This window comes from Levilactobacillus suantsaii, from assembly GCF_004115745.1.
Taxonomy (GTDB): domain Bacteria; phylum Bacillota; class Bacilli; order Lactobacillales; family Lactobacillaceae; genus Levilactobacillus; species Levilactobacillus suantsaii.
Genome location: NZ_QXIL01000017.1, coordinates 1 through 43234, shown reverse-complemented (window position 1 = coordinate 43234; position 43234 = coordinate 1). Strand labels below are relative to the sequence as shown.

Annotated in this window: 39 protein-coding genes, 1 tRNA gene and 1 riboswitch; of the genes, 31 read left to right on the top strand and 9 right to left on the bottom strand. The window is 51.9% G+C overall.

Annotation, left to right across the window (positions count from 1 at the left end; genetic code table 11):
* The first annotated feature begins 169 nt into the window (after window positions 1–169).
* From DXH47_RS08435 to DXH47_RS08425, 3 genes are all read left to right on the top strand, one after another.
* A protein-coding gene (locus tag DXH47_RS08435; protein ID WP_390885920.1) for an IS5 family transposase occupies window positions 170–954 on the top strand; the annotation gives its coding sequence in 2 pieces (ribosomal slippage) (window positions 170–422 and window positions 422–954; 786 coding nt in all).
* A 171-nt stretch (window positions 955–1125) separates the two neighbouring features.
* Entirely contained in the window at window positions 1126–1494 is a 369-nt protein-coding gene (locus DXH47_RS08430; RefSeq protein ID WP_170954988.1) for a pyridoxamine 5'-phosphate oxidase family protein, read from the top strand.
* Between the two features lie 775 nt (window positions 1495–2269).
* A complete protein-coding gene (locus tag DXH47_RS08425) occupies window positions 2270–3685 on the top strand; it encodes an MFS transporter (protein ID WP_129032909.1) in 1416 nt (471 codons plus the stop codon).
* Here DXH47_RS08425 and DXH47_RS08420 read toward each other — a convergent pair.
* A complete protein-coding gene (locus tag DXH47_RS08420; protein WP_129032908.1) occupies window positions 3658–4521 on the bottom strand; it encodes a LysR family transcriptional regulator in 864 nt (287 codons plus the stop codon). The genes DXH47_RS08425 and DXH47_RS08420 overlap by 28 nt on opposite strands.
* A gap of 114 nt (window positions 4522–4635) precedes the next feature.
* Between DXH47_RS08420 and DXH47_RS08415 the strand changes: the two genes are divergently transcribed.
* The 3 genes from DXH47_RS08415 (at window position 4636) to DXH47_RS08405 (ending at window position 7376) form a co-directional block, all read left to right on the top strand.
* On the top strand, window positions 4636–5502 hold the full coding sequence (locus DXH47_RS08415) for an aldo/keto reductase (RefSeq protein ID WP_129032907.1): 867 nt from the start codon (window positions 4636–4638) through the stop codon (window positions 5500–5502).
* A 23-nt stretch (window positions 5503–5525) separates the two neighbouring features.
* Window positions 5526–6392: an aldo/keto reductase gene (locus DXH47_RS08410; RefSeq protein WP_129032906.1), complete on the top strand. Its 867-nt coding sequence runs from the start codon at window positions 5526–5528 to the stop codon at window positions 6390–6392.
* 183 nt (window positions 6393–6575) lie between these two features.
* Complete coding sequence (locus DXH47_RS08405) at window positions 6576–7376, top strand: fumarylacetoacetate hydrolase family protein (protein ID WP_129032905.1); 801 nt, start codon at window positions 6576–6578, stop codon at window positions 7374–7376.
* A gap of 58 nt (window positions 7377–7434) precedes the next feature.
* Here DXH47_RS08405 and DXH47_RS08400 read toward each other — a convergent pair whose 3' ends face one another.
* Window positions 7435–9723 carry an HAD-IC family P-type ATPase gene (locus DXH47_RS08400; protein ID WP_129032904.1) on the bottom strand — a complete coding sequence of 763 codons (2289 nt, stop codon included), beginning with the start codon at window positions 9721–9723 and terminating at the stop codon, window positions 7435–7437.
* A gap of 49 nt (window positions 9724–9772) precedes the next feature.
* A complete protein-coding gene (eno, locus tag DXH47_RS08395) occupies window positions 9773–11059 on the bottom strand; it encodes a phosphopyruvate hydratase (protein ID WP_129032903.1) in 1287 nt (428 codons plus the stop codon).
* An 82-nt stretch (window positions 11060–11141) separates the two neighbouring features.
* Window positions 11142–11205: riboswitch (Fluoride riboswitch) on the bottom strand.
* 394 nt (window positions 11206–11599) lie between these two features.
* Here eno and deoC point away from each other — a divergent pair.
* The 12 genes from deoC to DXH47_RS08340 all read left to right on the top strand — a co-directional run bounded on the left by deoC (window position 11600) and on the right by DXH47_RS08340 (window position 22732).
* The gene (deoC, locus tag DXH47_RS08390; RefSeq protein ID WP_129032902.1) at window positions 11600–12289 is read left to right on the top strand and encodes a deoxyribose-phosphate aldolase; all 690 of its coding nucleotides are present in this window, start codon (window positions 11600–11602) and stop codon (window positions 12287–12289) included.
* 32 nt (window positions 12290–12321) lie between these two features.
* On the top strand, window positions 12322–13509 hold the full coding sequence (locus DXH47_RS08385) for a phosphopentomutase (RefSeq protein ID WP_129032901.1): 1188 nt from the start codon (window positions 12322–12324) through the stop codon (window positions 13507–13509).
* Between the two features lie 26 nt (window positions 13510–13535).
* Window positions 13536–14240: a purine-nucleoside phosphorylase gene (deoD, locus tag DXH47_RS08380; RefSeq protein ID WP_129032900.1), complete on the top strand. Its 705-nt coding sequence runs from the start codon at window positions 13536–13538 to the stop codon at window positions 14238–14240.
* A gap of 50 nt (window positions 14241–14290) precedes the next feature.
* Window positions 14291–15238, top strand: a complete 948-nt coding sequence (locus DXH47_RS08375) for a sugar-binding transcriptional regulator (protein ID WP_129032899.1) — start codon at window positions 14291–14293, stop codon at window positions 15236–15238.
* Window positions 15239–15347: 109 nt separating this feature from the next.
* Window positions 15348–16646, top strand: coding sequence for a pyrimidine-nucleoside phosphorylase (locus DXH47_RS08370; RefSeq protein ID WP_129032898.1), 1299 nt, complete (start codon window positions 15348–15350; stop codon window positions 16644–16646).
* Between the two features lie 263 nt (window positions 16647–16909).
* Window positions 16910–18337: a gamma-glutamylcysteine synthetase gene (locus DXH47_RS11760; RefSeq protein ID WP_182150568.1), complete on the top strand. Its 1428-nt coding sequence runs from the start codon at window positions 16910–16912 to the stop codon at window positions 18335–18337.
* 15 nt (window positions 18338–18352) lie between these two features.
* Window positions 18353–19237, top strand: coding sequence for a LysR family transcriptional regulator (locus tag DXH47_RS11755; protein WP_182150569.1), 885 nt, complete (start codon window positions 18353–18355; stop codon window positions 19235–19237).
* Between the two features lie 422 nt (window positions 19238–19659).
* Window positions 19660–20334 carry a hypothetical protein gene (locus tag DXH47_RS08360; protein ID WP_129032897.1) on the top strand — a complete coding sequence of 225 codons (675 nt, stop codon included), beginning with the start codon at window positions 19660–19662 and terminating at the stop codon, window positions 20332–20334.
* A gap of 352 nt (window positions 20335–20686) precedes the next feature.
* A complete protein-coding gene (locus tag DXH47_RS08355) occupies window positions 20687–21208 on the top strand; it encodes a flavodoxin (protein WP_129032896.1) in 522 nt (173 codons plus the stop codon).
* Window positions 21209–21228: 20 nt separating this feature from the next.
* Window positions 21229–21972: an SDR family oxidoreductase gene (locus tag DXH47_RS08350; protein WP_129032895.1), complete on the top strand. Its 744-nt coding sequence runs from the start codon at window positions 21229–21231 to the stop codon at window positions 21970–21972.
* A gap of 23 nt (window positions 21973–21995) precedes the next feature.
* Complete coding sequence (locus DXH47_RS08345; RefSeq protein ID WP_129032894.1) at window positions 21996–22412, top strand: cupin domain-containing protein; 417 nt, start codon at window positions 21996–21998, stop codon at window positions 22410–22412.
* 2 nt (window positions 22413–22414) lie between these two features.
* Window positions 22415–22732, top strand: coding sequence for a carboxymuconolactone decarboxylase family protein (locus DXH47_RS08340; RefSeq protein WP_129032893.1), 318 nt, complete (start codon window positions 22415–22417; stop codon window positions 22730–22732).
* Between the two features lie 83 nt (window positions 22733–22815).
* On the opposite strand, the gene DXH47_RS08335 is transcribed toward DXH47_RS08340, so the two are convergent.
* Window positions 22816–23724: a LysR family transcriptional regulator gene (locus DXH47_RS08335; protein ID WP_129032892.1), complete on the bottom strand. Its 909-nt coding sequence runs from the start codon at window positions 23722–23724 to the stop codon at window positions 22816–22818.
* 123 nt (window positions 23725–23847) lie between these two features.
* Here DXH47_RS08335 and DXH47_RS08330 point away from each other — a divergent pair, with 123 nt between their 5' ends.
* Complete coding sequence (locus DXH47_RS08330) at window positions 23848–25332, top strand: FAD-dependent oxidoreductase (protein WP_129032891.1); 1485 nt, start codon at window positions 23848–23850, stop codon at window positions 25330–25332.
* 146 nt (window positions 25333–25478) lie between these two features.
* On the opposite strand, the gene DXH47_RS08325 is transcribed toward DXH47_RS08330, so the two are convergent.
* Both DXH47_RS08325 and gntK read right to left on the bottom strand, forming a co-directional pair.
* Window positions 25479–26837: a gluconate:H+ symporter gene (locus DXH47_RS08325; protein WP_129032890.1), complete on the bottom strand. Its 1359-nt coding sequence runs from the start codon at window positions 26835–26837 to the stop codon at window positions 25479–25481.
* 264 nt (window positions 26838–27101) lie between these two features.
* Window positions 27102–28652 (bottom strand): gluconokinase, encoded by a 1551-nt coding sequence (gntK, locus tag DXH47_RS08320; RefSeq protein WP_129032889.1) that lies wholly within the window; start codon window positions 28650–28652, stop codon window positions 27102–27104.
* 313 nt (window positions 28653–28965) lie between these two features.
* Here gntK and DXH47_RS08315 point away from each other — a divergent pair, with 313 nt between their 5' ends.
* Together DXH47_RS08315 and DXH47_RS08310 are read left to right on the top strand one after the other, a co-directional pair.
* Window positions 28966–29835, top strand: coding sequence for a MurR/RpiR family transcriptional regulator (locus DXH47_RS08315; protein WP_129032888.1), 870 nt, complete (start codon window positions 28966–28968; stop codon window positions 29833–29835).
* A gap of 49 nt (window positions 29836–29884) precedes the next feature.
* Window positions 29885–30655, top strand: coding sequence for a GH25 family lysozyme (locus tag DXH47_RS08310; RefSeq protein WP_129032887.1), 771 nt, complete (start codon window positions 29885–29887; stop codon window positions 30653–30655).
* An 82-nt stretch (window positions 30656–30737) separates the two neighbouring features.
* Here DXH47_RS08310 and DXH47_RS08305 read toward each other — a convergent pair whose 3' ends face one another.
* The gene (locus DXH47_RS08305) at window positions 30738–31121 is read right to left on the bottom strand and encodes a DUF4828 domain-containing protein (RefSeq protein ID WP_129032886.1); all 384 of its coding nucleotides are present in this window, start codon (window positions 31119–31121) and stop codon (window positions 30738–30740) included.
* A gap of 224 nt (window positions 31122–31345) precedes the next feature.
* Here DXH47_RS08305 and DXH47_RS08300 point away from each other — a divergent pair, with 224 nt between their 5' ends.
* The 7 genes from DXH47_RS08300 (at window position 31346) to DXH47_RS08270 (ending at window position 38102) form a co-directional block, all read left to right on the top strand.
* Window positions 31346–32347 (top strand): Gfo/Idh/MocA family protein, encoded by a 1002-nt coding sequence (locus DXH47_RS08300; RefSeq protein ID WP_129032885.1) that lies wholly within the window; start codon window positions 31346–31348, stop codon window positions 32345–32347.
* A gap of 18 nt (window positions 32348–32365) precedes the next feature.
* Window positions 32366–33718, top strand: coding sequence for a DEAD/DEAH box helicase (locus tag DXH47_RS08295; RefSeq protein WP_129032884.1), 1353 nt, complete (start codon window positions 32366–32368; stop codon window positions 33716–33718).
* Window positions 33719–33774: 56 nt separating this feature from the next.
* Window positions 33775–33847 (top strand) — tRNA-Arg (locus DXH47_RS08290).
* A 189-nt stretch (window positions 33848–34036) separates the two neighbouring features.
* On the top strand, window positions 34037–34246 hold the full coding sequence (locus tag DXH47_RS08285; protein ID WP_225423542.1) for a hypothetical protein: 210 nt from the start codon (window positions 34037–34039) through the stop codon (window positions 34244–34246).
* 581 nt (window positions 34247–34827) lie between these two features.
* Window positions 34828–35697 carry a shikimate dehydrogenase family protein gene (locus DXH47_RS08280; RefSeq protein ID WP_129032882.1) on the top strand — a complete coding sequence of 290 codons (870 nt, stop codon included), beginning with the start codon at window positions 34828–34830 and terminating at the stop codon, window positions 35695–35697.
* A 439-nt stretch (window positions 35698–36136) separates the two neighbouring features.
* Window positions 36137–36589 carry a universal stress protein gene (locus DXH47_RS08275; RefSeq protein WP_129032881.1) on the top strand — a complete coding sequence of 151 codons (453 nt, stop codon included), beginning with the start codon at window positions 36137–36139 and terminating at the stop codon, window positions 36587–36589.
* Between the two features lie 157 nt (window positions 36590–36746).
* Complete coding sequence (locus tag DXH47_RS08270) at window positions 36747–38102, top strand: gluconate:H+ symporter (protein WP_129032880.1); 1356 nt, start codon at window positions 36747–36749, stop codon at window positions 38100–38102.
* Between the two features lie 188 nt (window positions 38103–38290).
* On the opposite strand, the gene DXH47_RS08265 is transcribed toward DXH47_RS08270, so the two are convergent.
* The gene (locus tag DXH47_RS08265) at window positions 38291–39232 is read right to left on the bottom strand and encodes a glycosyltransferase family 2 protein (protein WP_129032879.1); all 942 of its coding nucleotides are present in this window, start codon (window positions 39230–39232) and stop codon (window positions 38291–38293) included.
* A gap of 277 nt (window positions 39233–39509) precedes the next feature.
* Between DXH47_RS08265 and wecB the strand changes: the two genes are divergently transcribed.
* From wecB to DXH47_RS08250, 3 genes are read left to right on the top strand one after another with little or no spacing between them, the layout of a single operon-like run.
* Window positions 39510–40643 (top strand): non-hydrolyzing UDP-N-acetylglucosamine 2-epimerase, encoded by a 1134-nt coding sequence (wecB, locus tag DXH47_RS08260; protein ID WP_129032878.1) that lies wholly within the window; start codon window positions 39510–39512, stop codon window positions 40641–40643.
* On the top strand, window positions 40636–41490 hold the full coding sequence (locus DXH47_RS08255; protein ID WP_129032877.1) for a nuclease-related domain-containing protein: 855 nt from the start codon (window positions 40636–40638) through the stop codon (window positions 41488–41490). The genes wecB and DXH47_RS08255 overlap by 8 nt, the downstream gene beginning before the upstream one ends.
* A 19-nt stretch (window positions 41491–41509) precedes the next feature.
* Entirely contained in the window at window positions 41510–42424 is a 915-nt protein-coding gene (locus DXH47_RS08250; RefSeq protein ID WP_129032876.1) for a YihY/virulence factor BrkB family protein, read from the top strand.
* A 72-nt stretch (window positions 42425–42496) separates the two neighbouring features.
* On the opposite strand, the gene DXH47_RS08245 is transcribed toward DXH47_RS08250, so the two are convergent.
* Window positions 42497–42952, bottom strand: coding sequence for a flavodoxin (locus DXH47_RS08245; RefSeq protein WP_129032875.1), 456 nt, complete (start codon window positions 42950–42952; stop codon window positions 42497–42499).
* Window positions 42953–43234: the final 282 nt, after the last annotated feature.

The following is a 43234-nucleotide window of genomic DNA, read 5'->3' as shown; positions in this document are numbered from 1 at the left end:
TCGGCAGAGCTCATAATGGCTTCAAGCAGTGCCAAGATACTTTAGAATCAATGTTTTAAGCTAGACAAAATGATACGAAGAAGTCTTCTTGTTATTTACACAAACTTCTTGACACTCCCGTTTAAAATCTAATATATTTGGTATGATAGTTCAAAAAAGATGATTAGTCATGAACTACCCAAGCAATATTTCCCGCCAACAATTTGAACTCATTCGTCCCGACTTAGAAGCTGCACGGCGTTCAACGAGGCCTCGAAAGTATGATCTTTATGAGTTGTTCTGTGCAGTTGTCTATGTTTTAAGAACTGGCTGTCAATGGCGCGAGTTACCAGTTGATTTTCCTCGCTGGCAATTGGTCTATTACTATTATCGCGTATGGTCTGAGGAACAGATTATTGATGAACTATCAATCTTAGATCAGTGTTTAAAAAAATTGTCTTTACCCTACGGGAAAAACAGTCACGCTCGGCTAGAACATCTTTCATAATCATTGACGCACAAAGCGTTAAAAATACCGATACTGCTGAGCATCGCGGCTACGACGGTGGTAAACGCATATCCGGCATCAAACGCCACCTAGCGGTTGATATTAACGGCTTACCACAAGCAATTCACATCACCACGGCCAATGTTTCCGACCGTAATGGAGCCAGTGCCATGTTAGCTCTAAATTCTGGGCATTTACAGCAAGTTAAATCGGTTCTTGTCGATGGTGGCTACACTGGATCGAATTTTGCCGCTGATGTTTACACTAATTTAAACGCCACCGTCCAGGTGGCTAAACGCAATGAGCTTCATAAATTCGAAGTACTGCCACAACGCTGGATCATTGAACGTTCCTTCAGTTGGTTGGATAAATGTCGACGACTTTGGAAGAACTGTGAGCGTAAACTCAATTCAAGTCGTCAAATGGTTATCTTAGCGTTTCTGGTATTACTCCTAAGAAGATTTTAAACAGGTTCTGAAACTAACGATTCATTGATTATTATACCGCGCTGGCCTTCAAATAACGACTCAACGCCCCCTCGACAAACGCCTAAGCCCGCGGTAAACTAGTTATGCCTCAAATTTAAGCCCCATCAAATTTAATTGGAGGCAACTAATTTTAAGGAAGCTGGTCATCAAATGGAACAAGAATTCTTAGACGTGATCAAGGACCAAACGCCCGCGACCATCATCACCATTAATGCGCATCCCGCAAGTGTCGTCAACACCTGGAGCCACTACATCAACGTGGTGGACGACCATACGCTATTGATTCCCTCCGCCGGCATGCATTCCATCGAAAATGATTTGACTGCCGATAATCATCTGACCGTGACCATCGGGAGTTACAAAGTTGAGGGGAGCCAGGGGATGGGCCGTGGGTATCACATCCACGGGACCGGAAAGTTTGCAACGTCCGGCGCTAACTTTGACCGTATGAAGCAACAGTTCGACTGGATTCGCGCGGTCCTCGTGGTCACCATTGACGATATCCAGCAAAAAATCTAATTTTGAAGTGTGACGCTGCGACTGGACTGGGCACCTAAAAAAGGCACTCGGTGCAGTCGTTTTTTGCGTCACCGGGAGAAACGACCACTAAGGTTTTAAGTTACATTTAAGGTTGATTGGTCAAAAAGATGGGTTGGCACCTGGACAAATTCAAAAACTATAAAATGGCGACATACCGGTAATTATAAGAAAAAAGCGGTAACGTCTAAACCTGATGTTAACGGGTGAATTATTTTCTTATATAAACCTTAAAACCCTTAAGCTTAAGCGAAAACCCCAAAAATTACGACATGATTTGTTATACTGAAATTGTTCTAGCGGAACTAACTATTGTTTAGCGGCTCCAGCGATATGAGCCTAAGCAATCGCAATTTAATAAAGTCAATTGACTTACTTTAAAGTTAGCGGCAACGATTTTCGGTGTCGTGGCTATGGTGGTACTGACTAGTACGGTAGCAGGTGCTTAGTTTGCCAGCATAGCGGGTTCCTTATCAGAACCAACTGTAACGGTAGTAGCAGACTGTTACAGATAGTGCCGACGATTAAGTCGGCTAACAACTACACGATTAAGGCTTAAGCACCCTTAATCTTAAAAAAGATGCGTTCCTCCAAACACATCGTGAAAAGGGTTCAGCTGGTTAGATTGCGACCAGTTGAGGCCTTTTTATTTTTGTCTTAGTTATCCGGAATTAGCCCGAGACTTCCCTTAGCGCATTTTTGAAATGGGGGGTAAAATGGGTGAGTACTTAATTTCGTGTAAAGAAGGACAACCTATATGGATGATACTAAGATTCAGCCCCGAACCTGGGGTGCGATTTGCTCGGTAGCGCTGTTAAGTCTCCTGGGAATCATGACCGAGACCTCGATGAACGTGACTTATCCGGAGCTTTCCCGGCTATTCCACCAGTCGTTGGACATGACGCAGTGGATCACCACGGCTTACTTGTTGATGGTGACCATTATGATGGGGACGACGGCTTACTTATTAAAGAAACACCAACCGCAAATGTTGCACGCGTTGGCCGTGGTCTTCTTTATGGTCGGTGACGTGGTGTGTGCGCTGGCCCCAAGCTTTGGCTTGTTGTTGGTCGGTCGGTTAGTTCAAGCTGCCGCAACGGGGATTGCAACGCCGCTACTGTTTCACTTGATTTTTACCCAGATTCCCCGGCAAAAATTAGGGATGATGACCGGGATCGCCGGGATGATCATTTCCTTGGCGCCGGCATTGGGCCCAACTTACGGGGGCCTGGTCTCGTCGACCATGAGTTGGCGGATGATTTTCTGGTTCCTATTACCGTTTGGCTTGGTCAGTCTGATTGGAGGCCAGCTCTGGGTCCGCGGCAAGGTGACGCCCAACGTCAGTCCCTTTAGTTGGGGCAGCTTTATTCTGTTAGCGCTAGCCATGACGACCTGGATCTACGCTTTTTCCGTCATCGGCAAACATGGATTTCACGCCGAGTTCTGGGGCTTATTAGTGGCCGCACTAATTTTATTTGGCGGCTTTGTATGGCAGAACAATCGTGGGACGTCGCGACTGGTCAATTTGAGTGTCTTTCGCATCCCCGCGGTACGCTTAGATGCCATCACCTACTTTGGCTTACAATTCTTGAACATCGGGATTTCCGTCGTGATTCCTGTTTACGCCCAATATGTCTTGGGGAACGGGGCACTAGTCGCCGGCTTGATTCTGTTACCGGGAACCTTGGTTGGTGCGGTGATCTCGCCGTTAGCTGGTCACTTAGCGGATCGACGGGGATTCGCCTTACCGGTTTTGACCGGAAGTGCCCTAATGATTATCGGAGCGGTCAGTTTTATCAGTTTTCAGCCTTGGCTGACCGCCATCCTGTTGATGGTGTTCTTCATCATTTTACGGGCCGGGTTCAACCTGTGCTTCTCCAACACGATTTCCAACGCAACGACTAATGTGCCGCTACAATCTGCCACGGATATCAGTTCCTTGTTCAACATGACCCAGCAACTGGCCGGCGCGACCGGGGTCGTCTTCCTGACGGCGCTGATGGCTATTTTCCAAAATCAAGGTCAGGGGAGCCTCATGACCCGGACTTATCGTGGTGGTCGGGTCGACTTCTGGTTGACCGGGGCATTAGCCCTGTGTATCGCCATAATCAATTGCATAAACTACTGGCAACAACACCGAAAAGCTCAACGCACTGCTTCCGGCCAAGCTTGACGAATCATGGTTAAGACCGGCATAACCCGTTGGCGTTGGGACCGCAAATAGCTGGCATAGATGGGCATTTGAGCGGCGGTATCGCTGATGGGGATGCGCACGCGGTTGTCGTTAGCTGCCTGGTCAGCCGGAATGGCGGTCGATAGGTTGGTACTGAAATACGGAAAGTCGGAGTACTGGGTGATTTCGGTAAAGGCGGTATGTTCCGCCTGATAAAGGAAGTTAGCTCCCGGAATCTGGTCTTGGATGATGTCCCGCCACTGGCCAATGTCTTGGAGTACCAAGAAACTTAAGCCCCTTAACTCTTGGAAACGAATCGTGGCCTGGTTGGCGTGATACATGAACTGGTCCAGGTTGACCGCAAGACTTTCGGTCCCTAGGTATTGGGACTCGATTTGCTTGGTCGTAAGGCCGTGACTAGACAATACCAGGCTGGCGGCGTGACTTAACAACGTCTGGTCGGGCACCAAGTTGGGGTCGAACTCCGTCTGGTGAGCGGTGGTGTTGAGGACGCGGTCAATGAGTAGGAGCGGTCCTGGCAGGGTGCTCTTGATGATGAATGTTTGTTGTTCCTGGTCGTAGGTGTGAATCTGTGCGACGGCTTGGTCGTTAGCCGTGACCAGTTGTTGGGCCAGAGTCGCCGCGAGTTGGCCCGTTGGCGTCAATGCCAGCCGGTTGGGGTGACGGTCAAACAGGGTCACCCCCAGCAAGTCTTCCAATTTTTGCATGCCCCGGGTGACCGTGGGTTGGGTGACGTTCAAGGCCGTCGCAGTCTGGGCCAGGGTGCCAGTCCGTGCGAAGGTGGCGAGTTCCATCCATAAATAAAGGTCAATCAAAGATGTTCAGCTCCTTAGAATACGTTACTCGTATACTAGTATAGCAAACAGGTAATTTTCAATTAAACCGATTGTGATTATACTAAAGTCATCCAGTCAAGAAAGGACGATTAGATGACGATTCCAACGACGACCCTGAGTAACGGGGTCCAAATGCCACAATTGGGGTTTGGTGTGTTTCAAATCCCCGATTTAGCTGAATGTGAAGCGGCGGTCACGGCCGCGATTAAGGCCGGGTACCGGTTGATCGATACCGCCACGGCGTACCAAAACGAGGCCGCGGTGGGCCGGGCCATTCAAAAGAGTGGCGTGCCCCGCGAAGAGTTCTTCGTGACGTCGAAGCTCTGGGTGTCCGATTTCACTTACGACCGGGCCAAAAAGGGCATCGATGCCTCATTAGAAAAGTTGGGGCTCGATTACCTCGACTTATACCTGCTGCACCAGCCTTATGGTGACGTGATGGGCGCTTGGCGGGCCATGGAAGAGGCCTACCACGCCGGTAAGATTCGGGCCATTGGGGTCTCGAACTTTTATGCTGATCAGTTGAAAAACTTGGAATTGACCATGAGTGTGGCTCCGGTGCTGAACCAAATCGAGGTCAACCCGTGGTACCAGCAACCCGAAGAAGTTGCCTTCAACCAACGCGAGGGTCTCCGGGTTGAAGCGTGGGCACCGTTTGCGGAGGGCAAACACGACATCTTTACCGATGCGACCATCCAAAAAATCGCCCAGGATCACGGTAAGACCACGGGGCAAGTCATCTTACGCTGGTTGCTCCAGCGTGGCATCACGGTGATTCCCAAGTCCGTGCACCCCGACCGTATGGCGGAGAACCTGGCCGTCTTTGACTTCGAGTTGAGTGACACAGAAATGACGACCTTGGCGGGATTGGACCGCCAGGAGAGTCAGTTCTTTGACCACCGTGATCCGGTGACCATCGAACAGATTTTTGGGTCCAGTTTACAGCAGTTACACGACTAATTTTTCAAAGGAGTGTTTTTGAAATGACAACGACACCAACGATTCAATTAAACGACGGCAACGCCATTCCAGCCATCGGCTTTGGAACCTTCCAAAGCCCGGATGACGGCACGACGTATCAAGCTGTTAAGGACGCTTTAGCGGCAGGCTACCGCCACATCGACACGGCGGTCGCTTACTTCAACGAAGACGAAGTGGGCCGGGCCATCCGCGACAGCGGCATTCCGCGTGATGAAATCTGGGTCACCAGTAAACTCTGGCTCCAAGACTTCGGTTACGAGGCCGCCACTAAGGCCATCGACCGCTCATTGAGCGAATTAGGTCTTGACTACATCGACCTCTACCTGATTCACCAACCTTACGGAGATGTTCCGGGGGCTTGGCGTGCCATGGAAGCTGCGAAAAAGGCGGGTAAGCTGAAGTCCATTGGGGTGTCCAACATGACACCGAAGATTTGGAACCAGTTCGTCCCGGACTTTGAAACGTTGCCATCCGTCAACCAAGTGGAATTCAACCCGTACTTCCAGCAGACCGAATTACGGAAGCTTTTGGCACCTAAGGACGTCAAGCTTGAAGCCTGGGCGCCGCTAGGTCAGGGAAACCAAGACCTCTTACAAGAACCCGTGATTACCAAGCTGGCGGCTAAGTACAATAAGGACGTGGGCCAAATCATCCTGCGGTTTGAACACCAAGAAGGCATCATCGTCTTCCCGAAGTCGGTCCACGAAGCCCGTATCAAGAGCAACCTCGACATCTTCGACTTTAGCTTGACCGATGATGAAGTAGCGCAATTACGGCAACTCGACAAGGGCCAGGGGCAACACGATCCTGACACGCCGGGAACGAAAGACATGTTGCTCAACGCCTTTGACGTTCACGCTAACGATTAATTTACCGTAGGCCCCACAACAGAGTGACTATGGGGCACGGAGACACTAACGCTAACTCATAGGCCGCCGCTAGCAAGCCTTTCTTCAATTGAAGAAGGGGCGTTGCTAGCGGCTTTTGTAATTGGTCAAATTTAACGTTTCCTCGGCACCCAGAAAGCGGTACCATAAACTTGAGGTGATAAGATGAAAATTGGGGTACGCCGTGGATTACCATTTTTGGTGACCGACGATCAGCACGGCCAAGCGGTGTTGAACGCCGCTACGGTCTTAGAGACGGTCCAGACGCCCGTCAATCAACTGCAGTTAGGGGACGTAACTCGCTTTGACCAGGCCGACTTAGGTCTACCAGTCCATGCGCCCGGGCAGATTTTTGCGGTGGGGATGAACTACCAAGACCACTCGGCGGAGATCCATATCGATTTACCCAAGACACCCAGCATTTTTACCAAGTTCAGTAGTTCGCTGGCGCCCTCAGTAGTCACGGTGGCCGCCCACGGCCCCCGGACCGACTGGGAGACGGAACTGGTCGTGGTGATTGGTGACGGCGGCCGAGACATTCCGGTGGCGTCGGCCCTGGACCACGTGGCTGGCGTGATGGTCGGGGAAGATCTATCCGACCGGGAAGTGCAATTTGAGAACGACAACCCTCAATTTTCCATGGGCAAGTCGTTTCAAAACTACGCGCCGGTGGGGCCGTGGCTGACGACGCTCGACGAGGTGGCCAATCTGGACCAAGAGGTCATCACGACCATCGTGAACGGGGCGACGAAACAGTCGGCACCGTTGGGGCAGATGATTTTCAAGGTGCCGGATTTGATTCACTACCTGTCGACGATTGTGGCCCTCGAACCTGGCGATTTGATTTTTACCGGGACGCCGAGTGGAACCGGCGTCGGTCACCAGCCACCACTCTTTTTGAAGCCCGGTGACCAGTTGACCGGAAGCATCACGCACTTGGGTACACTGAAAATGACCATTCAATAAGTTAAAAAATCACCACCATAGCGATTCATTCGAACCGTTACGGTGGCGATTTTTTAACTCATAATGCATCGTGTCGTTGTAGGTGCACGTACCCGATATCGAGCAACAAACTAACCAGTAAGGTGCCAACAAGCGTGCTAACCAGCAGCGTCACCGTGATGGCGGTGACGCCCCATCCCGTAAGCGCCAGGCCAATGGTCAAGGCTAAGTTGGTCCCGATAGCCACCATAACGGGCCGGCTAGGCTGACTCTGCCACCAGTGATGTGGTGTTCGGGTCATCAGAATCGTCAGCATGGCGCTGGTGATCAAGTAAACGTAAAGCACCGTGCTGAGCTGTCCAGTCGGGATACCACTTGCGCTTAGAATAGCCATCAGGAGTAGCCCGATGATCGTCCAACTCCCGGCCAGGACCCCGGCTAACCGGCTAAGCCGCCGCAAATTCCAGTGTTCCGGTTGAACCGTGGTGATGGTGTGGTCGGTCCCTAAGACCAAGGTGACCACGTCGTTTAGAATGGCGACCAAGATCATAGCGTTCAGTGCCAACGGAATGTGGCGCAACCACAGGTAACCCAGGGTCAACAATAGCGTCAGCTCAGCTGTTCGGGACAGTTTGGTGATCGTCCAGGTCATCATCCGTTGGTAAACGCGGTGGCCGCTGTCAAGAATGGTGGTCAAGGCGGTCAGCCCCGGCGTCAATAAGACGACTTTCGCGGCACGCTTGGCCAGATCGGTGGCGTTGGCCACGGCGATGCCGACCTCGGCTTGTTTCAAAGCTGGGGCATCGTTGACCCCGTCACCGGTCATACCGACCACGTGGCCTAGTTGTTGGAACCGTTCCACGACGGCGAGTTTATTTTCGGGGACCACGTCGGCGATGCCGGCGAGCTGGTGCGGGTCAGCCACTTGGTCGAGGTGGTCAAAACTCACGACTTGGCCGGTCAAACCGACTTGTTGGGCCACTGCTTGGGCGGTGCGCACATTGTCGCCGGTCAGCATCATGACCTGTACGCCGCGGTGTTGGATGGTCTGGATTGCCGTAGCGCTGTCCGGCCGCGGTTGGTCTTGCAACACGAAGATACCTGCTAACGCATCGTTGACCGTCAGCGCAACGGTGCGGCCGGCTGCAAAATCAACGGTGATTGGGATGTCGTCTGACAACAGCGCACTTAACTTGGTGTACCCCCCTAGGTGCAAGTTAAACGTGGTGTCAGCGGTGACCACGGTCGCTGAAGAATACCCCGTGGCAGCGGTAAACGGAATGAAGCGCTGTGGAACCAACGCGGTCAACTGCCGAGCCGCCGCATAAGCGCGTAGGGCCTGGTCGATAACACTCGGATGACGTGGGTCCGTGGCACTAGCTGCCAGTTGGATCAGCGTGGCGTCACTGAGCGCTGATAGGTTTGTGAACTGGACGACTTGGGGTTGGTTGGCCGTGATGGTCCCGGTCTTATCGACCAACAGTAAGTCTAAATTAGCGGCTTCCTGAATCCCCGTTAGATCACTGACCAACACGTGTTTTTGGCTGAGTACTTTGGCTTCAACGGAGTTAGCGACCGCAAAACTCGAGGGCATGGCAATCGGAATCGTCGCAATGAAGAGCATCGCCAGAAACGGCAACATGGTAATCAGGTTTTCTCCCCGCAAGAGGGCGACGCCAATCAAGATGACCGCAAGTACCGTATCGAGTAGCGCCAGGTAACCAATGATCTTACCCAGTAAGCGCTGGAGATGTCCCGGGGATGACGATTGGTTGACCAGGCTGATGGTCTTGCCCGCACGGCTGTTGACCCCGGTTTGGGTGACGGTAGCCAGGGCGTGGCCATTTAGAACTTCGGTGCCGGCAAAAATCGTGCTCCCTGGATCACGGGTGAGGGCGTTGGCTTCCCCGCTGATCGAGCTTTCGTTGAGCTCTAAGGGGTGGGTCAGAACCTCCGCATCGGCCGGGACCAAGTCGCCTCGGTTGAGACTAATCAGGTCGCCGACGACCAGGTCTTTAGTGGGACGCTGTTGCCAGGTCCCGTCACGTTTCACGGTCACCGTGGGCGTGAGTTGGTGGGCCAAGGACTGAAGCACGGTGGTGGCCCGTTTGGCTTGAATCGCCCCGTCGATGGCGGCGAACAACAACATCAGTAAAATGAAACCGGCCTGAACAGTCTTGCCCAGGATGATTTCTAAGACCAGGGCGCCTTCCAAGATCCACGCCGAGGGTTCCCAGAGGCGCGCAAGCACGGCTTTCGGAAAACTAAACGGGGTCTCGGGAACGTCGTTGGGCCCGTCAGTGGTGACCCGTTTGGCTACTTGAGCGGCGGCCAGACCGGTCGCGTTAAAAGTGGTCAGGTGTTCCATGACCAGTCACTTCCTTCACGAATAAGACTCCCCACAGTCTAGTGTGAAGTTAATCGGCGTCGACCTCGTTGGGGAACTTCGCTAACCGAGTCCCGTCTTGGCCCAACTCTTCTTCGATCCGTAAGAGTTGGTTGTACTTAGCGACCCGTTCGGAACGAGCTGGCGCCCCGGACTTCAGTTGTCCGGCATTGGTCGCGACCGTGAAGTCGGCTAAGAAGGTATCTTCGGTCTCACCGGAGCGGTGAGACATCATGGTGTTGTAGCCGTTCTTCCGAGCTAAGCGCATGGCTTCTAGCGTTTCGGTGACCGTCCCAATTTGGTTCAGTTTGACTAAGATGGCGTTGGCCATGCCGTCCTTGATGGCCTGACGAATCAACTTCGGGTTGGTGCAGATGTTGTCATCGGTGATGATTTGGACCCGGTCACCATACTTTTGGGTGAACTTCTCGAAGTTTTCCCAGTCATTTTCATCGTACGGGTCTTCCACGGAAATGATTTCGGGGAACTCGTCGAGGAGCTTACCGTAGTAGTCGCTGAGTTCGTCCGGCGTGTAGGTCGTGCCCTCGAGGTCGTAGTTCTTGGTCTGGTCGTTATAGAAGTACGATGCGGCGGCATCAAAGGCGATGGCGATTTCCTTGCCGGGTTCGTAGCCGGCCTTGACGATGGCTTCCCGTAACATCTTTAAGGCTTCTTCCGACGAATTAAGGTCCGGCGCAAAGCCCCCTTCGTCACCTAATCCGGTAGTAAAGCCGGCGTCTTCGATGACCTTCTTTAAGGTGTGGTAGGTGTTGGCGATCTTTTCGAACCCGTCCCGGAAGCTAGTCCGTTCCACGGCGGTGATCAGAAATTCCTGCATGCCGATGCCGTTATCGGCGTGTTCGCCACCGTTGATGACGTTGTGGAAGGTCTGGGGCAGTTCGAGGTCTTCACCGCCTAAATACCGGTACAAAGGTTGGTGGGTTTCCAGCGCCGCCGCGCAAGCCGTGGCCATGGAGACACCCAAGATGGCGTTAGCCCCTAAACGCGCTTTATTTGGCGTCCCATCGAGGTCGATCATGATTTGGTCCACGTGGGCCTGGTTGAAGGGGTCTGCGCCGCGTAACGCCGCGTTGATTTCGGTGGTCACGTTCTTGACGGCCGTGGCGACACCTTTGCCTTGCAGACGCTCGCCGCCATCCCGTAATTCGACGGCTTCCTTCTCCCCAGTGGAAGCGCCGGATGGGACCGCCGCGCGACCCCGAATCCCGTCGGACAGGATGACGTCGACCTCAACGGTAGGGTTTCCCCGTGAATCGAAAATTTCCCGTGCTTTAACTTGTTCAATCACAACAGACATAAAAATTTACTCCCTTTCGCGCTTTCAAAAAAAGACATCTACCGGTTTTTCCCGGGCATCGCAAGTTATGCAGGGGGAAATAAAGCCAGTAGACGTCATCAATTGATTGCTCAATTATTTTGGCGAACGTCATCGCCATTAGATTTTACGCTCTTAGTGTACCCCACGGCATTGACCCGCGCAATCGATGATAAGCCGGCAGACCGAGTTGGTAAGGCGAGCGGGAATACTAATGGGGCACAACTAATGACGGGACCATGGGTTTGACGGCAACGGTGCGGCTTGAGCCAGTCCCTCCCAAAATAATTGAACATAGCCTAATGATGGTTAATAGTCGCGATTAACGTTGGCTCCGCCGCCAGAGTAGTTGGTTAGGATACGGAGCAAGCTAGTGAGGTGGGCGCGCAGGGACGGTGTTGGGATTTATTGTGAATTAATTATCTATCTGGATTGCTTTTGAACATAATTTCAATAAATTCCTTTACAAATGTGCAGAGATTCGGTATATTAAGGGTGACAAATGAAAGGGGTTTCATAATCATGACATTAACGACTGCAGAATTGGCGAAATACCTGGACCACACCAATTTAAAAGCGGATGCGACCGAAGCTTCAATCCGCCAAACCTGCGAAGAAGCCAAACAATTCAACGTGGCTTCTGTCTGCGTGAATTCTTACTGGATTCCGTTCGTGGCTGAACAATTGAAGGACAGTTCCGTCAATCCTATCGCCGTTGTGGGCTTTCCACTAGGGGCCATGGCCACGGCTAGCGAGAGTTTCGAAGCGGCGACGGCCATTGATGACGGGACCGAAGAAATCGACATGGTCATCAACGTCGGTGAATTAAAATCGGGTAACAATGAGGCTGTAAAAGAAGATATTCAAAGCGTGGCGGCGACCGTCCACGCCAAGGACAAAATTTTGAAGGTGATTTTGGAGACCAGCTTGCTGACCAACGATGAAATCGTCACGGGTTGCCAGTTGAGTGAACAGGCCGGGGCCGACTTCGTGAAGACGTCCACCGGGTTCTCTACGGCGGGGGCCAAGGTCGCCGACGTGAAACTGATGCGGCAGACCGTGGGCGACCGCTTAGGCGTCAAGGCGTCCGGCGGGATTCACAGTAAAGAGGAAGCGCTCGCCATGATCGACGCCGGGGCCAGCCGCTTGGGGGTCAGTGCCACGGTGGCAATCTTAACGGGTCAGCCCGCCGCGAAAAAGGCCGGTTATTAGGATGACATGACAGTTGTAGGAGGCAGAACAGTATGACATTCAAACGTATCTTTGGCATTGTAATGGATTCCGTCGGGACTGGAGCCGCTCCCGATTCCAAGCAGTTTGGTGACGCCGGGGCCGACACCATCGGCCACGTCGGCGAACATTTTGCCGGGAAACTAGCGTTGCCGAACCTGGCTAAACTAGGTATCTCGAATTTACGGGACACTCCGATTGTCGGCGTACCGGTAGCTCAGAACCCGCATGCTTATTATGGCAAGATGCAAGAGATTTCGGCAGGTAAGGATTCGATGGATGGCCACTGGGAAATGATGGGCTTACCGGTCCGCAAAGCGTTGAATACCTTCCCCAACGGTTTTCTGGCTGACATCATCCAGAAAATGGAAGCGTTCTCAGGACGGAAAGTCATTGGGAATCGCCCGGAATCTGGGACTAAGATCATCGCTGAATTAGGGGAACACCAGATGCAGACCGGCGACCTCATCGTGTACACGTCGGGGGATTCGGTCTTACAAATTGCCGCCCACGAAGACGTGATTCCCTTGGACGAGCTTTACAAGATCTGTGAGTACGCCCGGTCGCTGGTCAACGGTCCCGAGTATCTGGTCGGCCGCATCATCGCCCGGCCATACGTGGGTCCGGACGGCCAGCACTTCACCCGGACTGCGAACCGGCGAGACTTCACGTTGGAACCCACCGGCCCGACCGATTTGGACCGACTGCAACAAGCAGGCGTCCACGTGGTGGGAATCGGCAAGATCAACGACATTTTCTCCGGTCATGGCATCGACGAAGGCTACCATAACGAAAGCAACATGGACGGGATGGACCACGTTGATCACGTGATGCAAGAAGACTTTACTGGTTTTTGCTTCACCAACTTGGTGGACTTCGACGCGATGTACGGCCACCGGCGCAATCCTGATGGTTTTGGTCAGGCGTTGATGGCGTTTGACCAACGTTTGGGCACCGTGTTAGCGAATATGCACGACGATGATCTGTTGATGATCACCGCCGACCACGGCAACGACCCGACCTACACGGGCAGTGACCACACGCGGGAATTCGTGCCGTTAGTGGTTTATTCCCCGAGTTTCAAGCAGGGCGGTTCACTCGGGATTCGAACCCCATTTGCGGATTTTGGGGCAACAGTCCTGGACAATTTTGGTGTCAAGGGTAACAATGAAGGTCAGAGTTTCTTAGCGGATTTACAGTAGTTATGACTCACTAAGGAGGAAACATCATGAGCAACCATTTGGAAGCCAAATCAGGCGATATTGCGGACACGGTCTTGATGCCGGGGGACCCGTTACGGGCCAAGTATATCGCGGAGACCTACTTTGAAAATCCCGTGTGTTACAACAAGGTGCGCAATGCATTCGGGTATACCGGGACCTATAAGGGTCACCGCATCTCCGTTCAGGGGACTGGGATGGGAATCCCATCGATTTCCATTTACGCCCACGAACTGATCACGGAGTACGGGGCCAAGAAGCTGTTTCGGGTCGGCACATCTGGCGGGATGAGTCCCGATGTTCACGTGCGCGACGTGATTTTAGCCCAGGCGGCGACGACCGATTCGTCTATCATCCACAATGTCTTTGGTGGGGGCATCTACTATGCACCCATCAGCGACTTTGGTTTGCTGGACAACGCCTACCATGCGGCGCAAGATCTGCACATCCCAGTAAAGGTCGGCAATGTTTTAGCTGAAGACCGGTTCTACAACGATGAAATGGACCGGCAAAAGTTGGTCGATTACGGTGTGCTGGCTACCGAAATGGAATCAGCGGCTTTGTTCCTGATTGCGGCCAAGTACCACGTCAAGGCGATGTCCGTGTTGACCATCAGCAATCATTTGGTCACTGGTGAATCGACGACGCCTGAGGAACGGGAAAAGTCCTTTGATGACATGATTAAGGTGGCGCTCGAAGCCGCCATTCGATAACTGTGGGGGTCATCTAAGTGAGGTGACCACCCAAACGAGGGGGCAATGACATGGCAGAGACTACAGATGAACGGATTGCCCAAGGGTTGACCGTTGCCAAGCTCTATTATCAGGCCAATCAAAGTCAAAGTCAGATTGCCCAACGACTAGGGATTTCCCGGCCTACCGTTTCGCGGCTGTTACAATTTGCCCGTAAACAGGGGTTGGTTCGCATTCAGATTGTGGATCCCGTCCAAGACGTCCAGACGTTAGAACAGGAGTTGCACCAGGCGTACCAGGTGGAAGTCCACGTGGTGCCGACGCAGCTCACGGCCGCTAGCGAAATCCTGAATACCGTCGGGCAGTACGCGGCCCGCTACCTCGAAAGCATCGTCTCGGAACACGATGTTATTGGGATCGGTTGGGGGAAAACGATTTATGCGATTGGCCAGAATTTGCAACCCGACACCCTGACGGGGGTGGAGGTGATTCAGCTCAAAGGGAGTGTCAGTTATTCGACGGAGTATACCTATGCGTACGAAAGCATCGATGCCTTTGCCAATGCCTTTCACGCGATGCCCCAGTACTTACCGCTACCGGTGATCTTTGACCACCAAAAAACCAAGGAACTGGTGGAAGCCGAGCGGCACATCCAGTACCTCCTAGAGCTGGGCGAAAAGGCCAATATCGCGATCTATTCGGCAGGGACCGTTCGCAGTACCGCGCTGGTGTTTCAATTAGGTTACCTTCAAGATAAGGAGAAACACTACTTGCAACAGCACGCGGTCGGCGACATCTTCTCGCGCTACATCGACGAAAATGGTGAAATCGTCGATCCCGAATTGAATCGGCGGACGATTGGCATTGAGTTGGCCAGTTTGCGGCGCAAGGACCACTCGATTTTGGTGGCCGCGGGCGACGCTAAGGTGGCTGCGGTGCAAGCGGCATTACGGGGCAAGTATCCCAACTGCCTCATCATCGATCAACACGCAGCAGCGGAATTACTTAAAGTGACTTAAAGCTGGGGGCGGTTAGCTGGCAACATCAGCCGACCGCCTTCTAGTGGCTAAATGACCGATTAGCAACGTCCAACAGGGCGTGACCAGTAGAAATGGAGTGAACTTCAGCATGAGAATGGTAGACATTATTGATAAGAAACGAAATGGTGGCGAACTGACCGCTGATGAGATTCAGGACTTCGTTAGTGGCGTGGTCTCCGGTGAGATTCCGGATTACCAGACCAGTGCGTTTTTGATGGCGACCTACTTTCAGGACATGACCGATGCGGAGCGTTCCGAACTGACCATGGCCATGATGAAATCGGGGGACCATCTGGACCTCTCCTCAATCGACGGCATCAAGGCCGACAAGCACTCGACCGGTGGGGTTGGCGATAAGACCAGTATCCCGTTGGCACCCATCGTGGCCGCATTAGGCATCCCGGTACCGATGATTTCAGGTCGGGGTCTGGGCCATACGGGGGGCACGTTGGATAAATTGGAGGCCATCCCAGGTTACACCGTGGAAATCAGCGAACAAGATTTTATCAACCAAGTCCAAGACGTGAAGTGTGCCATCGTGGGGGCCACGGGCAATATCGCCCCGGCTGATAAGAAAATCTACGCCTTACGCGACGTCACGGACACGGTCGATTCGATTCCGTTGATTGCGAGCTCCATCATGAGTAAAAAAATCGCGTCGGGGACCGATGCATTGGTCATCGACGTCAAGACCGGCTCCGGGGCCTTCATGAAGACCCTGGATGATTCACGGGAGTTGGCCCACGCCTTAGTGGAGATTGGTAAGGGCGTCGGCATGGACTGCATGGCTATCATTTCTGACATGAATCAGCCGTTAGGAAACGCCATCGGTAACGCTCTGGAAATCAAAGAATCCATCGACATCTTAAAGGGTAAAGGTCCAGCCGACATCACCGATTTAGTCTTGACGTTAGGGGCGCACATGGTCGTTATGGCCAAAAAGGCCCCTGATTTGAAGACGGCCCGAGCCATGTGTGCGGGGACCATCCAAGACGGGTCAGCGTTGCAGAAGTTTGGTGACATGGTCGCCGCACAAGGGGGCGACCGCAACGTCATCGACCACCCCGAAATCATGCCGCAGGCTAAATACCAGATCGAGTTGCCTGCTAAGACCAGCGGGGTCGTGAGCAAGGTGGCGGCCGATGAGATGGGGATTGCCTCCATGCTTCTCGGCGGAGGCCGGCAAAAGGCCGACGACCAGTTGGATTACGCCGTAGGTATCATGATGCACAAGAAGATTGGGGATTCGGTGCAAGCTGGGGAGTCGCTTCTGACCATCTACAGTGATCGAGAAGATATGGCCGAGATTAAAGACCTGCTCTACGCGAACATTGAGATTAGTGACACCGCCGAACCCCTTACACTGATCCACGAAACGATTCGGTAGCTCATACGACTGGAAAGTTTGAAACGACTGGGGGAACCCGGTCGTTTTTGGTTGGGCAGGCTAGAAAGTTGATTTTAGCCCGCTGGTTATGACGATGAACGTTTAGTTAAGTCACCGAGATTAGCTCGGGAGAAGCTTTGGGGGATACCGCCGGGTCAATTGCCGGTTTTTGTGAAAAAATTAAGCCAGATTAGTGACAGGACCGCCGCTTTTGGCTAAACTTTAAGTAAACGGGTTATTTGTAGTCAGGGGATGTTACCGCCATGTTGGAAAATTTATTAGCGGTTATTCGAGAAGAAAATTTATCAGAACAACTTTATCATAGTTTAGTCGGCATCAAGCTGACGGAGCAACGCGTCGACCGACGCGGCCGGTTAAGCCAGCGTCCCCAGCCGCAGGCGTGGTCCAATCGACCAGACCATCCATATTTACGCCGCGGCCGACGACCCAACCAAATCATGGTGGTGACGGAACCCAATCCGAATATCGGGGGGGCGCTTGACCGGTTGGATACTTTACAGACCGTAGCGTACCATTCGTTAGAGGCCGATGACCGAATCTGGCCAATGAGTTTGCCACCGATTACCGATGCCGCTGAACTGGCAAGCGCCGGGGCGGGACACCAAGCCGACTGGTTAACGGGAGTCAAGTTGAGCTATAGTATGCCGGACCCCGTGATTCACCGCCTCTACAGTCACTACACGGCCGATTTCGATTCCGTCGTGGCCTTTAAAAACGAACTCTATTTTCGGATTGCCCAAAATTTCGTGCGCTACCAGTGGCTTCTGACCTACCTCTTTGGCGCGGCCCCGTTAGCTGAACGGGGGTTTTTAGACACCTTACCCGAGATTCCCCAACGCCCCGTCCGTAGCTTGCGGCACTGTGGCGCTTTTCCGACCGGAACACCGGTAACGTACACCTCATTAGGGGCGCATCTAGGAGCCTTGCAACGCTTGGCGGCTACGGGAGATTCGCCAGCCGCGGGTCCCGTGACCTTGAAGGGGCAAGTGACCCCGCAAGACTTTTTGACTGGGGGCATCGGGTACCTGGAATTCGGCGGTTTTGACAACACGCCGTTCACGGCCAACGGTGTCAGCCGCCACGCCCTGTATTTCTTAAAAACGTTTATGATTTACCTACTGGTGACGCCATTGCCGACGACGAATCTAGCTGCCGTGCTGGCCGCGGGTCGGCAGAAAAATACGGCCGTGGCCCTCGAACGTCCAGACCAGCAAACGCAGTACCAGGCCGAAGGGGAGCGTATCTTTAGCGCCATGACCGAGATGGCCCACCACTTGCACGCCCATACGGAACAGTGGAGTGCCATTGATGACCTCGCCGAGATTCTGACCCATCCCGAACTGACGCCCGCCGCTAAAATCATGGCACACGTCAGTCACCAAAGCTTGATGGCGTATGGGTTACGGGTCGCCAATGCTTGGCGCTACCAACGGTTGAATGGCACGGCGTTGTTGCCGGTTTACCGGGATTTGAACCTGCGGAGTCAGCGGTTCATCTTGACGGCAATGCAGGCGGGGATTCAGTTCTACCAGGTCAAAGACGAACTGGGGTCGGACTTGTTGATGTTCACCCACGGTGGGGTGACGCAGGTCTTGCAGGAACGGGATACCCAGACGACGGATCCCAAAGGGCAATTGAATCAATTGTTCCCGGAACTCGCTGAATCTTAAAGGAGGATTGTTGCTGTGGAACTCCGCGTTTTACGTTACTTTTGGACGATTGCGGAAGAGGAAAACATCTCACGGGCTGCGGCAATCTTGCACGTGACGCAACCTACGCTGAGTCGCCAATTACGCGCCCTCGAAACCGAACTGGGAACGCCGCTCTTCGACCGTCAAAGTAAGGGCCTGGTGTTGACCTCGGCGGGCTTGTTTTTAAAAAGCCGGGCCGCCGAGATCCTCCAACTCACGCAACAGACCACCCAGGAGTTCGTTAACCGGCGTCAACAATTATTTAGCGGGCACATTACGGTAGGGTGCGTTGAGGCTGATAACTCTGACACCTTAGCCATGTTGTTGGAGGACTTCGTCAGTGATTATCCCCAGGTGACCTTTGATATCTTTAGTGGGGCCAGTGACATCATTACCGATCGGTTGGATAAGGGCTTATTGGATATGGCGATTCTCTTGGAACCGGTCAACACCGACAAGTACCACACGCTGACGTTGCCGCGGACCGAGACCTGGGGGCTATTGATGGCGGCCGACGCCTTCTTGGCCCGGCAAGATCACGTGACCCCAGCGGACTTGGCGGGGATGCCCCTGATGATTTCGAATCGCCCGGAAGTCCAGCGACTGTTGACCAACTGGTCGGGGTTGACCCGCCAGCAGCTCAACATCATCGGTACTTTTAATTTGAGTTTTAATGCCTTACCGTTGGTGGCCCACCAGGTGGCTGCGGCCCTAATGATTGCCGGGGCCATCACTAACCGCCAACCGGCCGAGACCAAGTTTTTGCCCTTAAAACCGGCCATCCAGACCAATTGTGTGTTGGTCTGGCGGCGCGACCGGGTCCTGACTCCAGTCGTTACCGAATTCATTCGTTATTTCAAAGACGCTTTTGCCCATTAGGGGCGGGCGTCTTTTTTCGTGTGTGTCGAATTTTCCATTAAAGTGTAAGATACCATTGAATGACCGGCCCCAAGCATAAATGTTTAACAGCTGCGTAAAACAAAATAGTACCTACGACGATCTGTAGGCACTATTTATCCGGGTTTAAATGCAAACGATGCGCTTTTTGCGGAGCTGATAGCGAGTACAAGTTAGACCTGTATCTGGACAAGGACGTCGTGAGTAGCAATCAACATCTTCTGGAACAAAAATAATTCAGCATATAACAACTGAACCATGTTCAATCTGAACAGTTTGATGTAAAATTATCCTGGACCAGCCGGGGGATGGCACCACGGAATCTAGGCCGTTTTACGTTTTTTGAGTTAGTGTTAGCAATCAAATCTTATTATCAACAATCAAACCAAAGGAAGCCATCAATTATGAATAGAGTAGCTAAGAGTTTAATGTTAACGGCGGCAATGTTAGGTGTTGGGGTGACGTTAGGGATCACAAAGGCCAGCGCTTCAGAATGGGTATATAATGGCCATGATTATGGAACTTACGCTAAGATGGTTGCAGCAACTAATGCCGATGCTAAGAAAAAGCAAGGGGCTAAGAACTGGGCGGCAAATATTAAAGACCAAGAAACTGGGCTGTCTAAAAAGGCTAAAAAAGAGCTTGAAGCTAGTTATTCGACTGATCCGAGCAAAATTAAGAATTATTATGATGGAACGACATCAAAAAAGACAACTAAGAGTAAAAAGGCAGCAAAGAAGTATGCCTACAAGGTAACAAATTTAAAAGCAACCAAGACTAAGTCCGGTAAGTACATTAAAGTAACGGGTAAGATTAAAGTTTCAACTAAGAGTCTTGCAAACAAGCACCATGCCAAGTGGGCACGCATTCACCTTTATAAAGGCGCCGACAAATATGCCCGTTTGACTAAGAAGATGACTTTCAGCAAGGCCATCAAGCGGTACAACGCCAAGCATGTTTACGTTAAGGCGGCGTACAAAACAAAGAACCAAAAGAAGTCAACCAACAAGCAGGCAGTCTACACTAACCATATGCTTTCTAAGAATTACGCTAAAGCAATCGGAGCTTACAAGAAGTAGTCAGCAACACCCAATCCGTCTTTATCGAGCGAGCCAAACAAGCAGGGTTCGCTTTTTTTGTTGGATCTAATAGTAATTTAACGGTAACAACGCCTTGTGGGTCACACTCGCAGTATGGCGGCAGTTGTCAGTGGTGATTATTCAGGAGCGGTCTTCCGAACAAAACGCTACATTTAAAGACTGACAGCTTTTTGGAATGTAGAAACGTGGAAAACAGCTGAGGTTTTTAGCAGGTTAAAGATAAACGGCATGCTTAAAAGGCATTAATCAAATAATTATAGGCATTAGACCTATATCAAACTGGCGCCTATACTAGGTCTTGTTCATGAGGCCCGTTGAAAGGAGAAATTAAATGCTCACGGTGATTGATTTTTCATCCCCCGGAGAAACCCTGGTTCGTGGGCAAACGCCGGTGGTGACAGAGGGGCATACCGCCCAAGTCGCCCGGTTACTGGGTGAGCGGTTGGGCATTGCGCCCGTGGCCTTACATCCGCAAGTCCCTTATCCAATGACTTACCCGGCACGCTTGAAACGGGCCCGCGCTGAACAAACGCAACACGCGTTCCCAGCGATTGAACCGGTGGCGTCCGCTGCATTACGGGCCCCCGTATGGGTCTTAGGTTATCCCATCTGGTTCGGCGGTGTACCACGCGTCATCGCGACATTGCTGACTCAGACCACCACACCACCGCGTGAGATTTATCCGTTTGCGACCCACGAGGGGAGTGGTCTGGGGCACAGTTTAGATGACCTGCAACGGTTATGTCCAACGGCGGTCATCCATCCGGGGCTCCCAATTCGGGGGTCGCGGGTGGACCGGGCCGCGCCGGCCGTGGACCATTGGCTCCAACAAGGGTTAGCAGACAACAAATGACGGACAAAGGAGATCATCAAATGACAGTTCGAGACAAAGTAATCGTGATTACCGGGGCTTCCTCCGGTATCGGCGAGGCGAGTGCTAAGCTTCTCGCCCAGAATGGTGCTAAAGTAGTCTTGGGTGCGCGGCGTGAAGCTCGACTCCAAGCAATTGTGACGGCTATTAAAAATGCTGGGGGTCAAGCGACTTACCAGGTGACCGACGTGACCAAGCCGGCTGAAGTCCAAGGCTTAGTTGATTTGGCGAAGACTACCTTTGGTGGCCTCGACGTCATCTTTAACAACGCTGGCATTATGTCGAACTCCCCAATCAGCGCGCTACACACCGACGAGTGGAACGCGATGATCGACATCAACTTGAAGGGGGTCTTGAACGGCGTGGCGGCGGTCATGCCGACGTTTACCGGTCAAAAGCACGGTCAAATCATCACGACGTCTTCCGTGGCCGGCATCAAGAGCTTTGCCGGGTCCGGGGTCTATGGGGCGACTAAGTTTGCCGTCCGGAACCTGATGGAAGTCATTCGGATGGAAAGCGCCCAGGAAGGTACCAACATTCGGACCGCTTCGTTGTACCCGGCGGCTATCAATACGGAACTGCTCCACACCATTACCGATCAACAAACGGCTAATGGCATGCAGAAGTTCTACGACGCCGTGGGCATCACCCCGGACGCCGTCGCCCGCGTGGTCAACTTTGCGGTCGACCAACCCGAAGACGTCAACGTTAATGAATTTACAATTTATCCAACCAAACAAGCTTAAAACTCAGCAAGGAGGACAATATAATGGCTAAAAATGAAGCAATCAAAGACGGAATTTTCCCAATGGGTGCCAAGAACGATGCGTACGCCAAATTCTTTACGGGTCAAAGTTATTTACAAGGGTTAGTGCGCGATCCCGACGTTAGTGTCGGCGTCAGCAACGTGACCTTCGAACCCGGTTGCCGGAACAACTGGCACATTCATCACAATGGGTTCCAGATTTTACTGGTCACCGGTGGCGAAGGCTGGTACCAAGAAGACGGCAAGCCCGCACGGCATTTGACGGCCGGTGATGTGGTCGTGACCCACGACGGCGTCAAGCACTGGCATGGGGCCACTAAGGACAGCTGGTTCTCCCACATCGCCATTACGGCGGGGACACCAGAATGGTTGGAGCCCGTTTCGGATGAACAATACGCTGCAGTGGAAGGAGATAAATAATTATGGCTGAAAAACAAACGGCTGGTCGCGACAACTTAGGTGACTTTGCTCCGAAATTCGCGGAACTCAACGATGATGCTTTATTTGGTGAAGTTTGGTCACGTGAGGACAAATTATCGGCCCGTGACCGGAGCTTGATCACGGTGGCTAGCCTGCTCACGCAGGGGGTCCCTCAACTTGAAGCGCACATGAAGATTGCCAAACAACACGGCGTGACTAAGGACGAGATGGTGGAACTCATCACCCACTTGGCCTTCTACACTGGGTGGCCAAAAGCTTGGTCCGCATTTGGTTTAGCTAAGCAAATCTACAAGGACTAATCTGCATTTAAAAATGACTGTTAAAAAACATGCCTCAGTGGTGACCGGATAAGCCGGTCGCGTTACTGGGGCGTGTTTTTGAATTAGAACCAAGTGGCTTGTTTGTCGGCGACCGTGGCTTGCAGCGCATCGATGATGGCGGTGAAGTAGGTCTCTTGCTTGGTAGCACGCAAGTAGCTGACGCCGTAAGTCATAGGGATGTCTAGATCCAACGGTCGGTAGACCACGTCGGTGTTTTGCGGGTCGATGGCAAAACCGGGAATCAAGCCGAGGCCTTCTCCAGAAGCCGCATACATCGCACATTCTGCAATATTTTTGACTGTCGTCAATTCCAAGTTAGGCAGTGTTTGGCGGAGCGTATTACTGAGGCGAATGGCAGAATGGACGGGGGGCGTGCTGTTCCAAATCCAGAGCTTGTGCTGGGCGAGGTCGGTGAGGCTGAGCTTGGATTTTAGGGTCAGGAGTTGGTCGCGGGGGATAATCACGCTATAGTGGCCGCGCAATAGCGGCGTGAAAGCGATACGCGGGTCGGCATGGAAGAAATCTTCCTGCATTAGGATGAAGGTCGCCTGCTGATTTAGCAATAAGTTTAAACTCGCGGCATATGGGGCCGGACGAAAACTGGAGAGTTGGATTGGTCGATTGTGCTGAGCGGTGAAGCGGTGGAAAAACGCCGGTAAAAAGACCCGTTCGAAGGGGATGATCGAGTGGCAGACCGTAATGGGTCGCGACGCTTTATCAGCGTAAATGTGCTCGAGCACCTGATTGAACTGCGCGGCAAGTTGTTGCAGGTGGGTGTAGAGGTAGTGGCCCTCGGGGGTCAAGTCGGTCTGGTGGGCGTGAACCGCGATGATTTTAAATCCCAGTTCGGTTTCGAGGCGCTTTAGGTTTTTGGAGACCGTGGACTGGGACACGTAGAGTTGGGTAGCGGTCTGAGTCACGCTTTTGGTTTGGCCCACGGAAAGTAGGCATTTGAGCTGTAATGAATTCACAAGTTACCATTCCAATTCGTCATAAAGGTATGCGATTTACGCGTGATCAGTCCGCAAAATTTGCCGTACCATGAACGTGTAAGCGATAACAATTGCAGACTAACGTAAAGGACTGATTAAATTATGACACAAACAACTTACGATGTCATCGTTGTCGGCGCTGCCAACGCCGGGGGCTTTGCTGCCGGAGCCGCCGCGGAAAAGGGCGCCAAGGTCTTAGTTATCGACAAGAAGTCGTCGAGTGATCACCTGTACCGCAATACGATTGCCTCGGTCGATAGCGCCGCGCAGAAGCGGGCTGGGGTGCACATCGACAAGCGTGAATTAGTTGAATTTCTGTCGGCGTTTGCCCAGGACAACGTTGACCAAAAGCTCCTGTGGACTTGGGTCAACCATAGTGGCGAAGCCATGGATTGGTTGGAAGAGCAGGTCTTAAAAACCAATGGTGACCACCTCCATGCCACTGGCGATGCGTATTATGAACACTTGATCAACAAGGCATTCCCATCTGGTAATGAGGTCACCCGCGATGAAAAATCCTGGGACCAGGGCTGGGGCAAGTACGTGATTCAAAAGGACCGTGACTTGGGTGTGACGTTCAAGTATCGGACCAAGTTAGAAAACTTATTGACCGACGCCCAAAATCGGGTCGTTGGTGTACGGGTCAAGGACACCGAGACCAATGCCATCAGTGAGTTTACGGCAACCAAGGGCGTTATCCTGTGTACCGGTGGCTATGGGGCCAACGAAGCGTTGATGCAGAAGTGGGCGCCAACGTTGCTCCAGAAGAACACCTATACTCAAAGCCCCCGCGATGATGGGTCTGGTCAATTGGCGGCCTTGGCTGTGGGGGCTGCCCGCGACGACGAACCGGCCAGCATCATCTTCGATCGGGGCGCGGTCCCGGTCGGCACCAATATTGATGATTACTACGTCAAGGACTGGAAGAGTCACCAGTTCGTCTTAGGCTCCTACCCACTGCTCAAGGTCAACTTGAAGGGGGAGCGTTTCTTCAACGAAAGTGCCCCGTATCAGTTTGCCATGAATTCACTCCGGCACCAACCAGGACATTTGGAAGTCATGGTCTGGAACCAAAAGACCATGGACAACCTGCAACAGTTCCACACGTTAGGGTGCTCACGGTTAGGCTGGCCTGGTATCTTCGGCGCAGACGGCGAAAAGAAGCTGGTTCAACAGTACCTGGAAAAAGGTTACGTGAAACAGGCGGACAGTATTGAAGAACTGGCCCACAAGATGCAATTACCAGCTGACCAGCTGCAAAAAACCGTGGCACGGTACAATGATCTCTGTGCTGCTGGCGAAGACCAGGATTTCGGCAAGGAAAGCTACCGGATGTTCCCCGTCGATGGTGGCCCGTACTACGCGGTCACGTTAGGGGGAATTTTACTTGCCACCTTGGACGGGTTGCACGTCAACGAACGGATGCAAGTCCTCGACCGGAATGCTGATCCAATCCAAGGGCTTTACGCCGCTGGCAACTGTGCGGGGGGCTTCTTCTGGGGCGCTTACCCGGACCGGGTTCCCGGTTTGACGGCCAGTCACGCGGTCACCTTTGGCCGGTTAGCGGGTCAGACTGTGCTAGCCTAACGTTTGACGCCTGGTTTGATGCCATGATGAACACCAAATAACTTAAAACGTGCACCGCTTACAAATGGATTTTCCATTTAAAAGCGGTGCACGTTAGTGTTTTGTCGGTGATACGTTAAACGGGGGAATGACTAGTCACTGGCAGGTTAATGGATAACTAGGCTCAGCAACAGCACGATAATGATGCCGACCACGGAAATGATACTTTCCAGGACCGTCCAGATACTTAACGTCTGTTTGACGGAGAGGTCGAAGTATTCCTTGAACATCCAAAAACCGGCGTCGTTCACGTGCGAAGCGGCTAATGACCCGGCCCCAATGGCGAGCACCATCAAAGCGGGGTCCACGCCGGCTTGGGCCATCAGAGGGGCCACGATGCCGGCGGCGGTCAAGGCCGCGACGGTCGCAGAGCCTAAGGCTACCCGTAAGACCACGGCGACCAACCAGCCTAAGAGTAAAGGCGACATATTGGAATTGACGAAGATCTTCGCCACTTCGTCCCCGACACCACCGCTGATTAAGACTTGCTTGAAGGCGCCACCACCTCCGATGACCAAAAGCAGCATGGCAATCGACTTGATAGCATCTTCTAGACTTTGCATGATGGCGGACGTTGGCCGTTTGCGGGCCCAGCCCATGGTGAACATCGCCACTAACAGCGAAATCAGCATGGCCATCGCCGGATCGCCAATCAGGGCGATGATATGGTCCAGCATGGTTGCTCCCTTGGTCGGCGTGGCCCCGCCGTTGACCGTCATCTTGTAGATGGTGGTAATCGCCATCAAGATAACGGGGAATAAAGAGGTTAAGACGGCCATCCCAAAGCTAGGGGATTCGGACTTTTTGAACGTCTTGACTTCCCCTAATGACGACAGGTTCCCTTTTTGCTGGAAGGCACTGGGCGCAAAGCGTTGGGCCAACTTGGTAAAGAGGGGCCCAGCCACGATGGCACTGGGAATCGCAACCACTAACCCGAGTAATAGGATTTCTCCGTCGTTAGCATTCAAGACGGCGGCGATGGCAACCGGCGCCGGATGGGGTGGTAAGAACCCGTGGGTCACGGACAGCGCAGCGGCCATGGAAATTCCCAGATACAGGATCGGCACGTCGGCTTCAACGGCAATGGCAAAGACGATTGGAATCAATAAGACCAGGCCGACTTCAAAGAACAGGGCGATCCCGATAATGAATGACGCCAGCATAATGGCAACTTGCAATCGTTTTTTACCGAATTTATCAATTAAGGTGGTGGCAATCACGTAGGCCCCACCAGCATCGGCGACCAGCCGACCCAGCATGGCCCCGAAACCGAAGACCAAGGAGAGTTCTCCCAGTTGACTGCCGATTCCTTCTTCGATGGTGGCCATGATCTTGGTCAGATTCATGCCCAGTAATAGCGCAGTCAAAACGGAAGTCATGACCAGCGAGACGAAGGTGTTGATTTTGAAACGAATAATGAGGACCAATAAAAAGATGACCCCAACAACAAGTGCTAAAAGTTCCATAGTAGTAAGCCCTTTCATCTTGATATAGTGTGAAAAGCCAGCTTCCCCCAAAACAGACTTTTCGTAAGCGCTTTATATTATACTTGATGGTACACAATTTGTACATAAAAGAACCTTCTTTTGTTTCATTTTGACGCAACTAAAATAGGCTAGTTTTCTGAAAAATGATTTGGTGGGTCAAAGGTTGCGGCCAGTCGGTGGCCGGGGAGACAAAAAAGGGGGCCTATCCAAGTTTGGATAGGCCCCCTTACGGGTGATTAACCGTTATTTTTTAGTAGTTTGTTGCGGGTGCTTTCGCTGGAATTCCGCAATGTTCTTGTACTCGGATTGTAACTTCCGGCTCAAACGGATGTAGATTGGAACTAACGTCCGGTAAGCTTCGTAAGTGTCCGGGTTCGGGTGGTGCACGTTAGCAACCCCGATAAAGTTCTTCACTTCAGTCAGATCATCGATCAGACCCAAGGAGTACATCCCTAAGGTCACAGCCCCTAAGGCCGTTCCTTCAGGACTTTCGGGAATCGTGACGTCTTGTTCGAAGATGTCAGCTAACATTTGGCGCCAGAGCGCGGAACGCGCGAAACCACCAGTTGCCTGGATGCTGGATGGTTTGCCCACGACTTCTTCCAGAGCCAACATGACCGTGTAGAGGTTGTAGACGATACCTTCCAAGGCTGCCCGGACCATGTGCGCCCGGGAATGGGTCCGCGTTAACCCGAAGAAGGAGCCCCGAGCGTTAGCGTCCCAGATTGGGGCCCGTTCGCCACCTAAGAATGGGTGGAAGATGAGGCCATCGGAACCGGCCGGAATCTTAGACGCAATTTCGGTCAACAGGTCGTAAGAATCGACTTGCATTTGTTCCGCCGTAATCTTTTCGGGCGCGAAGAGTTGATCCCGGACCCAACGGAAGACAATCCCCCCGTTGTTGACCGGTCCACCAACGACCCACCGGCCTTTGGACAGGTAATAGCAGAAGACCCGGCCTTTAGGGTCGATCTTTGGCTTATCAGTGACGACCCGGACTGCACCAGACGTTCCGATAGTCACAGCGACGACTCCTGGCTTGATGGCGTCGACCCCGAGGTTCGCTAACGGACCGTCGGAAGCTCCCATGATGAACGGAATGTTCGGGTCCATACCAATCACACCGGCGTAATCAGCTTTCATACCGGAGATTTGGTCGGTGGTGTCCACCAGCTTAGGAAGTTGGTCGCGGGTGATTCCGGCGACTTCTAAGGCTTGGTCGTCCCAGTCCATCTTGAAGATGTTGAATAACCCAGTGGCGTTAGCAACAGAGTAATCTTCTTGTAAGACGCCAAATAACTTGTAGATAACGTATTCCTTGATGCCAACGAACCAACGGGCCTTGTTGAAGAGGTCAGCGTGTTCATTGCGCAACCAGATTAACTTGCTCAGCGGCGTCATTGGGTGGATCGGCGTCCCGGTCTTTTCGTACAATTGCTTACCGACACCGTTTTCACGAAGTTCGTCAGCGTATTGCACGGCCCGGTTATCGGCCCAGGTGATGGCCCGCGTCAATGGCTTGTGGTCCTTGTCTAATAAAATCAAACTGTGCATCGCAGCGGAGAAGGAGACCCCGTGCAATTGACCATTCTTCAAATCAGCCTTCCGTAGCACCGTCGTTAAGCCATCAATAATTGCGGAGAAGATTTCTTCGGGATCTTCTTCGGCCATGTCGGGGACATCTTGGTACAACGGGTACAGGTTGTTTGAATAACCCTGCATCTTACCTTCAGTGTCATAAAGGACTGTTTTGACACTGGTCGTACCAATGTCGACTCCAATCATGTAATCCATAAAATTCTTCCTTTCGTGGTAACTCGATTAAGTCACTAGCGTCTTACGGTACCTTGACGTCGCAACCGGGTAAAAACTCTCGGTATCAGTCAGTGGAGACCGTCGTTCCCATGACGAAAACGTTATCATAGATAGCGTACTGGGTCGTTTGTTGAAAAGCAAGCGTTGGCCCTCATCAAAATGTGACTTACGGCCCATTTTAGACAAAAACGCTCCCAAAGGCAACGCTGTTTATTATATGTAAAAAAGTTTCACTTTTCAAGTGGGGTGTTGTAAAATATTTACAAAAAGATTTCTAAAAACAGGAAAGGTGATGGTGGTTATCGCACGTTCAGCATTGGGTAAGCTACGGGGGAAATATGATAGTCTCTCGACCACGGAAAAACGGATTGCGCAATTGGCGCTGAACAGTCCGTCGTCGGTCAGTGAGATGACGATTCGTGAGCTTGCCAGTGCCGCCGGAGCGTCGACCGCATCGATCTCCCGTTTCGTCAAACGGTTAGGTTACGCCAACTATCGGGAATTTACCATGGAGTTGGCGCACGTGGTGGTGGTCGACGCTAAGGAAGGGGCTAAGCTCTTCAAGGAATTAGGCGAGGGGGACTCGTTGGGTGTCATCGCCAACAAGGTGTTTCATTCGTCGATGGCCTCGCTAGAAGAGACCAACGATGCGCTAAGTGAAAAGGACATCGCCCGGGCCGTATTAAAGTTGATCAACGCCAAGAACGTTGCTTTCTTCGGCCTCGGGGGGTCCTCCGTGGCAGCACTAGACGGCTACCATAAGTTTGTGCGGACGTCACTTACGGTGACCTATCATCCGGATTATGACATCCAGTTGATGCAGGCAGCCAAAATGACCAAGGATGACTGTGCCGTGGTCATCTCCCATTCAGGAAAAAACTACGAAACGATTCAACTGGTCAAGGTCCTCAAGGAAAATGAGGTTCCCATCATCGGGATTACCAGTTACAGTGGCTCACCTTTGGCGCGGGCGGCGACTGTGACCTTACTGTCGTTGACCGATGAGATCCAGTATCGTTCCGAGGGCTTGTATTCCCTGATTTCACAGATCGCCATTCTCGATAGTCTGTTCATGATGACGGTCCTACGCAGTTCGTCGCGGACCCAACCAGTTTTGATGCACGTCAGAGACGTTATCGAACGAACTCGCGAAGAACCCTAAGCCACCACATGGTATAATAAACCAAAGTGGTTAGACGGGAACGGTGACGATGGTGAAACGACGGGATTATCAACCAATTTACATTCGTGCGGCACGCCGGAAACGACGGTGGCGGCACGTGGGCTGGTTTGCGTTGCTGGTGGTCTTGGTCACGTTAGGCATCTTTGGCTGGCAAACGTGGCAGGAAAATCAGCAAAACCAGCTTAATCAGTATCCCGTTCAGGGGGTCACTATCAATCAGGGGAGCGGTTACCTCGATTTTCAGCAGCTCGCCAAACACCATCAATTCGTCTACATCCAGGCCACGTCTGGGGCCACCTATAGTGATAATGATTTTAGTAATAACTACTCGCGAGCTCAGGGAGCGGACCTGAAAGTGGGTGTGATGCACACGTTTAGTTTCACGTCGTCAGCGCAACGGCAAGTAGCTCACTTTAAGCAAACCGTAGGCCAGAGGACGGGAGGGCTGCCCATCATGGTGGCGGTCAGTTACTATGATCAATACAACAGTAGTAACCGACGAATGGCCACTCAGGGGCAGAAACTCAAACGAGTCGTCACCAGGCTGGAACGGACCTATCACCAAGGCGTCGTGGTCTATGCTAGTCGCACGGTCTTGGCCCAGTTTGTGCGGCCCGTTTTGCCCAACCAAACCGAATGGGTCGCCAATAGCCAGTTGGGTCACTATGGCGACCGGGTGGCGTTGATTGAATACGACGCTAACGGTCACTTGTCTCAAGATGGGCAGTCGCAGGCCGTGGGTTTTACGGTCTTTAACGGCTCACACCAGCAATGGGTGCACTTTTATCAACAGGACTAAATCAAAAACGGATCATCCGCACGTCCAAATCAGCATTTAGGCGTGTGGATGATCCGTTTTGAGTTTTACGGGCGTGAGGCCATCAATGGGCCGGAGCGGACGACGAGTTATCGACGGGGTGTACCGTATAGGTACAATCGTCAGCCTCATCAAAAAACGAGATGGGCCGTTGCTCATTGGCCCGGATGACTAAGTGATACCCAAATTTATCTTGAAACGTCAGCTTGTGGTCGTCGAGGCCCTTGACGTTGACTTCCAGGGACCGACCATCGATGTGTACATCCAGATTCGGGCTGATTTCTAACTGGTGGCGCCGCTGATTATACGGGTCCACAAATTGCCAGGTACCCGCATAAAATAGCGGGGACTCATTGGATTCATCGTGTTGCTTTTTGCGAAGTGAGAAGCCACTAGTTAGTCCGGCAAGTAGTGAAATACCAAATAGTGCAAGTTCTCGACCTTTCACCGGAAATCCCTCCTTTGAACTATTGTCTACCCTAAATATAACATGTTTTAAGGGATAAACCACGCAAGACCCTCTCCATTTTTAAGAAAAAACAAGGTGCTGACTATGCCTTTGCGGTGGGGACTGGTAGAATAAGGGAAGACTAGATAATGACCTGTGGGGAGGGTGGTCACGGTCGTGCGTCGCTGCCCCCACAACTCAGACTTGTATTGGAGGAATGACTCATGATTCGGATCGGAACAGTTGGGACCCATTGGATTACGCAACAGATGGTTGACGCCTTGGCATTATCACAGCAATACGACTTAGCGGCGGTATACTCGCGGCATGCAGAGACCGCGACGACTTTTGCCCAGAAGAATCATGCCGCGGCGACTTATACGGACTATGCTACCATGTTGGCGGAAGCCGACCTGGATGTGGTATACCTGGCCTCCCCGAACAGTCTACATTTTCAACAGGCGCTAGCAGCGATTCGCCAAGATATCTCGGTCATCGTGGAAAAGCCCGCTGTGAGCAATCAGGGTGAGATGACGGCGTTGTTAGCGGAACTGGCTCGTCATCCCCACGTGCGTTTATTAGAAGCGGCACGCAACGTCCATACCCCGAATTTCCATGCCTTGGAAAAAGCGGTGGCCGCGTTGCCGACGGTTCAAGGGGCCACGTTGAGCTATATGAAGTATTCGTCGCGCTACGACCAAGTCTTAGCCGGCGAGCGGCCCAACGTCTTCACCAAGGAATTTTCTGGTGGGGCGTTACAAGATCTCGGAGTCTACCCCATTTACTTGGCCGTGGCGTTGTTTGGTCAACCAGCCCACGTGGCCTATTTTCCTACGTTAGTTGCGACCGGTGCCGATGGCAAGGGGATTGCCATCTTACGCTACGGGGACTTCGACGTGACCGTGAACTTCGGTAAGACCAGTAACGCTTACGCCTGGTCCGAGATTTACGGGTTGAAAGAGACCTTAGCCCTGGACGATGCTGGTGAAGTGACCCAGGTCCACGCGTATGCGGCTGATGGGACCGTGACGGATCTGACCGAGCCAGAGCTGGCTAACCCACTATTGCCAGAAGTCGCCGACTTCGCTCGGGTGCTTCAAAACCCGGACGACGCCCAGAATGCGGCCGACTATCGGCGCTGGTCGCGGTGGAGTCAACAGGTGAACCAAGTCTTGTACGACTTACGGGTCTCAGCGAATTTATATTTTCCGGCCGACGAAAACTAGAAAAGAAGAGGAACAACTATGTTAGAACAGTATCAAGCACATTTTCGCGCCCTAGGCTACACGGAACCCACCGCGATTCAAGCGGCGGTTTACGGTCCCATGACCAGTGACCAGAACGTTTTGGGGTTGGCCCCGACCGGGTCGGGCAAGACCGTAGCCTTTACTTTACCTGCCTTGGCGACCTTACTGCCTGGCGACGGTACCCAATTGTTGGTCTTAGAACCTTCCCAGGAACTGGCGATTCAAACCAGTCGGGTGATGCGTGATTGGGCCAAACTTTTGAATTTAAAGGTTGCCGCTTTGACCGGTGGCGCCAACGTTAAACGGCAGACCGAACGTCTTAAAAAGCGGCCCGAAGTGGTCGTGGGGACGCCAGGTCGGTTACTGAACCTGATTCAGGACCGTAAACTCAAGGTCCACTTGATTTCGATGATCATTGTGGACGAAGCCGATGACTTGTTGACTGGGGACACCTTAGAAACGGTCCGGGCTGTGGCTCAAGCAGCTCCGGCCGACGTTCAACTGGGCTTCTTTTCCGCGACGGATACGGCCATCTTGAGTGATTTAGGGAAATGGTTCGGTCAAGAAGTGACGCGGATCGACGTGCGCCAGGAAGACCACACCCAAGGCGATGTCCGCCACGTCCTCTTACAGGTCGGGATGGGGAAGCGCGATCAGATGTTGAAACGCCTCCTGGCGGTGCCCAACTTTCGGGCATTGGTCTTCTTCAAGCAGACCAATACGCTGAAGCACACGGCGACTAAGTTTTATCACGACCACGTTTCGGCGACCAGCCTGACCAGTGACTTACGGCAAGTCCAACGGGAAAAGGCCCTCCAAGACTTCCGCCAGGGACGGACTCGTCTGTTACTGACCACGGACGTGGCGGCGCGAGGATTAGATATTCCGAAGCTACCGGCCGTCATCAACTATGATCTGCCTAGCACAATCAACGAATACGTTCACCGAGCGGGGCGGACCGGGCGAATGGGCGAACCAGGCCAGGTCATCAGTCTTGGTGACGACCATGACTTGCGAGACCTCAAGAAATTGTTGCGCGAGACGGACTATGACCTGGTCTCTGTGTACTTTTCCGGCCGGCAGTTGACCACGGAACGGCCGAGCGCTACGCCCGCGGTTCGGGCCGAAGTACGACCGGCGACGCAGGCGGCACGAACGGTAGCTACGCGACCGGCGCACGACTCATTGACGCCAACCGTGACGGCTTCACCGGCGCAGGCCCCAGCCACGCACCAAGAGACACCAACGCCCAAGAAGTCCAAAAAGCACAAGAATCGGCATAATAAAAACAAGGGGATGCGTAAAAAGTGGCGTGACCGGGATGCCCAACACGACCGGGAACGCTCTTAACCCGTCCTTTACAATTAAAACAATCCGTGTCAAAATTAACTCACGGGTTGTACACTGGCCCTATAGCACAACTGGATAGGGCACCCGCCTCCTAAGCGGATGATCCCGGTTCGAGTCCGGGTGGGGTCATGAATGAACCGACCGTCACGTCAAACAGACGTGGCGGTTTTTTTGTGCGGCTAGGTAGAGGTGGTGAGAAGTCTGGCGGGTTATTTTGAACTAGTGGACTATTCGGTGAGTGAATGACGTATAATGGAACCATATCCTTTCCTTAGGTTGAAAACTATGCACGGTAGAGGAGAAAGGAGGTCTGTTTCCGTGGGCACCCAATTAAAGCGCTTTATTCGAGGCATTTTTTGGACGGTTTTAGCAAGCTACTTTTGGTACACTAATGTGCAAAATCACGCGGCCGGAATTGTTGGGATTATTCAAGACATTTTCGTGGTTTTGTCGGTAATTGCGGCATTATTTTACTACGTCACTTTGGTCGTAGATTTCTTTCAAATTATCCGGCACCGTTCAAAATAAGTTGTTGAGACTTAGTTAGTGGTCACTTTGGAGATTATCATCAGTGTTGCGTTGGTCAGATTATTAGTGAGGGAAGGTCACTGAATTTAGCAGTGTCCCCATGAATAAAATTGATTTTATAAAAACGCGATACTTTTTTGATTAGTTATTGATTCCAGAATTTGGGGGTTAGCAAAGAATATCGTAGGGGAGTCAAATAGAACTATATTAATAGAAGAAACTGAAAAATCAATTTGACTTTTTTATAGAAACGAGTAAACTTTCAATTATTAAGTAACCATTAACTTTATAAGGAGATTTTAACTATGACGACTTGGACAGCACGACAATCGAAACGATATTATAGCTGGTTTCAGTAGTCGTGCTGGCAGTTGCTGCGGGCACGACGCTTCGCAACAACTGTGACCAGTTCATTTCGGGAGGTAAAATCTACGGAAGAGTCACAGCGGTGATGGGTAAATAGCTGCGTGACTCTTCTTAATATTTGGGGGCGACTCAGGTTCATCCGCCGATATTTGAAGAATCGTCCGTATCCGTCTACGCATCACCAGCGGTTACGATTGGATTGAGAGGGCGATTTTATGACAAACAGCGAGATGGTACAATTTGGACTTTTGACGGACGCGACGCACCAGGAAACTTGGCTTCCACAAATACTGACTTGGGGCGCGGCCCGTTGCCAGACGTTTACCGTGGTTCCTGGGAAATTACCGGCTGTAATGGCAGACATTCGTGGCCGGGGGCTAGTGGGAGTTAATTTGGCAGGTCCCTTCAGGCGCGCAGTGGTGCCCTTGGTAGATACTTTAACGTTACGGGCGCGACAAACGCAAATCGTCAACACCGTTCGCAACGACCACGGCCGTTTAGTCGGTGACAACACAATGGGCGCGGGACTGTTTCAGGATCTACGAGCGCGGGGGTTACAGGTCACCGGTCGACGACTCGTCGTATTAGGAGCAGAGACCTTGGGGCAGGCCATCATTGCGGCAGCCGTAGATACCGGTTGTTCGCAGATTGATGTCATCGTACCAGTAACTGCCAGTTACGCTAGCCAAGCAACGTGGCTCAGTGGCTTGGCCCAAATGATGGACGGGACCTTACGGGTGCATCTCGCTACGGCGACGACCATCCTAGCTCGACTCGTCGCCCAAGCCGACGTGGTAATTAAGGCGACGCAAGGTACCGACGACCCAGTTTCCTTAGCAATCATGCGGCAGTTGCACCCGGGACAACTCGTTGTGGATGGGAGCGCATTGGTACGTACGAGCCCCTTTTTAGTTCAGGCGGCGCAGCAGGGAAGTGAGACCCACACCGGTTGGGGCTGTTTGATCTGGCAAGAAGCCTTGGCTTTTCAGTTCTGGACGGGGAAGGTCCTGGCGGTACCGGCGATGGAAGCGGAATTAGCCGCCCACCTCGCGCCCCAGTCAGTGGCCCGGCCAAGCGGCAGATAAGTTGATATAATCGCCGAATGAGCTAATCAAGTAAATAAATTCACAATGAAGAAGCTCTTCTATATAGGTAGAGCTTTTTTTGTTTTATCAGGCTAAGGTCAACCGTCGGCTAGCCACTGGGATGAGCGGCTCTCATTTGGGGTGGCATTTTACGCCGTCGATTAGTTACGGGGGAGGAATCGTAGTCCGGCAGTTTGCGATGTAGGCGTAAAACCCGAACGACGGAATTCGTAACCACAAACGATTATTTTTTAAAGACACTAAAATATTCTTAACTAGACCAAAACCTTTTGAAAGCAATGTAAGCGGCGGCAAATTAGTTTTTATTTAGTAAAACCATTTATATATTTCAAATGAAAAGTCAAATTGCAGGCGCTTTCTAGAAAACTTTCTTGTATAATATAGGTGGTGTTTAAAGATTTGAGGAGGTTGTCAAATTATGGATAATACAGAAACGATGAATCCCAAGAAGTTTAAGCGCATTTTGGTCGGGGTGGACGATTCTCCGGACGCCCAATTGGCTTTTCGGTACGCGATGAATCGGGCAAAATCCGATGACGCGGAGCTCGTGATTTGCACCATCATGGAGTCCGCTGATATGAATGTTTACCAAGCATTGAACAAGGATTACGTGCATGGTCAGCGTGCCGAACTGGTCAAACACTTGGAGGGCTACCAGGATTTAGCCCAACGGGTCGGCGTTCAAAAGGTTAAGTTGGTCATCGGTGAGGGCGATCCCGGTGAAGCGATGGTGAAGAGCATCATCCCAGAAGTTAAACCTGATATTTTAGTTATCGGGTCCTTATCGAAAACTGGCGTGCGGAAGTATTTTGGAAGTCAGGCCGCTTACATGGCAAAATATTCTCCGATTTCTGTAATGATTGTGCGCTAACGTTTTCACGGACCTTTCATGATGAAAACGAAAATAATATTCGGTGAAACGCTTGCAAGTTGAAAAAAAGTTTCATACAATGGGGCCTATGCGAAATGATTGAATTAGCACTAATCAAGTAATTCGTCAGAATCTGGCATAGGAAAGAGAGAGAAAAATGCAGTTCGTGATTTTATTGTTGGGTATTCTACTGTTACTTTTCCTGATTATTAAAGTTAAGTTGAATACTTTCGTGTCATTGATCGCAACATCGATCCTAGTGGCGTTAGGCCTCGGGATGAACCCTGCTAATATTGCGACTTCCCTGAAAGATGGGATTGGCAGTTCTATGGGTGAACTCATTATCGTCTTTGGGTTCGGGGCCATGATCGGCCGGTTGGTCTCAGATGCCGGTGGGTCGTACCGAATTGCGCGGACGTTAATTAACATCTTCGGAAAAAAGCGCTTGCAAGTCGCTATCTTGGTGGCGTCATTCCTGATTGGGATTTCGTTACTGTTCGAAGTTGGGTTAGTTCTGGTCACGCCAATCGTCTTTGCCGTTGCGCTTGAAGCGGAAGTGCCATTCCTGTACTTAGGAATTTCCATGGCCGCTGCACTGTCAGCGACGCAAGGCTTCTTGCCACCACAACCATCCCCAACTGCCGTTTCCACGGCTTTGGGGGCCAACTTGGGTCAAGTCCTGTTAATCGGGATCGTCGTTGCCATTCCTTGTGTGATCGTCGCTGGTCCGATTTGGACGCGGGTCATTCGGCACTTCAGTCCAGACCTTTTCGTTATCAAGAAGTCCTTACCGGCTTTTGGTGAAGTGAAGGAATTTGATTTGAAGGAAACGCCTGGTTTTGGGATTTCTGTTTTGACCTCTTTGTTCCCGGTTATCTTCATGGCTTTGGCCACGATTTACCAAATGACGGTTGACGGTGGGACAACGCCAAAGAATCCACATGGTATGGATGCGGTTGTTTCGATGTTAGGGAACCCCGTTATCGCCATGGTGATTGCGTTGCTCTTTGCCATCTGGTCCATGGGTCTGCACCGGAAGCGGACGATGAAGGAAATCAGTGGCACGATTGAAAGTGCTGTCAAGTCCATTGCGATGCTCTTAATGGTCATCGCTGGTGGCTCCGCTTTCAAACAAGTCTTAATCGATGGGGGCGTGGGGAAGGCCGTGCAACAATTGATGGTCAACTCTTCCTTCTCACCACTAATCTTGGCTTGGTTCATTACCGTTATCTTACGGGTCTCCTTGGGGTCAGCGACTGTTGCCGGGATGACGGCTGCAGGACTGATCACGCCGTTGATGCACTCTCTGGGTGCCGATCCGGTCATGATTTCGTTAGCTATCGGTGCTGGGTCCTTGGCCGCTTCTCACGTCAACGATGCCGGTTTCTGGATGTTCTCTGAATACTTTGACTTGAGTGTCAAGGATACCTTCAAGGTTTGGACGTCCCTAGAAACGGTTATCTCGATTGTGGGGATTATCATGGTCGTGATTATCAACGCCATCTTACATTAATTTCTCTTGATTATCCCGAACGAGTTGTTAACGGACTTCACTGCTAATACCCGTTTGCTAGGACCCAGGCTTGGATGCTTGGGTCCTTTTGTTTGGTCAAATAACTAACAAAAACAGCCCCGTCAAGCGGGATCGTGATGGACTCACGGTCGCGTTGACGGGGCTGTTTGACCTGATAGGGGCCGCGATTACTTTTCTTCTCGGACGATGTATTTTGGTCGATGTTTGGTTTCGAGGTAAATTTTATTGATGTATTGGCCGAGAATTCCCAGACAAAAGAGCTGGATTCCACCAATCAATAGGACAATGACGACTAAAGATGGCCAACCAGCAACTGCACCACCCACGGTCAGGGCGCGAACCACCACGAAAATCAGGCCGATCAGCGACAAGAAAAACGAGATACTGCCGACCCAGGTGGCTAAGCGTAACGGTGCGTTCGAAAAATCGATGATGCCTTCGATCGAATACGAGAACAGTTGCCGTAAGTTCCAATGCGTGGTCCCCGCCGCGCGTGGTTGACTTTCGTAGGTCAGGTAAGTGGTCTTAAACCCGACCCAGCTAAAGATTCCCTTGGAAAAACGGTTGAATTCAGGTAGATCCAGGACCGTGTCAACGAATTGCCGGGTCATCAACCGGTAATCCCGGGCGTTTGGTTCAATGCGCACGTCCGAGATGCGGTTGATGACGCGGTAGAAGCTACTAGACAAGAACGCCCGTAACTTACTTTGACCCTTGCGTTCCTTTTGAATGGTGCCCACGCAGTCGTAGCCGTCGTTTTCGATGAGCTGAAACATTTGGGGCAACAATTCGGGTGGGTCTTGCAAATCGACGTCCATCACGGCAATTAAATCACCAGTCGTGGCCTGAAGTCCAGCGGCTAAGGCCGACTCCTTGCCAAAGTTACGTGAGAACGACCGGAAGTGGACCGTCTCGGGGTGCGCTTGGTGGAGCGTCTTCATTTCCGCTAACGTCTGGTCCGATGAGCCATCGTCGACGAAAATGTATTCTGGTGTGACCGTTTGGGTCGGGGTGTTCATGGTGTCGATCACCTTGCTAACGGTTCGGTAAAACAATGGAATTGACTCCTCCTCGTTATAGCAAGGAACGACTAAACTCAGTGTTTTCATGTATAGACATTCCTTTCAAACAACACGCTTAATTTTACAGCAAACCGGTCTAAATGACCATTACGATTCCTTTATGTTTCGGTATCTTTCTTAGCTAGAGGCGAAATACAAAGCAGGAATGGTGGGGAGTGAGTATGCCCTTAGACAGGCGCTCGTGATTGCGCTATGCTTGAATGGTTCTGAACGAAACCCATCAGAATAAAAAAGGTCATTCGCCCAACTTAGGCGGGTATCTGCTATAATTGGGCATAATGAATCCGGAAAGTAGAGGAAAACAATGACGAAACCCATTAAAGTGATGACCGTGTTCGGGACCCGGCCAGAAGCCATCAAGATGGCCCCGATTATTTTGGCCATGCAACAGCGACCGGCCGAGTTCACCCCGATTACCGTGGTGACGGCCCAACACCGGGAAATGCTGGACCAGGTCCTGGAGATCTTCCACATTCAGCCAGACTATGATTTAAACATCATGCGGCCCAATCAGACCCTAAGTGGGATTACCACCCGGGTCTTAGACCACCTCGACCAAGTGTTGAGTGAGGCCAAACCAGACATCGTGTTGGTCCACGGTGACACCACCACCACCTTTGCGGCCAGCGTGAGCGCTTTTTATCACCAAACCTTGTTGGGCCACGTGGAAGCTGGCTTACGCACCTGGAACAAATATTCGCCATACCCTGAAGAAATGAATCGCCAATTGACGGATATTTTAAGTGACTTGTACTTCGCGCCAACCGACCTTTCGCGGCAAAATCTTTTGAAGCAGGCCCATCCCGATAACCAAATCTACGTGACCGGCAATACCGCTATCGACGCCTTGAAGCAGACGGTTGATGCCGATTATCACCATGCGGTGTTGGACCAAGTCGATGCCGCCAACCGCTTGATTTTGGTGACCATGCACCGGCGGGAGAACCAGGGCGAACCGATGCACCGGGTCTTACACGCCATTCGGCAGGTCGTCACTGCCCACCCAGACGTGGAAGTTATCTATCCGGTCCATTTGAGCCCGGCTGTGCAAAAAGTGGCCCACGCCGAACTAGACGGGATGGCCCGGATTCATCTGATCGAACCGCTAGACGTGGTCGACTTTCATAACCTAGCGGCGCGGAGTTACTTTATCATGACCGATTCCGGAGGGGTGCAAGAAGAAGCCCCGTCGTTGAATAAGCCCGTGCTAGTTTTGCGTGACACCACGGAACGGCCAGAAGGGGTCACCAGTGGCACCTTGAAATTAGTGGGGACGGATCCCGCCAAGGTCACCACGGCTATGGAGGCGCTCTTAGATGACACGACGGCTTACCAAGCCATGGCCCAAGCAAAGAACCCGTATGGGGACGGCCACGCTGCCCAACGGATTTTAGCGGCGATTCAAGAGACTATCAATGGAGGCAAGCTTAATGGCTGAAACAGCGTATGACCGCGCGGAGATTAAGACGACCGAACAGTTGTCCGAAATCATGCGGCATATTCATCACGAGGCAAGAAAGCACAATGAACGGTTTGATTATAAAATCTTACGGAATGTGCACTTTGCCAATAAGGTCAAAAATCCCGTTACTCAGGAAATGAATGAAGGGGATTCTTGGCGCGTGATGCAGATCGATAACTTATTGGTCACGTCGTTTGGCGTGATCAATGTCGAAAGTAAGTATTGGCGGGGCATGATTTTTCATGATCTGTCGGACGAGATTTTTTCGTCGAGTTTGGATGACTTTTCCGCGGTCAATTTACGACGCCACCACGAAAAGGACACGACTAAAGCGTTGACGGCCCAGTTGGACCGCTTCTTCTTACCAAACCTTTCTGAAGAAAACGAGTCATTGACGCGAGGATATACGTTGAGTCTTGAACAGGAAGGACGCGAGAAACGGTCGGTGACCTTACACACGGGAATCGGCAATCCCGCTACCCAAGCGGAGCTGTCCTCCAAGTTGCTGGTGCGTTACATCAACAGTGAAATCACCATGCACAAGCAATTGGAGAACAAAAACGACCGCATCATCGACTTCGTTAAACCACTGGTCTATTACAACTACTATGATCGCTATGAGCGCAGTAACTCGCTCGTGGTCGGCAATAAAACGAAGCTGAATCCTAAGGACGCGTACAATTGTACCGCGGTGGCCAATTATCAAGACTTGGCGACCTTTATTGAAACGTTCCGGCAGGCGAAACGGGTGCGGTTTAGTCGGCGGACACTGAAAAAGATGATCAAGACGTTGAAGTTTGCGGAAGATTATGGATCATTCTAACGAGGGGAGTCGACCTGCCGTGGCTAATCGTTGGCAAAAACTAGTGGCCAAAGCGCAACCGGTAATCAAGGCCGTGGCGCGGCACTATAAGATGGCAAATGTTTCGGATTCGGCCGCAGTGCTGGCCTATTATTTGTTACTCTCTTTATTTCCAGCGCTCTTAGTTGTGGCCAGTTTGTTGCCCTTCTTACAGTTGGATGCCAAGACGGTCATGGAGGGCATTGAGCCCATCGTGCCCGCGGACATCTACCAGATGCTGGGACCGATTATTCATGCCTTTTTGACCCAACGGAGCGGTGGCGTCCTTTCCGTAGGGGTCGTGGTGGCCATTTGGTCGTCGTCACGGGCCGTAGCGGCTTTTCAACGAACCGTGAACCGGGCCTATGGCGTTGGGCGTACGCAAAACGCCCTCATCAACCGGGTCGGGGCGTTCTTTTGGATGGTCGTGCTGATTTTGCTCTTATTTGCATTAATGCTCTTTTTCAGTTTCAGTCAGCTCATCATGGAACACCTGATTCCGTTATTTCACTTTCCCGAGTACCTATTGTCGTACTTCAACGCTGCACGGTGGCCGGTTACCTTTGTGGTCACGTTCTTTATCCTAGCCATTTTGTTTTACTTTGTGCCCAACGCACGGGTTAAGTGGCGCTATGTCTGGCCAGGGGCGTTAACGGCGGCATTGGGTTGGTTACTTCTTTCACAAGCGTTTTCGCTGTATTTAAAGTATTTTATGCATAGTATCGATAGCTATAAGACCATTGGGACGTTCATCGTCTTGATGTTTTGGTTGAACTTTACCGGGATGATTCTGATGTTCGGGGCGGTGTTGAACGCTTCAGTCCAGGAACTAGTGGATGGTCCCGCGGAGGAACAGACCCGGTTGCGCAGCTTTATTCAGCAGCATCAACCGAAAAAAAATCCCCGGCACGATTAGGTGCGGGGAATAAGCGATGTGGCGGGTGACTTCGAACGGAAGTTGCGCGCCACGTTTTGGCCCAAACGGCCGTTATTTTTGGTCTTGATGACTCGAAACCAACTGCTGGGCAAAGGCGTCCAACTGACGGATGTCGTCCTTGTCGGGTGCCAGATTGATTTTAACGTCAGGAGCACCCGGGGTGGCGTGGGCTTGCTGGAAGGCCGCGGCGAATTTATCAACGGAAATGTTGTAATACTGACCGTAGAAGGTGTCTCCAGAACCGGCCACCCCGTAAAGCTTCCCTGTTAGATCGAGGCCTTGTAGGTCTTCGTAAAAGTCAAGACCTTCGTCGGGCAACGCGCCCTCGTCATAGGTGTACGGGCAGACCACGCAAATATCGGCGGTCTGAAAATCAGTGGCGTCGGCTTGAGAGATCTCGGTTTCGGTGACCTGACAGCCAAGGCTCTCAAGTTTTTCGGTAATGATGTCGGCAATGTCTTCGTTATTGCCGGTAATGGTGGCAAAAACCACCTGTGCTGTAATCATGGCATTTTCCTCCTACTGGCCCTACGCCGCGGACGGTCCCGGTCCGCTAAGGTTTAGGGTTAACTAAATTAATTATAACAGGTCTACCGAAGGGTGACTAGGAACCATTCAGGGACGTGATACTATGTTGGATGAAAAGCTAATCGATTAACTAATATTGGGTTTTTCGCCCGACGAATTGTCAAATCAAGTGTAACTTTTTACCGAAGAAAACTTCAGATGGTGTCTTCCAGCCTAAGACCTTACGGGGGCGATTATTTAAATTCCTGACAAACTTCGCGA

What these genes read in the sequence shown, in the direction of transcription:
- DXH47_RS08430 (WP_170954988.1), top strand. Translation starts at nt 1,126, where the DNA reads ATGGAACAAGAATTCTTAGACGTGATCAAGGACCAAACGCCCGCGACC.
- DXH47_RS08425 (WP_129032909.1), top strand. Translation starts at nt 2,270, where the DNA reads ATGGATGATACTAAGATTCAGCCCCGAACCTGGGGTGCGATTTGCTCG.
- DXH47_RS08415 (WP_129032907.1), top strand. Translation starts at nt 4,636, where the DNA reads ATGACGATTCCAACGACGACCCTGAGTAACGGGGTCCAAATGCCACAA.
- DXH47_RS08410 (WP_129032906.1), top strand. Translation starts at nt 5,526, where the DNA reads ATGACAACGACACCAACGATTCAATTAAACGACGGCAACGCCATTCCA.
- DXH47_RS08405 (WP_129032905.1), top strand. Translation starts at nt 6,576, where the DNA reads ATGAAAATTGGGGTACGCCGTGGATTACCATTTTTGGTGACCGACGAT.
- DXH47_RS08400 (WP_129032904.1), bottom strand. Translation starts at nt 9,723, where the DNA reads ATGGAACACCTGACCACTTTTAACGCGACCGGTCTGGCCGCCGCTCAA.
- eno (WP_129032903.1), bottom strand. Translation starts at nt 11,059, where the DNA reads ATGTCTGTTGTGATTGAACAAGTTAAAGCACGGGAAATTTTCGATTCA.
- deoC (WP_129032902.1), top strand. Translation starts at nt 11,600, where the DNA reads ATGACATTAACGACTGCAGAATTGGCGAAATACCTGGACCACACCAAT.
- DXH47_RS08385 (WP_129032901.1), top strand. Translation starts at nt 12,322, where the DNA reads ATGACATTCAAACGTATCTTTGGCATTGTAATGGATTCCGTCGGGACT.
- deoD (WP_129032900.1), top strand. Translation starts at nt 13,536, where the DNA reads ATGAGCAACCATTTGGAAGCCAAATCAGGCGATATTGCGGACACGGTC.
- DXH47_RS08375 (WP_129032899.1), top strand. Translation starts at nt 14,291, where the DNA reads ATGGCAGAGACTACAGATGAACGGATTGCCCAAGGGTTGACCGTTGCC.
- DXH47_RS08370 (WP_129032898.1), top strand. Translation starts at nt 15,348, where the DNA reads ATGAGAATGGTAGACATTATTGATAAGAAACGAAATGGTGGCGAACTG.
- DXH47_RS11760 (WP_182150568.1), top strand. Translation starts at nt 16,910, where the DNA reads ATGTTGGAAAATTTATTAGCGGTTATTCGAGAAGAAAATTTATCAGAA.
- DXH47_RS08360 (WP_129032897.1), top strand. Translation starts at nt 19,660, where the DNA reads ATGAATAGAGTAGCTAAGAGTTTAATGTTAACGGCGGCAATGTTAGGT.
- DXH47_RS08355 (WP_129032896.1), top strand. Translation starts at nt 20,687, where the DNA reads ATGCTCACGGTGATTGATTTTTCATCCCCCGGAGAAACCCTGGTTCGT.
- DXH47_RS08350 (WP_129032895.1), top strand. Translation starts at nt 21,229, where the DNA reads ATGACAGTTCGAGACAAAGTAATCGTGATTACCGGGGCTTCCTCCGGT.
- DXH47_RS08345 (WP_129032894.1), top strand. Translation starts at nt 21,996, where the DNA reads ATGGCTAAAAATGAAGCAATCAAAGACGGAATTTTCCCAATGGGTGCC.
- DXH47_RS08340 (WP_129032893.1), top strand. Translation starts at nt 22,415, where the DNA reads ATGGCTGAAAAACAAACGGCTGGTCGCGACAACTTAGGTGACTTTGCT.
- DXH47_RS08330 (WP_129032891.1), top strand. Translation starts at nt 23,848, where the DNA reads ATGACACAAACAACTTACGATGTCATCGTTGTCGGCGCTGCCAACGCC.
- DXH47_RS08325 (WP_129032890.1), bottom strand. Translation starts at nt 26,837, where the DNA reads ATGGAACTTTTAGCACTTGTTGTTGGGGTCATCTTTTTATTGGTCCTC.
- gntK (WP_129032889.1), bottom strand. Translation starts at nt 28,652, where the DNA reads ATGGATTACATGATTGGAGTCGACATTGGTACGACCAGTGTCAAAACA.
- DXH47_RS08315 (WP_129032888.1), top strand. Translation starts at nt 28,966, where the DNA reads ATGGTGGTTATCGCACGTTCAGCATTGGGTAAGCTACGGGGGAAATAT.
- DXH47_RS08310 (WP_129032887.1), top strand. Translation starts at nt 29,885, where the DNA reads ATGGTGAAACGACGGGATTATCAACCAATTTACATTCGTGCGGCACGC.
- DXH47_RS08300 (WP_129032885.1), top strand. Translation starts at nt 31,346, where the DNA reads ATGATTCGGATCGGAACAGTTGGGACCCATTGGATTACGCAACAGATG.
- DXH47_RS08295 (WP_129032884.1), top strand. Translation starts at nt 32,366, where the DNA reads ATGTTAGAACAGTATCAAGCACATTTTCGCGCCCTAGGCTACACGGAA.
- DXH47_RS08280 (WP_129032882.1), top strand. Translation starts at nt 34,828, where the DNA reads ATGACAAACAGCGAGATGGTACAATTTGGACTTTTGACGGACGCGACG.
- DXH47_RS08275 (WP_129032881.1), top strand. Translation starts at nt 36,137, where the DNA reads ATGGATAATACAGAAACGATGAATCCCAAGAAGTTTAAGCGCATTTTG.
- DXH47_RS08270 (WP_129032880.1), top strand. Translation starts at nt 36,747, where the DNA reads ATGCAGTTCGTGATTTTATTGTTGGGTATTCTACTGTTACTTTTCCTG.
- DXH47_RS08265 (WP_129032879.1), bottom strand. Translation starts at nt 39,232, where the DNA reads ATGAAAACACTGAGTTTAGTCGTTCCTTGCTATAACGAGGAGGAGTCA.
- wecB (WP_129032878.1), top strand. Translation starts at nt 39,510, where the DNA reads ATGACGAAACCCATTAAAGTGATGACCGTGTTCGGGACCCGGCCAGAA.
- DXH47_RS08255 (WP_129032877.1), top strand. Translation starts at nt 40,636, where the DNA reads ATGGCTGAAACAGCGTATGACCGCGCGGAGATTAAGACGACCGAACAG.
- DXH47_RS08245 (WP_129032875.1), bottom strand. Translation starts at nt 42,952, where the DNA reads ATGATTACAGCACAGGTGGTTTTTGCCACCATTACCGGCAATAACGAA.